The organism is Flavivirga jejuensis (genome assembly GCF_030540765.1).
In the GTDB taxonomy this organism is placed as follows: Bacteria; Bacteroidota; Bacteroidia; order Flavobacteriales; family Flavobacteriaceae; genus Flavivirga; species Flavivirga jejuensis.
The window spans coordinates 346028-403698 of record NZ_JAUOEL010000004.1 but is presented as its reverse complement, the minus strand read 5'-3'; the positions used below and the strand labels follow the sequence as shown (position 1 = coordinate 403698).

Sequence of the window (57671 nt, the reverse complement as noted above, 5' to 3'; positions counted from 1 at the left end):
ATAATGGAAAGCTTCTACTTTATATTCTACATGACGCTTTCCTAAATCTTTTAATATTGGTATTAAAGCATCTAAATTGTTTAATCCTGCTACTGCTGCACCTAACATAGACATTAGCTTATTTCCTTGTGTTTTCATAGCTTCTTCATTATTCGGAAATAATGGTTTTAAGGCTGGGTCTAACTCAAATAGTTTAGAATAAAATATTTCTGCTGCTGTTGAAGCAATTGGCTTTACCTTTTCAAAAGAATTTTGTACGAGAGTAATTGTTTTTTGTTCCATAATCTATAATATTATTATATACTATACTTATATTCAATATAAGTATTTATACTTATTTATGAAGCAAATCTAATACGACTTAATTGGAATAAATATGGCTATTAACAGAAGAAAACAACTTTTTATAACAGCTTACAACCTACAAGATGCCATAAAAAAACCTGTGTTTACCACAGGTTTTAATTTCATATAATTCTTAAATACAACGAATTAACTATCCAAGAAGAAGTTATGTTCATTAATTTCTTTTTTTAAAAGGCTGATATCATTAATACCTATTTTTTTTCCACTGGCAGAAATTAAGCCCTCCTTTTTTAAGGCAGAAAAGGCTCTAATAACTTGTTCTTCAGAAGTTCCTGCATAATCTGCATATTCCCTTCTACTAAGCGGAAGATTTAAAAAGCCATTAAGGTCTCCAAATTTTCTGTGAATATATAATAAGGTGTCAACGATACGTTCTCTAACCGTCATTTGAGATAATGACTTTACTTTAGATTCACTTTTATTAAGTTCATTAGCATAAAAAAGCATCATATCGTATGTAAACTCAGGGCTTTTACGCAATATATCTTGTAAAACATCTTTTGAAAAATAGCACAATGTCGTATTTTCTAAAGCAATCGCACCAATAGAATAATATTCCTCAGTACCAAAACCACGATGACCAATAATTTCACCTTCTTTAGCAAATCTCACTATCTGCTCTTTTCCATTAATTCCTGTTCTAAAGACTTTAACAGTACCTTTTAAAATAAAAAACAATCCATTTACAGGAGCACCTTCTATAATAAACTGCTGTCCTTTTTTACACTTAATGTCATTTTTATGATTAGTGATAGTGACACTTGAATTTGCTAAAACAGATAAGTTCTTTTTTATTAAGCAATTTATATTATCACACGAGCTGCAAGCTACACCAGATGACAACCTTGCTTCCACCCCAGCTTTATATGTTGTTTTTGTTATTGCTTGCATGCTTTTAAAAGTTGTCTTCTAAAGTCTAAGACTCTATAGCCTTAGTTTCAAATATAAGTATTAATACTTACACCTAAAACTAAAGCACGTGCTTTTAAGAGAAAACCAAAAATCAACATCCAAATTCACAACAAAGTAATTTTGGTTGTTAATTATTACAATATTCTTATTTTTCCGAAACTATTTTCTTATCCTTATTTCTAAAGGCGGCAACAACGGCTACAATGATCATAAAGGCAGCCAGTACATAAACAAACGTAGGAATAGGTAAAGGATCCCCAGCAGCATAACTATGCAAACCAGATAAGTAATAATTTACGCCAAAAGAAGTCATTATAATAGACCAAAAAGCAAACATACTAGCCACATTAAGTACATAGTTGTTATTTAATTTTGGAATAAACCGTAAATGTAAAACAATGGCATAGACGATTATACTTATGAGTGCCCAGGTTTCTTTAGGATCCCACGCCCAATAACGTCCCCAAGATTCGTTTGCCCATATACCACCTAAAAAAGTCCCTACTGCCAATACAAATAAACCAATGGTCATTGCTATCTCATTAATATAAGAAAGCTCTTTAATTTTAATTTCTATAATGTCTTTTATTTTTGGTGTCTTAAAGATCTGTAATAACAAAGCCATGAGACCTAAAATAGCTGACAACGCCAAAGGTGCATAACTACTCACAATAGTAGCGACATGAATCTTTAGCCAATAGGACTTTAATACAGGCATTAAATTGGTGATTTCTGGGCTTAACCAATCTAAATAGCTTACAAATAATAGTGCTCCTGAAAATAAGGTTGCCAAAGGCAATGAGAAATCTGATTTCCGAAATGTAATTAGCCCACACAACACCAATACCCAGGCTACAAAGATCAACATCTCATAACCATTACTCCATGGTGCATGTTGCGCTACATACCAACGTAAAAGAATGTTTCCTGTAAAACACAAAAAGGAAACGAGTGTTAAAATGATGACCGTATTATTAAAAATCTCCAGCCATTTTTTCTGCGTGAACATTCTAACAATAGCTAAAACCAATAAGATAAAACCAAGCGTAAAAAACACTTGAAACAACCAAAAATTAATATTGGCTTTATTATACCATAACTCGGCTTCTATACGCTCTGGTGTTGGAATAACCTCAGCACCTAATACGTCTTGGTATTTTTTAATATACATGAGTTTCTCATGAGCGCTTTCATAGTTTTTTGTGGCAATATCTTTAAAATATGTTGGTATAATTGTTTTTGCAAATAGAGCATCCTCTTCCGAAAAATCCTTAAAATGATGTGTATAGCTAAACCATGTGTTGTTTTTATCATTTTTATTTGGGAAAATTTTCAGATAGTTACCTATAAAAACACTGTAAAGGATATTAAAACGTTCATCAATCTTTAACACCTCTTTATCGAATTCGTTACGCTCTGATGGTTTCTTTTTATTAGCTTCTTCAACTTGATTCGTTAAAAGATATACTCCTTTTTTATCTAATAAATTCGCAAAAGCTATGAGTTTATTTTTTCCTTTAGGAATACTATCAAAAAGCTTTCCTATTTTTCCGAAATCTGCTTTTATAATAGGTACGTTCTGCCATATTTGCGGTAACATATGCATTGACAGAAAGGTTTGATTCGCATCTAACACGATCTTTTTATCAGCTAAAGGGTATATGAATTTAGATTTTCTAGAGATTTTTCTAAGAAATTCTGATGCCAGTGTATTTATGGGTTTTATACGTCCGTCCAGATCTTGAACCAAGAGTCGTCCAAAAAAATCGGCATGATTTTTATCTATTTCCTGATCTTCTAGTGCTTTCTCAACGGCAAGCGTTAATGAATCTGTTGGAGTTTGTGCAAAACCAGTAGTTAAACCAAAAAGAAGTAAAAATACAGCAGTAATAGGCTTTTTCTTTAATTGTTTTAATTTTTTATTGATGAATTTAAAACGAGATGTTTTTCCAAAAAGAGTAAAAAACATACCAACCATCATTAACAAATACCCTAAATAGGTAACAAAAGTTCCTAATCTGTCATGATTTACAGAAAGTACTGTTCCTTTTTCATCCGTATCATAACTTGCTTGAAAAAAACGATAGCCTTTATGATCTAACACATTATTCATGAAAATTCTAAATGGTATTTTTTTATCATTATCTAAAATAGTGACTTCACTAGCATAGGCAGAAGGACTTGAAGACCCAGGGTATCTTTCTAACTGAAAATCATCTAATTGAATTGAAAAAGGCGTTTTTATTGCTGCTGCGCCATAGGATAGCACTATTTTTTTTCCTTTGATTTCTATATTGTGATGTGTTGGTAAAAAGCCTTCTCTGTATAAAATATTTACAGCTTGTTCTTCTCCATCTATAGATACATTTACGATTAAAGCATCATCTTTCGTTTTATCGTTGTCTTTAGGTTTTTCTGAAACACTTTTTAATTGAAATGTCCCTTTTTCATGATACACCAACGGTACAAAAGAAATATCGCCATCTCTATATAAAGTTCTTAATGTAATAGGTTGTAAGCTATCCTTAACAATTTTTCCTGCTTGTTGTGAAGACATGATAAAAAAGTCTAAATCGTGAGGTGCTTTAAGACTAAATGCACCATCTTTTTCTATAATATTGATAATGCCTTCTTTATTAGAATTAAACCCAATTTCGTGTTGATGCTCCCCTATTTTTTCAATTTCGCCTTTTTTAAGGTATACTGTATTTCTACCATTACCAACGGTTACAACCATTTCTAAAAGCGGTTCGCCCAAATCGTCATCATGAACAACTTCTGGAACAGCATCGGCAATAAATTTGTTATATGAGATAACGACTGGAGTATCGTTAAAACTTGTTTTTAATGTGAAATCATTATCGCTTATAGGAGTGAACGCTAGCTTTTCTTTTACAGTCTTAGTAGTGGTTCCATCGGTTATGGTCACCGATAAAAAATTAGTATCAGAAATAACAATATTAGACGAAGCACCTTCTCGTATCCTCATAATCCCGCCATAAGAAGTATATCTTGTAATAGCGGCACCTAAAATGATAACAATAAATGCCACATGAAATAACAGGGTTGCCCATTTTTCTTTGCGCAGCAGTTTATATTTAAAAATATTAGCCATAAAACAAATGGCCAATCCCAACATAACAACCTCAAACCACCAGGCATCATAAATGGACACCCATGCGGTAGCTATACCATAATCATTTTCAATAAAGGTAGCAACAGCCATAGCTATTGCAAAAATTAACAGGAGTAATAATGCTAAACTTGATGATGAAAATAATTTATATAATTTTTGCATGAGATTGTCTTAAAAGAAGAAAGATAACATTTGTGGTATGGCTCCTCAAATGTTATCTTCTTATTAAATAATAATAATAATAAGTAATAGTAAAACTATAAAATCTTATTTATTCATTGATACTTCTTTAGTATCGTAGCCAGCTTCACGAGTTTTCGCTTCTTCTAACCATTTAGGCACTAAGTTTTGTTTAAAGGCCTCTTTTTCTTGTTTCAGTTTTTCAACATCTAAACCAATATAAGATTGTGCTTTTTCTTTAGTAGAAATATCTGGCATCTCTACAGGTTTATTATGTCCTAAATCAGATAACAAACGAGCTAATTTTATACGCCCTTCTTGAATAATAGTAAATCCACTTCCCATAACTCGAGCTGTTTCAACAGGTGAGTGAAATGATGCACCATGCGCAGCGGCAGAATAATCCCAACGCCATTGTGCATGACGAATATCCATCAAGATATCTTTCATTTGTTCTTCAGTGGCTCCCAGATCCCAGGCTTTTTTAGCTTCTACATGCGCTTTTACTAAGAAATCTTCTAACTTTAATCTGTTTTCTGCTGCTTTACGTTGGCGCTCGTAAACATTCTCTTTTAATTTATCGGCGTCTTCTCTATGGCAAACCTGACAAGCATTAGATACGTTGTTTAAAGGTGATTGTATATGGTGATCTGTGAATTTCTGACCGCCTTCACTCTTATATGGCATGTGGCAATCTGCACAAGACACGCCTCTATCTGCATGTACACCTGTTAGATACGTTTCGTAACCTGGATGTTGCGCTTTAAGCATAGGCGCACGACTTAATTTATGAGTCCAATCTTTAAAATCAATATCATCATAATATTTTTCCATAGCCTCAACAGACATACCGTTCTTCCATGGGAATTTTAAATAAGGTACTCCTTCGTTTCCTGGTTTTTTCTTCTCAAAATAGTATTCAACATGACATTGTGCACAAACTAAAGAGCGCATTTCCTGGTGAGTTGCTTGATTAATATCTTTTCCCATCTCTTCAAAAGCTTCAACTAATGCTGGTCTTGAAATGGTTAATTTCATAGTCTCCGAATCGTGACAATCTGCACAACCAATAGGGTTCACAACTTCGGCGCCTTTATCGGCCCATTTTCCAGAATAAAATTCAGCAATACCATTTTCATTCATTAAACGAGGTACATCTGGACTTTTACAGGTCCAACATGTTGCTGGCATAGGACCATCCCCTGCTCCCTTAGGACCTCCTGTTCTTAAAGTATTTCTTAAATCTTCAATAGCATATTGATGGCCTCTACCTTGGTTATAATCTTTTGAAAATCCATATCCAGCCCAAAGTACTGCTAAACGCGGATCTTCGTGTAACACATCTCTCATAGCAGAACCTCCTTGTTGAGATGCGAAATCAGTTTCTGTTGTTTGCAAAAACGATTGGTATTCGGCTGGGTAATTTTTACCCCATTCTTCATTTCGTGGTTCGTTTTCGCTTATATCAACTTGCGGAACATATTTGTATTTGGCTTCGTTTTTTCTGTTAACAATGCTAGATGCCAACAACCCTAGTAGAAATACGACTACTCCGGTAACAATAAATAAGACTTTGTTTTTCATTTTTGTTATAATTTATTTGTCTGCTATTTGTTTTTCTAACCAATCTGGAATTACAGTTTCTTCTGTATCTGTTGGAATAGGTGCTATATTATTTTTTATAGTAGATATGCCATGCACGGTACCATGTGGTACTTCTTGATGACAACTCCAGCATTTTCTTTCGGTTCTGTTTTTTGCATGATCGTCTATCCAACCATCATACTTGGTTTGCGTTACTTGCTGTACATGGCAACGAATACAATTATTTTGCACAACTTCTTCTGATTCTTCTCGCATAAACATAACCTCTGGTTCTGCCCTTAGCGTAAATATGGAAGCGTGAAATAAACCATCTTTTGCCTTGAAATAATACTTATTAAATACATTGTTATGAGGCACGTGACAATCGTTACAATTTGCCCATTCTCGATGGGAGCTATGCATCCAACTATTATAAACTGGAGTCATCACATGACAATTTACACAGGCTAGAGGATCGTCTGACATATAAGAAACTAGTGCAGCTTCTTTTGCCATAAAAAAACCCAATCCCGTAATGACTGCTATTAAAAAAACCGCAACAGTCCGCCATCTCGATTTTTTGTCTGGTAATATGTTTTTTTTAAGATTCACTTTATTTAATTTCTATCTTGGTTAAAGTTCTATTTTTAAAATTCATTTTTCAGGGCATTACGAGAACTCTTTTAGTCATTTTTAAACATAATATACGTGCTTAAACTTAGGTATAAATCTCTTATATTTTAAGAGCAAATAAGCTGATATATATCATATTTAATGATGTTTTCATGAACATAAGATACTAATTTTCTTTGTTCTTTTTATATTTCAATTCTCCTAACTCTATACCAATAGCTGTTTTAGCTAATATCGTAAATATGAAGGCTCCAAGCGCCCATATCCCTAACGTTACTCCTATCTCAATGCCTGTAGGCGTATATTCAGCTATTTTACCATATGGTCCAGGGATAAAACCAGGTACAATAAGCCCGAATCCTTTTTCAATCCAAATAGCCACGAATAATATAAAACAGCAAAAGAACAGCACTTTAAAATTATTTCTGAGCTTATGGAACGTTAGCAATACTGTAGCTAATACATTTAAAGGAATTGCGGTCCAGATCCAAGGCAATAAAGCATCTTTACCATCCAATCCAAAGAATAGGTAATAAGCACTTTCGCTATGGTGCGTAGGCGCATAAAACTCTTTAAATAATTCTGAAATCAGCATGATTAAATTTATCTGAGCTGCTACAGTAACTACCATCGCTATCTTTTTAATGGTTTTATCCTGAATTTTGAACTCTGTAAAGCTTCTAATAATGGCTAAAACTAAAATAATTAATGCGGGACCAGCAGCAAATGCCGAAGCCAAAAACCGAGGCCCTAATAATGCATTATTCCAAAACGGACGTGCCTGCAGACCTTGGTATAAAAAGGCTGTTACTAAATGAATGCCTACTGCCCAAAAAACAGATAAAATGGCTCCAGGGATATAAACTTTTGATTTGGCTTCTTTTCCTTGATAATGTCTAAAAAGAATGTAAAAAGGGATGGTTATGTTTAAAAACAGATACCCATTAAGGACTAAAACATCCCATGTTAACATAGAGTTAGGGAAATTAAAGACGCCTATTCCTGGAATCATATGCCATAAAACCGAAGGGCCTCCCATATCTGCAATCACAAAAGCTAAACACATAATAAGTGCAGACACAGCTAATCCTTCTCCAATTAGTACGGCTTGCTTAAAATCGATATCTTTTAAAACGTATGTCGGCATAACAAGCATGACTGCCGCCGCGGCAACACCTACTAAAAAGGTAAAATTAGAAATATACAATCCCCAACTCACTCTATCTGTCATACCAGTAACACTAAGACCATGTTCTAATTGAATGGAATAACAATACATACCAGTCAACATGCCAAAAGTTAAAAATGCCATCCATAAATGATATTTTTTAGAACCATGTGTTATAGTATCTAAGCTATCTTTAACTAAACTTCTAAAAACTCTTAATCGTCTCATTTAAATATAATTACACATCATTATTAGTCCATAAAATACCAGAACTTAGGCTCTGTACCTAAATCTTCTTTTAATCTAAATACTTTCTTATTTTCTAAAACCCACCTAATGGTACTATCTGGGTCTAACAGATTTCCAAAAATACGTGCTCCAGTAGGGCAAGCCTCTACACAAGCGGGATTTTTGCCTGCTCTGGATCGTTGTACACAGAAGGTACATTTTTCCATAACACCTTTTTTACGCATCCGATTTCCTAGATAATGTTGATTCTTATTGATTTCTGCTTCTGGCACTTCTGGTTTGCTCCAGTTAAAGCGTCTGCCATCATAAGGACAAGCAGCCATACAATATCTACAACCTACACACCAATCGTAATCGACCACTACCAAGCCATCATCTTCTCTCCAAGTAGCTTGTACAGGACATACTTCTACACAGGGCGGATTATCGCAATGAAAACATTGTGTTCCCATGTAAAAATGACCTTCGGCAGGAACTTCATGATAATAATTATCATCAGCTTCATTAAAATTAAAGCCTTTTCCATCCTTCATTTCATGTATTCTTATATATTGCATTTCTGAATTTCTATCCTGATTATTTTCCTCAACGCAAGCATTTACACAATCCATATACCCTTGACATTTAGAAATATTGAAGGCATAACCAAATAAGACATCTTCTTCTGCATTTTTAGAAGACATACTAATAGTTTTTCCTGTTCTTAATTGATAGGATCGTACCAATCTGTCTACAGTGCCGTTTTTCTCTTCGTCGGTCATCAATTTATAGTTTCCTTTAAATTGCTCTTCCCAATCTATTTGTGCTTTTTCTTTACTTTCATCACCACCTATAACGCTACAGGATGTACTCACAGCTCCTGCTCCAATTAACAAACTAGCTGTTAACTTTTTAAAAGCGGTTCGCCGATCCATTTTGACATCGAAAACTTGCTCAAATCCATCTTTGTTTTTTTCTTCTCCAATAGAAGCGTGTATTGCTGCTTCGGCAAAGGCGGCATCGGTCATTTGATCAGACTGTGATGCGGCACCACAACCTCCTGAAGTTTTCCCACAACCACAAGCCCCTGAGGACTCTTTTTCCTTCCTGCCAAGATTTAATGAAAACCATTTTTTGTTATTATTACTCATACCTAAATATTATTAATGCCATAAATGGTGTTAATTACTCTCTTTCTTTTACCTTTTGGGTATTAAAACGTGCTGGCCACCGCGACTCAAAATGTGGGTCGTGCGGATTGTGGCAGTTTACACAAGTCATAGATGCTCTTGGTGGTGCCCATCCTCCAATTCGCTTACCATGTGCGCCTCCTTTCCAATCTTGAAATTGCTTTGTATGGCATTGATTACACAGGTTATAACTTTTATTAAAATCGATAGACTTGCCTGTTAAACTGGTTAATTCGTCCATATTCGATCCATTATGACAGGTAATACAATTCATAGTATTTTCATTGGCATGCTCTATTTTAATATCCCAATGTGCTTTTTTAAAGTCTTTATTCTGCATTTTCGCCAATGGTTTTATATGACATTCGGTACAGGCATACGATTTAATCTGACTTTTTCGTTCGGGAATTAAAAAGGTATGGGCGCCTTCTGTAATTTCAATTGTTTTTATGTCTCCTATATATGCTTCAGATGATATTGAAGTCCCTTGATAATTTTTACCTTCTGCTTCAATCTTATCTGTAATGCTATGATATTCATCTTCATGATGTTTACAAGAAGCGAGTCCTAACACCATAATAAAAGCACTTACAATGTATTTTAAATTATATCTATTCATCATTTTTCAGCTCTTATAAAGGATCCAATATCCGTGGTTTTTTTATTATTTAAAACATGGCATTGTCTGCAATTAACACGTTCTGGATGTGATACTCTTATTTCTTTTGGAGCACTTGGTCCTACGTGGCAGGATAAGCAATTCTCTCTCAATTGAATTTGATGGGGAATTACTGGAGGGCTTCCAAGTAAAGCATTGTTGATACCTGCTTTTGGAGCCATCACACTTGCATAATCGCCTCCTTTAAACAACGTTTGCGTGTTTTGTTCTACATGACATTGTTTACAGTTTACCAATTCTGGATGGGGTGTTACTGGTGCATAGGCTTGAAATTTTTCAGTAAATCCACCATTTTCATGACATTTTAAACAACTTTGTCCTCCCATATTTTGATGTTCATCTACAGGATGTGGAATACTGGGAGGCGCACCATAGTATGCTCTGTTTTTATAGTATGTAGTTAATGACCTTTGGTGATTGGCATCTACAGGCATATTTTCATAATCTAAAGCATATTGTGAACGTTTAAAAACACCAGACTCCGAAGGGATTGCATAAACAGGATTACTATTCTCAATTGGAATATAGGCTTCTTCAAGTCCTACTTGATAGCTGTAATTCCAAATAGTAATAAATGCTATAAAAAGAATTACAAATAACGATATGATACCTAGTCTTTTTTTCATTGCTATGCTTTTTCAACTTTAACAGCGCATTTTTTATAGTCTGGCTCTTTAGATATAGGACAAAAAGCATCTAATGTGACATCATTAATCAACATATTCTCATCAAAGAAAGGCACGAAGACCTGCCCTCTGGTAGGCAACCCTCTTTCATTTATCGAAGCAGGTAAAATACAGGATCCTCTTCTTGAGCTTACTTTTATTTTTTCACCATTTCTAACACCTAGTTTTTTAGCATCGTCTGGATGAAATTCTACGTAGGCAGCTGGCATTGCTTTGTGTAATACTGGAATTCTACGCGTCATAGACCCTGTATGCCAATGTTCTATAACACGCCCTGTATTTAACCAAAATGGATATTCTGTATCTGGAGACTCTGCTGCTGGCTCGTAAGGACGTTGCCAAATAACAGCCTTGCCGTCTGGTTTTCCATAGAAATGAAAATCTTTATCATTACTACATGCTGGATCGTATTTTGCATTAAAACGCCATTGCGTAGATTTTCCGTCTACATAAGGCCAGATAGCTCCAGATTCTTCCTTAAGAACTTCTAAAGGTGCCATACCGTGTTTTGCGCCTTCGTGAAACTGTCTATATTCGTTATATATTTCTTCTACGTGGTTTTCCTCACTATATGGGAACAGATCGCCATAGCCCATTCGTTTTGCGACCTCAATAGTCATCCACGCATCTGGAGTTGTTTCTCCTGGACCGTCTACCATTTTATCCCAATGCTGTGTTCTACGTTCTGAGTTTCCGTATAATCCGCTTTTTTCTATATGCCAAGATGCAGGCAAGATAACATCAGCAACATCTGATGTTGGCGTTGGAAATACATCAGAAACCACAACAAAACAAGATTCTTTTTCCATTCCTGGACGATAACGACTTGTTTTTGGTAATGATACCAAAGGGTTTGTAACTTGTGTCCAAATAAATTTAATATCTCCACGATCTACAGCTCTAAACATTTCCGTAGCATGGTATGTCGGTTTAGCTGGAATATTTTCATAAGGTACATTCCATATTTTAGCTGCTAACCGTCTGTGTTTTTCATTCGTTACCACGCCTTTTGGTAATTTATGTGTAAATGTACCAACCTCTCTTGCTGTACCACAAGCAGATGGTTGTCCTGTTAAAGAAAATGGACCGTTTCCTGGCTGTGAAATTTTACCAGTTAATAAGTGAATGTTATAAACTAAGTTGTTTATCCACGTTCCTCTTGTATGCTGGTTCATTCCCATACACCAATAAGACACTACTTTTTTATTAGGATCTCCATAAATAGCTGCCAAATATTTGATGTCTTTTACAGATACTTTAGAGTATTTTGCTACTTTTTCTGGTGTATAATCTTCTAAGAATTTTTTATAAGATTCAAAATCTATTTTGGTTGGCTTATCGCTAAATTTAAATTTATCTTCTAAGCCATACCCCATATTCGTGAGTCCTTTACTAAAATTCACATGGTTTTCTACAAACGATTTGTTTACCCAACCATTATTAATAATCTCATAACAAATAGCATTTGCAACAGCCAGATCTGTTTGGGGTTCAAATAAAATGGATTTATTAGATGCTGTACTGGAACGTGTGGTTCTTGTTGCAAAATCTATAATTTTTGCACCTCTTCTATTCTTTTGTTCTAACATCCTTGAGAATAATACAGGATGCATTTCTGCCATATTATTTCCCCAAGTAATAAAATAATCGGCATGGTCTATATCTTCATAACATCCCATAGGTTCGTCTGCACCAAAAGTGGTTAAGAACCCTGCTACAGCACTTGCCATACATAAACGTGCATTACAATCTAAATTATTAGTTCCAATAGCCCCTTTCATTAATTTTGAAGCTACATAGCCTTCAGGAATTGTTGATTGTCCAGAAGTATACATCGCTACAGAATCTTTACCATGTTTTGTTATGGTTTCTTTCATTTTATTAGCAACAAGATCTAATGCTTCATCAATAGGCGTTTGGACGTATCTGCCGTTTTTCTTAACCAAAGCATGCGTTAGCCTATCTTTAGCTTGTGTACACATAATTTGGTGATAGCCTTTTACACAAAGTAATCCTTTGTTTACTTCACAGTTAGGATCTCCTTTTACCGCTACTGCTTTACCTTGATCTACACCTACCAAGATCCCACATCCTACACCGCAAAAACGACAAGGTCCTTTTTTCCAATCCAGATTAGCTCCTTTAGGTAAATTGGCTTCTTGCTCTGAAGCAAATATAATTCCGGGAAACATCGATGCAGCTGCTGTCATTGCTGCTGCTGCTGCCATCTTTTTTAAAAAATTTCTTCTGCTTGTTAAAGAATTTTGCATATTTAGTTGTTTTTGGGTGTATTAAATCCGGAAACCATCGCCAGTAGTTTTAAACTCTCAATAGCTTCAATAGATCCTTTTACTTTTTCATCGTCGGTTTGACTTTCTGTATCGGTTACTACTATAAGGAGGTTTTTGTTTTCGGCAGGGATCACTTCGCAATTATCTATTTTAGATAAAGCTTCCATGAGTACTTCTTTTTGGCCTTCCTGAGGATGCGCTAAGTAACTTTTTATAGGCATATAAATTCGATTAGTTTTTAAAAAGATAAAAATATCTTAATTAAAAAAAACAAAAACTGACAAATATCATAAGAATGATAACATCGGGTTATTTAAATTTAATCTAAATAAAAGGTGTCAAACTCCAGGGCTGACCTAGAATCCAATAATTAGGAATCAAGCTTAAAGTCGGAGAATTTATAGATTAAATCCAGATTCAGCTAAAAGCAGGATAAGCTCAACTTACAATTTTGAATGTGTCTTGAATACTTTTCAAAATTGAGTTTTCATACCACGCAATAAGCGTGGATGAATAATTCTTAACTTAAAAATCGAAAAAACTGATATATATCATGTTGTATTGAAACGTTCATTCGTTATATTTGCATGAACATAACGGTATTGATACATGATAACTATAGATGAAGCCTTGAATGCTCTTAAAAATAATAATATAAAACCGCTTTTCAAAGAAACCATAAAACCTTTGGAAAGATGCGGTGGCTATTACTTATCCAAGGATGTTATTGCACCTGTGAATATGCCTCCATTCAGTCAATCTGCTATGGATGGTTATGCTTTATCCTTACATGATGATCTATCTTATGCTTTAATAGGCGAAGTAAAAGCAGGAGATCATCATCAACCTATCTTAAAACTAGGGGAATCTGTGAGAATATTTACAGGCGCTCCAGTTCCAGAAACTGCCAATGCGGTTATGATGCAGGAAAAAGTGGTGGTTGCTGGTTCTAAAATAACGATAGAACATAATTTATCAGAAGGTCATAATATTCGTCCCATGGGAGAACAAGTTAAAACTGGAGATCTAGCTTTAAAAAAAGGTACCAAATTAACACCTGCTGCTATTGGCTATTTAACATCTTTGGGGATCACTGAGGCTTCGGTTTACAGCAAACCATCAATCGCTTTAATCACTACTGGAAACGAACTTATTGAAGCTGGACAGCCGCTATCCTATGGAAAGATATACGAAAGTAATTCCAAAATGCTTTTAAACGCTTTATACAATCTTAAATTTTACGATGTTACGATTCATAAAATAGAAGATGATTACATACAGACTAAAAATAAACTTGAAACGGTTATCCTTGAAAATGATTTGGTAATTGCTACAGGCGGCATTTCTGTTGGTGATTACGATTTTGTTGGTAAAGCGCTTAAAGAACTGCAGGTGGAAGAAGTATTCTATAAGGTTAAGCAAAAACCAGGAAAACCTTTATTTTTTGGAAAAAAAGAAGACACTGCCATATTTGCTTTACCTGGTAATCCCGCAGCGGCATTAACATGTTTTTATATGTATGTTTATGTGGCACTTCAAAAAATGATGAATCATAAACAGGTGGAATTACCAAGAATTCAAGTAAAGTCTATTTCAAATTTTATAAAGAAAGGAGACCGCCCTCAATTTTTAAAAGCAATTTATAATAATGATACTGTAGAAATATTGGAAGGACAAAGCTCATCCATGTTGCAAACATTTGCACTTTCGAATGCCTTGGTCTTTATTCCTGAAGATGTTTCTAAAATAGAAAAGGACGATTTGGTTGAAGTTATTTTATTACCTAATACTTAAAAATATGGTTATTGATATTATAGGAGCTGGAATTGGCGGTTTAACAACGGCAATAGCTCTTGAACAAAAAGGCTTTAAAACAAGAATTTTTGAGCAAGCTGAAAAAATAAAACCTGTTGGAGCTGGGATTATTTTAGCCAATAATGCCATGCAGGTTTATAAAAAATTGGACTTGAATGATACTATTAAAAATAATGGAAACCCTATTTCTTCATTAAACATTACAACACCTAATCTAAAGCTTTTATCTAAAGTTGATTTAAACTATTTTGAACAAAAATATGAGGTTAAAAATATTGCAATCCACAGAGGTATTTTACAACAAATATTAATTGACCAGTTAAAATCATCTGAAATAATTCTAAACCACAAGCTCAAAAGCGTCATCAAAAATGGAAATGAATTGGCCTTGAGTTTTGAAAATGGTAAAAACTATAAATCCTCTACCCTCATTGGCGCTGATGGAATAAATTCTGTTGTTAGACAGCAATTGTTTCCTAAAAATAAGATTCGACATGCTAACCAAAGTTGTTGGAGAGGAATCTCAGATTATAATTTACCACCAGATTTAAGAAACGAACTAAATGAAGCCTGGGGAAAAGAGGGGCGTTTTGGTTTTGTACAAATTTCTGAAGACAAAGTGTATTGGTATGCTTTGAAATCTTTTATGAAAAACAAAGATGAATTAACATTTAATAATGTAAAAGAAGCATTTTACAAGTTTCATCCTACTATTAAAGATATAATTTGTTCAACCTCAATGCAGCATATTAATAAGGCTGAAATTTCTGATTTAAAACCAACAAAGATATGGTATAATAAAAATGTCTGTTTAATAGGCGATGCCGCTCATGCTACAACTCCTAATATGGGACAAGGTGCCTGTCAAGCCATTGAAGATGCTTTTATACTTTCTGAGTGCCTTAGCAAATACGAAGTAAATAAAGCATTTAATGAATTTCAGAAAATAAGATTACCAAAAGCGCATCAGGTCGTTAAAATCAGTTGGATTATAGGTAAAATAGCTCATTATTCCAGCCCCTTCTTAATTAAATTACGAAATACAATATTACGATTAACACCTTCCTCTGTTAATAAAAAGCAAAATGAAAGCATCTTTAAATTAGGAAACATATGAGCTATAAAATAAAAAGCCGAATATGGATAGAATCTGATAACAACGTATTATTAGGTGAAGGGCGCGTGCATTTACTTAAAGCCATACAAGAAACGGGGTCGTTATCTAAAGCAGCAAAATCGTTAAACATATCATACAAAAAAGCGTGGCAATTGATAGATTCAGTAAACAAATCGGCGAAAAAACCTGTCACCATAAATAGTATTGGTGGTAAAGGTGGTGGTGGCGCCGAACTAACTGACTATGGGTTATCATTAGTCAATGCTTTTGATGATATCAACAAGAACTGCTGGGAATTTTTAGATCAACAATTAGAAAAAATTAAGTTGTTGTAAAAAGTGTCTAAAGTAATTAGTACTTAAAGTGCCTAAAGTAATAAGTTTCTAAAATTATAAATATTTAAAGTTTAATTATGAATAATAAGGAGTTTGCAAAAAAGTTAGAATACAGAACACGACAGTTTGGGATATCAATTATTAAATTATCATGTTCATTACCGAATACAATTGAAGGTAAAGTTATTCGTAATCAAATTACTAAATCGGGTACTAGTATTGGTGCAAACTATAGAGAAGCCAATCGATCAAGAAGTAAAAGAGATTTTAAAAATAAAATAAAAATATCAGAAAGTGAAGCAAGCGAAACAGAATATTGGTTAGAAATTATTAGTGATCTAAAATGGGTTGAATTAGATTCATTAAGCACCATTGTTAAAGAAGCAAAAGAACTTTTGGCACTTTTCACTTCTATATCTAACAAACTCTAAACACTTTAGAAACTCATAACTTTAAATACTTTAGACACTTTTAACTTTAGAACACTTTAGGTATTCATATTAGTCACTCATAAACTAAAATGCTACAAACAGAAAACATATACATATTCTTAATCATACTACCAGTAGTATCCTTTCTGTATTCCAGTGTGGGACATGGTGGTGCCAGTGGATATTTGGCGCTTATGGCTTTGTTTTCTTTTGCTCCAGAAAGTATGAAACCCACTGCCCTATTACTAAACTTGTTTGTTGCTGGTATTTCATTTTATTACTATTATAAAGAAGGTCATTTTAATAAAAAGTTATTTATATCATTTGCAATGGCTTCTATACCATTAGCTTTTATTGGTGGTATGATTGAAATTGATGCTTCCATATATAAAAAAATATTAGCTGTTCTATTGATTTTTGCCATACTAAAAATGCTGAACGTTTTCGGAAAAGAAAGTACATCAATAAAAGATGTAAAACTATGGCAAGGCTTATTAGTTGGAGGCATTATTGGTTTCTTCTCAGGACTTATTGGTATTGGTGGAGGCATCATATTAACACCTATTATTTTGTTGTTGCATTGGGGAAACATGAAAGAAGCAGCAGCAGTTTCAGCTTTATTTATTTGGGTGAATTCTGCTTCAGGTTTAATAGGTCAGTTTAGCATTGGTGTTACCTTAGAAAAAGCCTCTTTTTTATTAGTCGCTATCGCGTTAATTGGGGGTGTTTTAGGTGGTTATTATGGTAGTAAAAAAATAAACAATCAGAACTTGCAATACATTCTAGCTTTTGTATTACTAATAGCTTGTGCTAAATTATTTTTCACATAAAATGATAGACAAAAAAGACATAACAGGCATCATTTTAGCTGGTGGTAAAAGCTCCCGAATGGGAACGGACAAAGGTTTTTTAATACTAAACGAAAAGCCTTTTGTTCAACACAGTATTGACGCTTTAAAGCCATTGGTTTCTGAAATTATTATTGTTTCAGATAATACAGATTATGACACTTTAGGTTTCAAAAGAATCACGGACACCATAAAAGATGCAGGACCAGTTGCTGGCATCTGTTCTGGTCTTGAAGCCTCCAATACTGACTACAATTTAATTTTAAGCTGCGATATTCCGCTTATTAAAACGGAGATACTGGAAAAACTAATAGTAAATGCTGATGTTGGCTCTGATATTATTCAAATAGAAAGTAATGGTAAAACGATGCCATTAATAGCACTTTATAAAAAGCAATGTGGTCGTGTTTTTAATAGTCTATTGGAAAAAGACGAAAGACGTTTACGCATAGCGGTTAATCAATGTCGTGTTAAAAATATTTCATTAGACCATGCTAATAATAAGGCTACGATGAACGTGAATACAAAAGAAGAATTAAAACAATTAGAAGATGCTTATAACGATTAAATATTTTGGTCAAATAGCTGAAGTAACTCGGCGGGAAGAAGAGTCTTTAGAGTTTTCAGGCAGCTTGATTTCTGAGCTTATAGAACAGCTTTATAAAAAATATACGGCATTAAAGAATAAAGATTTTAAAGTAGCACAAAATCAGGAATTAGTGACATTAGAAACAGTGGTTTCTGGAAACGATATTGCGATTTTGCCTCCTTTTGCAGGAGGCTAGTCATTTCGACCTAGAGGTCGACATCACATAATTAATGACATAGTTCATTGTTATGAGATGTCTCAATCGTGCCTCTTTCGACATGACAAAAAATGAAATATTAAAGTAATTAGAAATGGTAGGATGAGATTCCTGCCTTCACAGGAATTTAGGAATGAACAGATACAATAGACATATCATATTATCAGAAATCGGACAAGAAGGTCAAGACAAAATTTCTAAGGCTAAAGTATTAGTAATAGGTGCTGGTGGTTTGGGTTGTCCTGTTTTACAATACCTTACTGCTGCTGGTATTGGAACCCTTGGTATAGTAGATTTTGATGTGGTAGAACTATCAAATTTACAACGGCAAGTATTATTTGGTACATCGTCATTAGGAGAAAATAAAGCAGAAGCAGCAAAAAAACGCTTAGAAGATTTAAATGATGCTATTTCGATAGTCGCTTATCCCGAAAAGTTAACACATAAAAATGCCATTGATTTATTTAATCAATATGATATTATAGTTGATGGTACCGATAATTTTGCAACCCGCTATCTGGTTAATGATGCGTCAATACTAACGGATAAACCATTGGTTTTTGGTGCTATATACAAGTTTGAAGGTCAGATTTCTGTGTTTAATTATAACAACGGCCCTAGTTATCGCTGTTTATTTCCAACACCTCCAGCAAAAGGTGCGGTTCCTAATTGTTCAGAAATTGGTGTTTTAGGGGTATTACCTGGTATTATAGGGAGTATGCAAGCTAATGAAGTTTTAAAAATCATATTAGGTCTTGGCAATACGCTTTCTGGAGAGTTACTTTGTTATAATGCATTAAACAACAAAACTGTAACACTTAAAATCAGTAAGTCGGCAAAAGAGATTGAAACCATTCTAAGTAAAAAAGATAGTTTTGACACCAATCAGGTTGAGGAACTTTGTGAGATAGACGAAAACCTCATCTCTATAAAAGAAGTGGCCGATCAAACAAATATTCAAATCATAGACGTTCGAGAGATTCACGAAACACCAAAAATTGAAAGCTTAGAGGTGACATCGATTCCACTTAGTGAATTAGAACAGTCTATACATAAAATAGATTCCGAAAAACAAAAAGTTATTTTTTGTCAATCTGGAATCAGGAGCAAAAAAGCCATTTCATTATTAAAATCATTAGAAGTAACTAATTGTTATAGCATCGTTGAAGGGGCTTTAGAAATACAATCATATTTAAAAGAACAGTATAAAACAATATCATAATGGCAGATAAAAAAATAAAAAACGTTTTTAGACAAGGTGCAATTTCTTCAGAGTTTATTGGAGATTCCATTGCAAAACATCAAACAAAAACAAGCATTGGCGCTCATAACATCTTTTTAGGACAAGTACGAGCCGATGTTATAGACGACAAAACAGTTTCAGCTATAGAATATACTGCTTATGAGGATATGGCGAATGCCAAATTTCATGAGATAAGAGAAGCGGCATTCGAAAAATTTGAATTAACATGTATGCATATTTATCACAGTTTAGGAACCGTTAAAGCAGGTGAAATATGCTTATTCGTATTCGTATCATCACCAAGAAGAAAGGTCGTTTTTAAAGCTTTAGAATTTATTGTTGAAGCCATAAAAGCGGATGTTCCTGTGTTTGGTAAGGAAATTTTTGAGGATGAATCACATCAATGGAAAGTTAACCATTAATTATTGACTAATTATTATTGATTATTATGAAGGAAGCATTAAAAAAAAGAACTAAGATTTTTGCTCATAATTGCATTAAGATTACAGAGTTTTTCCCAAAGACTTACCTAGCTAATCATATCAAGATGCAACTTATTAGATGTTCAACATCAGTAGCTGCAAATTATAGAGCGACCTGTGTTGCCCAATCAAAACCCAGTTTTGTTGCAAAAATTAGTATAGTTATCGAAGAAGTAGACGAATCAAATTTCTGGCTGGAATTTGCTCTAGATGAAAAGCTTATTCAAAAAGACAAGATTGAGTTTTTGCTAAAAGAGTCTAGTGAATTAACAGCAATCTTCATAGCTTCAAGAAAAACGGCAAACAACAATAATAAATAATCAATAGAAAATAATAAATCGAAAGATGGTCGATATCACACATAAAAGTACCACATTAAGAACTGCAGTAGCTCAAGCTATTGTTAAAGTTAGCAAACCAGAAACCATAATCGCCATTCAAAACGATACCGTTCCAAAAGGTAATGTTTTTGCTATGAGCAAAGCAGCTGGGTTATTGGGTGTAAAACGCACACCAGACATTTTACCAGATTGTCACCCCTTACCTATCGAATTTACTGGTGTGGAATATGAAATCAATGATTTAGAAATTACCGTTTTATTCACCGTCAAAACCATTTACAAAACGGGTGTTGAAGTTGAAGCTATGCACGGCGCCAGCGTTGTTGCTTTAAACATGTATGATATGCTAAAACCTATAGATAAAGGCATTGAGATTCACGCAATAAAATTACTCAATAAAAAAGGCGGAAAATCTGATTTTAGAGATCGTTTCAGAAATGACCTAAAAGCAGCAGTGATAGTATGTTCCGATACTATTTCAGCAGGACAGAAAGAAGATAAAGCAGGAAAAGCCATCATAAAAAAATTAGAGGAAAGTGATGTTAAAATTAAAGATTACATTATTATTCCAGACGAAAAAGAGATCATTCAGGAGAAAGCAAAAAGCTATCAGAAGCAAGGTGTTGATTTAATTATCTATACTGGTGGTACTGGACTTTCTGTGAGAGATATCACTCCGGAAGCGCTTTTGCCACTTTTAGACAGAAGAATTCCTGGAATTGAAGAAGCCATTCGCAACTACGGACAAGATAGAACGCCATTTTCGATGTTATCCAGAAGCGTTGCTGGTACTATGAATAACACCTTGGTATTGGCACTACCAGGCTCAACAAATGGAGCTAAAGAATCCATGGATGCTATATTTCCATCGGTACTACATATTTTTAGAATATTAAAAGGTGCAAGACACGATTAAGCGCCACCAGAAATTGCTAAATAGCAATTCCAACCTCCTTATAAGGATAGGTATAATTAGGATATAAAATGAATAGAAGTCAGAATAAAAATATATTGCAAGATTTACATGGTAGAGACCATGCGTATTTACGTATTTCATTAACAGAACGATGTAATTTACGATGTACCTACTGTATGCCAGAAGAAGGTGTACAACTCTCTCCCAAGAGTCATTTAATGACTTACGAAGAAATTTATGATATAGCCAAAACTTTTGCAGACCATGGGGTTACTAAAATCAGATTAACAGGTGGAGAACCCCTAATTAGAAAAGATATTCCTGTTATTTTAGAAAAACTAGCTTCATTGCCAGTAGAGTTATCCATTACCTCTAATGCTGTTATTATTGATAAATTCATTCCCGTTTTAAAAGCTAATGGTGTCAATAAAATTAATGTGAGTTTAGATTCCTTAGATGCAGGTAAGTTTAAGCACATTACCAGAAGACATGAATTTAAAAAGGTTTATAACAATATTTTACGACTCGTTAAAGAAGGCTTTACAGTAAAAGTGAATGCCGTTTTAATGAAAAATTTTAATGATGATGAAATTATAGATTTTATAAATTTCACCAAAGATTTACCTGTTTCCATTCGCTTTATTGAATTCATGCCTTTTGATGGGAATAAATGGGATATGAGTAAAATGGTTTCTTACGCCCAAGTGATGAACTATGTGAACGATGCTTTTGAAGAGGCAAACATTATTCGCCTGCAAGATGCTCCAAACGATACTTCTAAAAACTATAAAATAAAAGGTTATAAAGGGAGTTTCGCTATTATTAGTTCTGTAACGAATCCGTTTTGCGATTCTTGTAACAGACTTAGATTAACAGCCAATGGACAGTTAAAAAACTGTTTGTTTTCTTCAACAGAATCTGATTTATTAACCACACTTCGAGAAGGGAAATCTATCGAACCAATCATTCAAAAAGCAGTACAAGCAAAGCTTAAAGTTCGAGGTGGTATGGATACTTTAAAAAAACTACAGGAACCTAAATTGCATAATAATAACAGAAGTATGATTACTATTGGCGGGTAAGGGTTTCATTATTACATCAAAAAATAAATTGTAAAAACATAATGAAATTTGGAAAAAGTAACTAACCCTTGAAATATGCTCGCTCCTCTCCTATTGTTTTAACCAAAGTTTTCTGAGGTCATTTGAAAAAGTTAAAATTAGTCAAAAAAAAAAGACTTCTTTTAAAAGAAGTCTTTCCTATGATTTTTTTCGTTGCCATCTTATTATTATCAATAAAGTTTTTTTGTCACTATCCATAGACTTTTTCTTTATTGAATACTTTACAAAGATATTAAATTTGCATGTTACAAAACAAATTTTATACCATTTTATTTATTCTAATTAACTAACTTTAAGAGATTCTGCCATTCTTTGACTTAACGATCTTTGAACTATAGTCTGAATAGTAGCATTCATATTTGATAATGTGAAAATCTTTTGAAACTGATAAAAACCAAGTTCCACAACTAATTTTCCAATAAATTCATCTGCAAAAGAAGAAGAAATTACTCCAACATTATCAAAATCTATAATAATTGATTTTTTTGCTTTTTTATATAAATTTATGACTTCATTTTTAATCTTTAAACCACTTTGACGAGTTCCTGTTCCAGATGCAGCTTCAAAAATTTTAAAAACAACTCTATCATAATCATCTTCCATATTTTCAATATACATATCTACCATTTCAGTGCCACCTAAAGCATCCTTTATTGATATGTCCTTATTTAAATTTAAATGAAAATTAACAGTTGTTGCTTGTTGTTTTAAGCTTAACATTCTAATTTGTTCATAAGTCTTCATTACTCCTCTATTTAAACTCAAACCACCTTTTCCAGATATAACACTCATATGCCCAGAGTTTAAGTTAACAATATTATATAGACCCCACATTCCGTTTCCTTGCCCAACGGATTTATCTCTAGTAACGCCTTCTTGAACAGCAAGAGAAATTGCATCTGCTGCACTTTTAGGATTATATACGTTATCAGAATATTTTAATGAAGTATATATTCCAATTCCATAGTCAAAAATTGAAATATTAATATTCTTCGTTTTTTTATGAATAACCCCCATAATAAACCCACATTTAGCTTCGGAATGTTGTATTACATTATCCATTATTTCATTCAACCCCCAAGTACAAGCATCTATTACACCAGGTTCACATTCTAAAGCTTTCCTTATATCTGTTAGTATACCATTAACTAATAAATGCACTTCATCAGAATTATTAAAAATCCATATTCTATCTAAACAATCCTTATGTCTTCCAACATTTTTTTCTGTAACTATTTTGGGAGCTGAAAAACTTATTTTTTTTAAATATGTTGGCATATTTAAATATTCAAACTCAATACCCAATTCATTTTCAAAATAATATATATAGCCAACTATTGCTGCTGCTGGATATGGATATACTTTGTCTACTTCAGAAAAATCTAAAATAATTTTTGTGTGTTTGAATTTGAAATGCAATCTCTTGATTGAATTAATAAATTCGGGTACTAACCTTTGGTTTGATAGATTTGAGAATTTAAAAATATTATCTTTAACCCAACAATTATAATTTTTAAAAAAAAGTGTTCTTTTTTCTTCCATAAACAATAAATATTCTAAAAAATCTAATTTAGATATTAGTTTTAATTATTTTAATTTTAAGAATTATCTTACAACAAAAATAAACATAATAAAACAAACACATTAAAGATATTTAAATGAAAAGAGACAGAACCTGCAAGCGGAAAGGGTTTCTTTTTTTGATAAAAACCTAAGATTTTCAAACTTTCAACTTAACACTAACATCAAAGCGTCGAAAAACTCTATAGATTAACTAAACCTATGATCTTTCAACTTTGGCTGCCTGAAAAGTTTGCTTCGTGACATACAAAAATAAACAGGTAAAACTGTATTCGTGTGAATTCGTGAAATTTGTGTCAATTTTTTTTAGAATCTGGAAACAAACCAATTACACTCCCTCTTATAGTATTTTGAACTCTTTTACAAAAAACCTAAGCTTAAATCCCCAGAGAATATGTAAGTCCAAAAATAACAGTATCATATCGTTTTCCAAAACTCTTTAGATTAAATTCTACAAATACATGTATCGGATTTATATGACATAACCCTCTAAATTTAAGTGCTGCAGCATGATTAAAATTACCTGTGGAGAAAAACAATGAAGATGTATCTTCGGCTCTACTTAAAATTCTATAATCATTTCCAATATATCCAACGCCCCCAGTAATACTAAATGCGTCCCAATACATTAAACGCACATTATAAGTAATACCAAACTCATTATAAACTTCTGTATTTTCGAACTCTTTTACAAAAAACCGATTATACTCAGCTATATAAGTCTGTGTGTTAGTTGAAGATTGATACTGAAGTCTAACACCAAAACCTACTTCTTCCTGCAAGCCAACACTAATTACGGCGCCCACACCAAAATCAATACTTCCATTCTCATAGTGTTGAGAAAAGGAAAAAAAGCAAATAAACCATATAAGCGTTAAAAAAACAGTTTTCATCTATTTCACAATATTATTAAAAATTTATTGCTAATGACCATTTATTTCTCAGTATTCCAACTTAATATTCAAATACCTCAAATAGTCTTTTATCGAGAATATATTTTTTAAAAGAGGCTTTTGTACCAAATGCTTTTTAATAACATTCAAGTTATGCTGAATAATTAATTCTTTATGATGCTGTGTTTCATTTAATAATTCAAATAAAGACATAACCTCTTTCATTTTACCAACATTAATATAGCCTATATGTTTTAAATCGTTATGGTTAAAAAGGTACCTTGCCCCTGCTTTAATAGCCGCCATTTTACCTTTATTATGTTTAATATCTATTATGGTACTTTTTAATCCAGACGTTTCTTTTAATTCTTGTAATTTTTCTAAAGTTTCATCTTTGCTTCCATTATTTACAAGACACAAATGAACATCGGAAAGATTAGAAACCCCTTTAAATAAGTTTTTATCTATAGCTATAGCATTGTTATAAAATAGTATTATAATTCCAATTTTCATCTGATTAATTTTCTGTTGAGAGTAGTTGATACAGTAACTTAAACCGTTATACGATCTAATTCTAATTGAAATTTTCCGCTTCCCTTATTACTTCTATAAACCCAGGCTATTTGAGCTAATTGACCAATAATTTTCATGGAATCCTTCATTGAAAGTTTAGAACCATCGGCATGTATCCAACGTTTTAATGGTTTTTCACAAATTAAATTCTTAGCCTTTTTAATTCCATAAAAGGTTGTCATTCTTTTAAAGATCTCTACATCAAAGATCCATTTCGTTACATTTTTTTTACTAAAAGAGACGTCAATAACATCTTTATGAAAAATCTTTGCACCACACTATGTGTCTTTAAAATTCATTGATAAAATCTTTCTAATAATAAAGTTTATCGTCATACTTATAATTTTCCTTGCATACTATGTGATTGTATAAATTTAACAAAAGCGTTCACATTCAATCTCTTTTCTTCGTTATAGCATGGTATAATAATTCCTTTTTCATAAAAAACCTGTTTAAAGTCTTATATAAAAGTAGTTGTAATAAACAGCAATTTTTGTTGAAATTCGGTGACAGGAGCACTTCTGTAGATGAATGAATTATTGCTTTTTAAAAATACTATTCGTCTATACAAAACTTTGTTATATATTTAAAACATAAAAAATAACCTACGTTATATGCATGAAAAGTCGAACAAGTACTTAATTGCTGCTATTCTTATAGGATTAGCATTTCATGGGACTTCTATATTCTTTACTATAGAAAGCACTTATGATGCATTAATCCATTTGTTCTTTGCCAATCATTATGCTACGAGTTGGCTTGAGCCTTGGAATTATCAATGGTATACCGGTTTTACGGTTATGAGTTACCCGCCATTGGTACATCAGGCCATCGGGGCTTTATCTCTAGTAGGCGGTTTAAAATTCGGACTATTTACCGTTGCTTTTATTGCTATTCTATTATTCGTTACAGGGGTTTATCGGTTTTCATTATTGATGACTTCAAACAGAACTGCAGCCGGTTATGCCGCCATCTTAGCGGTACTTTCTTCATCATTTGTTGAAACATTACATTTATTTGGGCAACTACCTAGTATTGTTGGGGTTTCAGTTCTAATGCATGCCCTTCCAGAAATTTACTTATGGTTAAAGACCGGAAAAATCAGATACTACTTTACATGTTTATCGTTAATATCGGTTACAGTTACGTCGCACCATGTAACTCCTATTTTTGGAATGGTATTCTTTATATTCCCTTTAATTGGTACGGTGATTATGGACACTGCAACCGAACAGGTGGGCTCGGCTAAAGATGTTACTATTAAGGTTTTTATAAGAACTTTTTTCAAACTCTTCAAACGTATTGTTGTTTTCGGGTTCTCTTCATTAGTCATCATTGTAGGGTGTATTCTCCCCTATTGGATTAACTCAAAGAAAAACCCCATTACACAAGTTCCAATCCCTCACGGTTCCAGAGATAACTTTCTTGAAGTTACCTCTTCTGGCTTGGTGTTTTTTTTAATTCCCTGGGGCATTATGCTCATTCTTATACCATATATTTTCTATAGGTATTATAGTAAGCGTTATTGTTTTTTTGGTTTGTCTATCACCGTGTGTACTGTTTTAGGAACTGGTGGTACTACACCTATACCTTTAAAGGTTTTGGGTGAAACGGCTTTTAATATTTTAACATTAGACCGATTTACTCTTTGGGCATCTATTATGTCTTTGCCTATATTTGGCGAGTTTGCATATCGTTTTGTAGAAGGTGATTTAAAAGACCTTATTCAAAACTGGCTCGGGTCTGTATATCATAGAATTATTGGGGGTGTTCTAGCCGGTTTACTTTTATTTATGACCATTTTTACAATGAGTCTGGGGTATTTTAGGCCTTCACAACCGCAAAAGATTAAGATGCTTCCTATTGTTAACTTTCTCAATCAGGATCAGCACGATCACTGGCGGTACATGACCTTAGGTTTTGGTGACCAGATGGCCTGGCTATCGGCACAAACCAAAGCCATGTCTGTAGATGGTAACTACCATTCTGCCAGACGACTTCCAGAGCTAACCACACGTCCTATTGAACGTTTAGAAAACTCAAAATTCAGGGGGCTGGAAGGCATCGGATCGCTACAGCAATTTTTAACTACTCCCGAAAAATATCATTTAAAATATATCTTTTCTAACGATAAATTTTACGACCCTATTTTATATTTCTGTGGTTGGCAACGTTTACAACAATTAGAGAATGGTATTATGGTTTGGGAAAAACTCAATGTCCCCCCTGCTCCATCTATTTTACCCAAAGAAGATGTCCCCCTTTGGTTAAAAATACTTTGGGGTATGATGCCACTAACAACCGTTCTTTTTGCCTTTATACTTAACATTCAAATGCTATGGGTTAGGCTTTTAAAAACAAGGGAAAAGATTGTGCCAGCATACATGAATTTCACAAATAATTATACCAAATTTCCTAAATGGCTTTTAACGTTTACACACGTCTGGTCTTTTTTTATAGCCATCTGCATTTTTTATGGAATTTACCTTTTCTATATGAAAAACGAATCGCATCACTCTCCTGAAAATGCCGTTTTGGCCTATTACGATGCGTTGGATTTTAAAAGATTCGAACAAGCCCATAGTTTAATTGATCCGGATAGTGATATAAGCATTGCTCAATACATGCTACAGGTTTCGGTTACCGATGGTCTGTTGAGTTCTTACGCCAAAATGGATGGCATTAAAACCACCATGATAAAGGAGACAGATAGCCTGGCCAATATGAAAATAGAAATGGAATGGATTACACCTTTGGAAAGAATGAGTACATACGCTTATAAATCTCTTGTAAAGAAAAAAGGAAAGTGGTATTTATTACCCGATGATGTAACCACAGATTTACCTCCAGACCAATTATATTCAGGTAATGTTACAGAATATTTTAATCAGGGACGTCGACGTATTACCACAGAACAGACCCACCACGAAGATGTATTAAAACAACCTGTTTTAGAAATACTTTCGGCAAAGTTGGTGAAGCATGGAAATAGTTATTCCATTATTGGAGATATTCAAAACATAGACAATATTCCTGCCGATGTTGTACTTAAAGGAACACTTTACAATGATGATAATAAGGAGTTAGCTACCTATAATGCCAAGCATCAGGTAAAGCATAAAATAGTGCCTAAGGAAGTCACTGCATTTAGAATTAATTTTGAAGGCATCGCATGGTCTAAAACCAAGGATTCTATACCCAAAACCTTTAATCCCGATGAGTTTACCCCGGTAGAATTTGAAGAACAACCCACAAAATTCAACTTACAAATTGCTGGTAATATCGCAAAAACAGATTTGTATAAAAGAACTTCTTTAAGTGATTTAAAAATCTCTTCGGGGGTTGTTAGTGGTACTTTGTTTAATTCCGGATTGCAAGAAGTAACCATACCACAACTTATTGTTTCCTATTATAATGCAAATGCAGAAAAAATCTGGGTAGACCATCAATACCTTGCTGAAGGTATTAGACAGCAAAGAAAACTATACTTTGAGTATAGGCTACTTGAAAATGATAGTTTAACATCTATAAGTGACGATATGACCAATTGTTTTGTTAACGGTTTGCCTAATGAGGCTATTTCAGATAAAATAGTTCCAAACAGAATTTTTAATCAAACCAAATCGGTTTTACAACCCGTATCTCACCCTAATTATAGTTATATAAAAATTGAAGTTAACACCTATATAGGAAACCCAAAATAATAATGCGTAAAACAACATACTTACTGGTTATTGCTTTCATGTTTTCATCATCTATTTTATTGATAGGTCAATCATCTGATGAGGAAATAGCTATTAAACTGTTAACTACTAAAACGCAGTTTGAGGCTGGACTTGGTATTAATTTACAATTTTCCACAAGTAATAACTCGCAACCTATATTATATTGTTCTAATAGTTATGGTACAATTTTAATTGAACCAAGTATTGAAAACAAGACACTCAACTATAAAATTCCAGAAAATATTGCTAACAGAAGCGGACTGATTAATTGGAAATTATTAGCAAATGATAATACGTTATCGGGTAAATTTTATATTAATCCGAAACAAGTCGCCAACACTATGGAAACCTATATAGGGCCTCCAAGTATCGAGGCTGGTGGATTGGACTATACTATGCTTGTGGTTATCCCTACCGATATTTATGGAAATGCTCTAAAAGACAGTACCGAGGTAGAAGTTAAACATCAGTTTTTGAGTTCAGAATATCGTAACATGGTGCGTATGCATAATTTAATTGCCTATAAAAACTTATATTCTGAAACTAAAACCGGACGGATGCTTGTAAGTTCTGAAACTTTAGGAAAAAACTCTAAAGAATTTGTTATAGATGTACAACCGGCCATTCCCACTAATTTTAATATATCCTTTAAACAAAATCACAATTATGCTGATGGTAATCAAATCACAACACTTCTAAGCTCTATTATTCGTGATAAAAACGGCAATATTGTTAGCGATGGTACGCTTGTAGATTTCTTTATTACCAACAGGGATAAAAACATTCTTAGAACTTCGGCACCTACTATTAATGGCATTGCAATGGCTAAAACAGTCCATCCGGATTACGAGGATATCTGGAAGATTAAGGCTTATATAGAAGGTATGGCAGAGAGTGATATTATTACTATTAATTTTAGACAAATTATTAAAGGCTACGATGTGGTTTTCTCTAATAATAACAGAACCATCACCGTAGGTCCCTTACAAAGTTTTATGGATCAAATGATTCCAGATGGTCTACAAATAAAACTACATATTTACAAAGACGATACTAAAATTGATATGATTTTAAAAGAGTCTTTTGAAGGTTTTACTACCTTCAAACTAAACCCTAATGAGATTCCCAGTGATTCTTATAATATGATGATAGAAGTCGCTAAAATTGAAAAAACATTTAAACATGTTAAGCTATGAAATCTATCAATAGAAAAATAATTCGCGGTATTTTATTTCTATCTTATATCATAATTATAAGTTTTGTAACATACGGACTTAGTGCCTTGTTTGGTTACCTAAATACTGGAGCAGATAGAAGTACCATGCTACATACAGAAATAAAAAAAGTAGAACAGTTTCTTCCTAAAATCCTATGGAATGCTAATGAAAATGAAGGCCGACCTATGGATGAACAAACACTTTCAAGTATTGAAAATGATTATTTAGATGCCTGGTACGTTAAGCATTGCGCCTACCAAACCAATACCACAACCGGAATTGAAGATTACTACACGAAAAATGCACGTAAAAATCTTTATAATATTATCAATAAGAATATTGAAACGGGTACTACTATAAGAAGTACAACGTTACAACATCATCCTAAATTAGAGTTTTTTAGCGAAGATGGTCATATGGTGGTGATTACCGATAAGGATGTTATGGAATACAAACGTGTTTATAAAGATAAAACGCTGCTTCTTGAAACAAAAGACCTGTCCACTTACAAAATAATTATGCTATTAGAAGATGGTTTTTGGCGCATTCGTCACATCGTAAAAACATCTAATCATGATTTTAAACCCAATTATAAATTTATTTCTAAGGAGCATATAGATATTAAAGGCATTAACTATTATCCGCAAGCTTCTCCCTGGGAAGTTTTCGGAAAAAAATTCGATATAGATACTATTACCAAAGACTTTAAACTTATTAAAGAAACAGGACTTAGCAGTATTAGAATTTTTGTTCCTTATGAAAGTTTTGGCAAAGCTAATGTAGATAAAGACAAACTGAATAAACTAACCCAAGTAATGGATGCAGCCGAGGCAGAAAACTTAAAAGTGGTCTTAACTCTTTTTGATTTTTATGGTGATTATTCGATTTTAAACTGGACCTTAAACCAACGCCACGCGGAAACTATCGTGTCTAAACTAAAAGACCATAATGCATTATTAGCCTGGGATATTAAAAACGAACCTAATCTAGATTTTGAATCCCGCGGAAAAGACCTTGTTCTTGCTTGGTTAAGAAATACAATCGACCTTGTAAAATCCATTGACCCCACTCATCCTGTAACCATTGGCTGGTCTGACATAGAGAGTGCTCCCCTATTAAAAGACAAGGTTGATATTATTACGTTTCATTATTATGAAGATTTAAACAATTTAGAAAAAAAGTATTTAGACTTAAAGCAAGATATCCCTAATAAGCCAATAGCTATTACAGAGTTTGGGGTGTCTTCTTATAAAGGTTTATGGAATCCTTTTGGCAAAACAGAACAAGATCAGGCAGATTACTACAAACAGGCTCAAGACATTTTTAGTAAAAATAATATGCACTATATGTCTTGGACGCTTTATGATTTTACTGAAATACCAAATGAAGTTACTGGTATGCTTCCCTGGCGCAAAACGCCACAAAAATACTATGGTTTTATAAATGCTCAAGGCGTTAAAAAAGAAGCTTTTAGATATATTTATAACCCTTGATATTATTCGTAAACTGAGGAATCAGTTAAAATTATTTTAATGGCTTGTGCTTTCGTACATTTTTTTAGGCTAAATGTCTTTTTTCAACCTATTAGGATTTTGTCTTGTGTCAAAAATTGTAATTATTTCAATTTCGTTTAATTCTGTTGATATTCGATAGTAAAAAGTAGTTTGTTTTGTTACGACACATTTATAAAGACCTTTAAATTCAGAAGATTGAGGACAGCTTTCAGGTTGTTTTGAAATCTGTTTGATTTTTTCTGTCAGTTTTTCAATAAACTTATCACGTGCTTTTATATTCCAATTTTCTAAAATATAGTCTGACAATTTTAGAAGTTTGTTTTCAGTCAGTTCTGATAAAAACACTTTCATTAAGAAATTTTCTTCAAAAATGAATCATAAGAGACTCTTTTTCCTTTATCAAGTTCATTAATTCCTTCTCTGATTTCATTTTGCTCAGAAATACTTAATTCTGTCCAAAAATCAACTTTTTCTTTCTTAATGAATTCAGCAACTTTTTGAATAAAATCATTGTTTTCTATAGCTAGAATAGTCTTTATTAATTCTATTTTTGTTGATTGAATATCCATAATCTTTTTTTAATAAAACAAATATACGAAAAGAGTTTCATTCAGTCGCTTGAGTGATTATTTCGAAAGAAACTGATGTACAGAACTGTAATAAGTTCGTCTAAAATTTTCAGTTTAAAAGGGTCTGAATACCGTCTGTCTGATTATTTTGTCATTTTTGTACATAATGTTTGAAATTATGTAGCCTTTATTCAGGACGGGGCATAATAACCTACAACGTACAGATACACACACTAACGTATACACTCATATTATATACCCTCCAAAACATACAATAATACTTACAAATCTAGATCGCTTTTAATAGACTCGAAACTACTATTAATAACAAGGGTTTTTAGTTTTAGTTATTTTAAACACCTTTTAAAAATTCATGCAATCCATATCAACTTTTAGACAGTATGACTTTTTTAGTATGTCTATTATTTATCTCTTTAAACGTATCTAAATAAATTTCTGTGATTTTAGACATGGGGTATGCCGTTGCAGCTTTATAATTGGCATGTCCTAATTCTTTTCTATAATCGTCGTCTGTCACAATTTTTTCAATCGCTTTTGCTAAACTATCCACAGAGGTAGGTTCAAAAAATTCACCTTGATAGCCTTCATCTTTAACAAGTAAAGCTAAATCTCCTAAATCGGGCATAATAACTGCCTTACCGTAACTACCTGCTTGATGTAATACACCAGAACTACCTGTTGTAGATGTATATGGAAATACAACAACGGCACTTTCATTAAATAACACGGGAACGTCACTTTCTTCAACATAACCTGTAAAACGTACTTGTTTTATATGTTTATAATCGGCTTGAACTTTTTCTAAATATCCTGGTACATTGGGGTTATCGTTTCCTGCAATCACAGCCTCTAAATCTAATCCTGTAAATTGTCTTACTTTTTCGACCGCTTCAATCATGCCCTCTACTTTTTTATAGGTACCAAATTTTCCAAAGGTCATAATTTGCATAGGATCTGTTGCTATTTTAGAATCTGGTTTTTCGGGAATTTCAAACGTCCCATGCGGTATCAACTTAACATTATTAGTTTTATATTTTGTTTCTAAAATATCTACATATTTTTGCATGGTAACAGCAACGACATCTGCCTGAAGAATTAATCTTGTTAAAGTCGATCCTATAAATCCATATATCTTTTGCATAATTTTATTCGATGTAAAACCTGCACTTTCTAAATCGACTTCTTCTAATATATTGTGTAATAAAGCTATTGTCGGGATCTTTTTTAGTTTACAAACCCAAGGTAACATTAGTCCCAAAGCGGCAGCAATCTTTTTATCTCCAAACTTCATAAACTGTAAATTAAATAATATAGCATCAGGTTGTGTTTTATTAATGGCTTTGGTCACACTTATAATATTCATATAACTATTAAATGACCAACATTCTTCAACGGTTATTTTACAACCTGCTTCTACAAATTGTAAATCTTTTTCACCTTCGGTTTTGTCTGTTAATAAAACAATTTCTGTTAATGAGTCTCTCTGTCTAAAGTGTTTTACTAAATGATATGCATATTCATTTAATGTAACTTTACTTGGTGGGTATGCTGTAACAATTGCTAATTTCATAATATTGGTTGGTTAAATTATTATACTTATTAAATTAAGGGTTACTTGTTTTTATAATCAAACTTGTAAAACGCAAGCTGTATTAATAGCAATAAAACCATCGCTATAATTTGCATATAAACGACTTGTTCTAAGCTTTCATGAAAAAATATGACTAATCCCATTTGTAACATTCCAAATACTCCAGATATAATGACTGGTAAATATCTATCTAAAGACAAATAGTAGTAGGCAAATATGTTTGATATTGCAAACATGGAGGTTGCTAATGCATACTTCCAAAGTAAATGAGCCATCGATATATAGCTATCTCCAAAAAGAATGGTAATAATTGTTTCTGGAAATAAAAAACAACCTAGCACTATGGTCAAAGAAATAATACTTATATATAGTACATAATTAAACAGCACTTTTGATGTGTTTTTATTCTCCTTTTTTAGTTGTACAACCTTTGGTAATAAAAGCATCACAAACATCCAGGCAACAAAATACACAATACGACCAATGAGCGCTAACGAAGCATACAACCCAGCTTCATAAGGTTCAAAATAGTGCTTAACCAATAAGATATCACTGTTATTAATGATAATTTGGGTGAGCTCATAAAATGCGGTTAGTAAAAAAAAGCTTCTTATTGATTTAAGTGCTGCTTTATCAATAACGGCTTTTGTTTCAAATGAAATACTTTTATACCTAAAGGGTATTAAACCAAATAGAAAGGATATTGAAATACCTAATGCTATGAGTGTAGAATATGCTATACTAGATAATGTGAAAATTAAAATTAAGGTTATTATAAGTCTACTAAGCATTTCTGCTTGGTACGTAACAGAAAGCGATTTTAACTCTTTTTTTCCTTGAAAGATCCCTCTATTAACACTCATCAAAAAATAAAAAGGAACCCCAACACCAAATATGACGAACATTAGAGACGTTGATGTATTAAATAAGGTTTGTAACTGAGGTGCACATATTATAATAGTAAGACCTAAAAGTATACCAATTAAAACAGCATTTTTATAAACCCTAAGAATAAAGCTTGTAAACAAGTTCGATTCAAAAAGCACAGAAAATTTTGCTGTTGCTAATTGAAACGTCATGGCTATAAATGATAATACAAGTAAAAATGTAACCAATACAGCTGCATCTGCAAACTCTGTTGGACCTAAAAGTCGTCCAAGAATTAAATTATATAAATAATTCCCGCCATTAACTATTAATACGCTTAGCATAAATAGTTGCTCTGGGTTAACTTTTTTTGATAAAATAAACGATTTTATTTGCATTGGTTACTAATTAATAAAATTATTGTCTATATAATTTTCAGATTAAATCTGACCAGAATATTTTGTTAAAAAATGACATTTTTTATACTATTCAATCTAATAACAGTAAGGCTTTAACTACGATTTCAAAAACACACTTACAAGCTGTATTATCTCACAAAAACAAGCATTACATCGGATAAATATAACACTTTATCTTGTTTTTTTTATTAAAATTATTATATTTCTTTCAAAAAAAATAATATATTTACTACAAATTAAACCTAACCAACTTGTATTATTAGCTTGTTTTTAAAAAAATAAATAAGTAAAAATCAGCCCAAAAAACACTCATGTTATGATAAAAATTTTAGCAATAGATGACCAACAATTAATACTATTATCACTGGAAAAACATTTAACCGATTTAGGCTATGATATAAAATGTGCCAAAAATGGTAAAGAAGGTTTGGAACTTTTTGACACCTATAAACCAGACATCGTTATAGTAGATATAAATATGGAAGGTATGTCTGGATTAGATGTGGTAAAAACGATTAGAATAGAAAAAAAGTCCAAGACCAAAATTTTGGTGCTTTCTGGAAATACAGATGAAGATACCATCATTGATGGATTTGATTTAGGGATTGATGATTACATGAAAAAACCTGTATCTCTTAGCGAAGTAACGGTTAGAATCTCCAGAATATTCGGAATAAAAACTGATAAATCTGAAAACAAAAAAGCCAAGATGCTTCAAAAACGCTGTGTTGGTGTTGTTATACCGTGTTATAATGAAGAGAAAAGACTATTAAGCAAGGAGTTTTTCGATTTTGTTGATAGTAACTTAGGCTATCATTTATGTTTTGTAAACGATGGTAGTACAGATAATACCTTAGAGGTTTTAAATGACTTATGTAAGAACAGAGAAGCTAATATTAGCGTGTTTAACTGCGAAAAAAATGGCGGAAAAGGTGAAGCTGTAAGACAAGGTATTTTACACTTGGCAAAAGATGAACAATTGGATTATATAGGTTATTTAGATGCCGATTTATCTACTGATTTCAGAGATTTTGATGATCTGGTTAAAACCATAGAAACTTCCGATTTTAAAATTATTAGCGGTTCCAGGATGAGTAGAATGGGCGCTGATATTACCAAAGAATCTGCTCGTAAAATAATTAGTAAAACTATAAACCTTATTATAAGAACTATTTTAGGAATGCCTTTTAATGATACCCAATGTGGTGCAAAAATTATGGATAAAGACATTACAAAACATATGTTTAAAGATAAGTTTATTACGCGTTGGCTCTTTGATGTTGAAATCTTTATAAGAATGCGAAAACATTACGGAAAGAAAAAAGCCATTTCTTATATCTGCGAACAACCCCTTAAAAGATGGATTCATGCCGATGGCTCTAAATTGTCTATGAAGGACTCTATAAAAATTGTTGGCCAACTTGGACAAATAGCTGTGTATTATAGGTAATTCCACAATAAGTATAAAAAACAGTTTAAGTTTTGTTTTTGGAATTGGTTTGGGTGGATTACGTTCTCGATCAAGGCTAAATAAAAGCGAATAGCATCGCTTTTTAAAGAAATTTTGCTTCAGAATGAAGGCTTAAAACTACAAAATAAACTAAAGGATAAAATTTAAACAGTTTCTAAATACCAAAAGGAAGTCATAGAAGGGCTTCTCTGGTATAAAACACTCAAAACCATTTTGGGATCAATAAATAATGGAACAAAAAAAGGATCTTTTTAAATACTAATACTTAAAAAACAGAAATTATGGCATTTAAAATTACAAATCAAAACGGAACATCTTTAATAGAAGGAACTATAAACGCTTCTACTGCTTTATATTTTCAAGATCATTTAGAATCTATATTAAATCTCCAGAAAGCATTAACTATTGATATTGAAAACGTCACAGAAATTGATGCTAGTGGCATGCAAGCTTTAAGAACACTTTACAACAACGCATTATCTAATAATAAACCATTTCATATTCTTGGTACGGGTTGTAAAGAGGTCTATGATGATCTTATATCATTTCTGCATTGAAATTAGACTTACAAATACAGTACAGTATAATTATTAATACCCCAAAACCTACTATTATGAATCTTGAAATAATAAATAACAAAGGTGTTTTTGAAATACATGGCGATTTCGTTAACGAACATACCAATCGGGTAGCCACTTATTTTAATAGATTATTAGATAGATATTACGAAATAGTAATATGCCTTGAACATGTAAAACAGGTTGATGAAACTGCTATAAACGTTATGAGATTTATTGCCAGCAAAGCCAAAAGAAGAGGTAAAACACTTTTTGTTCTTGGTAATGAAAATAAAAGAATTCACGATCAATTTAATAAGGCGAACCTAATTTCTGTTTTTAGAAATGATTACGATTTCAAATAGCTTAAACGCCTGTAATATGACATTTTGCACTCAAATTGATATAATTTGTTCCTCTTGTAAGGTTTCTTTTTTCTTTTTTAAAATGATACTTTGAAATGTGTTTAAGTACATATTACTTATTCTAGACATAGGATACGCTGAAGCCGCTTTATAATTCGCTCGTTCTAATTCTATTCTATAGGCATTGTTCTCAAGTATTTTTTGAATGGCTAAGGCTAAACTGCACACACTCGTTGGCTCGAAAAACTCACCCCTATACCCTTCTTCTTGTACCAAAAGTGCTAAATCTCCTAAGTTAGGCATCACCACCGCTTTACCATAGCTCCCCGCTTGATGTAAAACACCAGAGCTTCCTGTTGTAGATGTATAAGGAAATACCACAAGCGCACTCTCTTTGAACAATTTGGGGACATCCTTTTCTTCTACATAACCTGTAAAGGTTACCTCTTCTACATGGCTATAAGCCTTTTTTACAGACTCTAAATAGCCTGGTGTATTTGGGTTATCGGTTCCTGCTATGACTACTTCTATATTTAAATTTGAAAATTCTCTAATCTTCTCTACAGCTTCAATCATACATTCTACTTTTTTGTAAGTTCCAAACTTTCCAAAAGTCATTACTTTAAAAGGTTGTAACGGGATATCAAAACTTGGTTCTTCAAAAATTTCAAACGTACCATGCGGTATTAATTTTACATTTTTAGCCTTATATTTTTCTTCTAAAATAGCCACATACTTTTGCATGGTGACCGCTACCACATCGGCCTGAAGAACTAATCTGGTTAAAGTAGATCCTATAAATCCATATATCTTTTGCTTAATTTTATTTGATGTAAAACCAGCACTTTCTAAATCGACTTCCTCTAGTATATTGTGTAATAAAGCTATTGTCGGAATCTTTTTTAGTTTACAAACCAATGGTAACATTAAACCTAAAGCTGCAGCTACTTTTTTATCTCCAAACTTCATAAACTGTAAATTGAATAATACAGCATCAGGTTGTGTTTGGTTAATAGCCTGAGTTACTTTTATAATATTTGTATAACTATTAAATGACCAGCATTCTTTAACGGTAACTTTACAACCTGCTTCTACAAATTCTATATCTTTTTCACCCGCTGTTTTATCGGTTAATAAAACAATTTCGGTAAGATCTTCCCGTTGTCTAAAGTGTTTTACTAAATGGTATGCATATTCATTTAATGTGACTTTACTTGGTGGGTATGCTGTTACGATTGCTAGTTTCATAATGACTTATTTTTTAGTTATAGTGTAAATTTCAGGATTTAAAATCCTAAAACTGGTTGGTTATGGGCGGGATAACATTTGCTATAGACGACTGGTAATTTGTTTTAGATTAGGCAACGCTACTTAAATACAAATCGTCGTAAACTTCTTTGCATCCTGTTCCTACAACATAAAATTTTTTGTCACAAGCTATGGCACTTGCATATATAGATCGTAATGCTTCCATACCGCTAGTATCAATTTCAGTGACATTTTCAATATTAATAACTAAATCCTCAAGATCTCGTATAGCAGCTTCTATATGATTTTTAAAGTTTAAAGCTGTCATCGCATTAATAGTTCCCTCGGTTACAAATATTCCTTTCTTGTATGTAATTTTAAGTGCCATAATTCTAAGTTTTAAATGTTAATGCGGTTTGTTTCTGATACAAATATCTTCTAAGAATCAATAAATATGCATTAAATTTCGTTCAAATACAGATTAATGTAGGTGAATGATTCAATTCTTATGCTTAACTTGTGCAATTATTAAAAACGTACGATATGCCCTATAAAATTCAAATAAGATTACTTCTGCTTTTTATAACAGGTTTTGTGTATTCACAAAATATGCAAGAAGGCTTTACCTATTTAGAAACTGGAAAGTATGCTGCCGCCGAGTCTTTTTTTGAAACCGTTTTAAAGAAATATTCAGATAATAAAACAGCCAAATTGTGCTATGGGCGTGCTATAGGTTTAAATGGGAGTGCTGAAAAAGCGGTTGTTATTTTCACCGAACTACTGCGTACATATCCTAAAGATTTTGAAGTCAAGTTAAATTATGCCGAATCTTTACTTTGGAATAAGAATTACAATACAGCCAAAACATTTTATGAAGGATTAATTAAAGAAAATGACCAAAGTTTTCCAGCGCTTTTAGGATATGCCAATACCCTATCGAATCTTAAAATATATGATAAAGCATTAATTTATGTAAATAAAGCCCTGGAAGTGTCTTCTGGAAATCCAAATGCTTTAACTTCAAAAAAATATATCTATTTAGGCCATGCCTACCAAAACCAACAACAAAAAAATTATGCAGAAGCCGAAAGACTTTTAAAAGAAAATTTAACCCTCTTTGATAATGATAAAGATACCCTGCTTAATCTTGCTAATTTGTATTTAATTTCGAATGACTTAGAAAAAGCCCAGGAAACTTATAACAAAATAGCTAAAAATCCAGAAAACAAAATCATAGCTTTAAATGGTTTGGCTTTAGTATCACATTTAAACAGCAAAGAAAAAGAGGCTTTAAACATAAGTGAACAAGCTTATAATCTGCTTAATACCCATACAGATACTACACTTGCACAACAAACCAAAGAACGTTACATACAGGCTTTAATTTGGAATAAAAAATATAAAAACGCTAAAATTTTAATTGATACTCTTATTGAAGAGCAGCCCAATAAAAACTGGGTTTTAGCCTTACGCGCGACCTTAAATATTTACAAAAGTGATTTTAAAAAGAGTTTAGTGGATTACAATAAAATTTTAGAAAACGATAGTACTTCTTTTGATGGGAATTTAGGAAAAGCTAATATTTTAAAAGCTTTAGGACGCTATAATAACGCTTATACATCTGCAGAAAACACTTTAAAATTCTATGATAATCAAAAAGATGCTATTAATTTTATAAAGGACTTGAATACAAGCTTCACCCCTTTTTTAAAAACGAAAGCGTCTTATACCTTTGATAATGGTGATAATGAAGCATTTTCTGTTCAAACACAGTTAGAATTTCCAACATCCACGAAGTTTAAATGGCTCGCTAATTATAGTTATAGAACCACAAGTAACTCGGTTACCAATAACAAAGCGACCTCAAACAATATCTTATTTGGATTGGCTTACCAGCTGTTACCAAATATCACCTTTAAAGGTAGTGCAGGTATAACGGTAGCCAAAGCTGAATCTGATGATTACACCCAATTACTAACCGATATCGTTTTTAATATCAAGCCTTTTAAATTACAGGTATTAGACATTGGTTATAAACGGGAGATTCAGAGCTTTAATGCGGATCTGTTGGATTTAGAAATCGCAATGAATAATTTTTACGCGAATTATAATATAAGTACCAACTTTAATTTGGGCTGGTTTACGCAGTATTATTATACCTCGCAAAGTGACGATAATTCCAGAAATTTATTGTTTACTTCCCTGTATTACAACATACTTAGCAAACCATCTTTAAAGGCTGGGTTTAACTATCAATATATCACGTTTAAAAATCAGGTACCGACTATTTATTTTAGTCCGTCGAAATTTAATGCCACCGAAGTTTTTATAAACCTGATTAAAAATGAAGCCATTACCAAACCTAAAGAGTGGTTTTATGAGTTAACTGCTGCTACTGGTTTTCAGTTTATTGAAAACAATGAGAAACAAAGTACCTACCGTGTACAAGGTAAGTTAGGTTATAGATTTTCTAAACGATCTTTATTAAATATCTATGGAACTCGAAGTAATATTGCTTCTGCAACTGCTGCTGGTTTTACGTTTACTGAAATTGGGATGCGTTTTAAGTGGTATTTGTTTAATGCCCCTGTTTTTAAACCTTAACGATGCTATGAATACCTAGTATCTCATAGAATATAAATAGTACTCTCAATAATTTTTAATTCATTTGTGTTGATAACACCTTCCGCCACCTTTTACTTTTCTCTTACAATATCCTCCAGATTTAGTTCTTGCTCCACAAGTTGAAACGGTACCACTTTTTGAAGCATTTGATTGATGTGAGTTTGAAAAATTATTTTGACTGGTGTGTTGATAACAATAACCATTTGCTAGCTTAGTCTTATGTTTACATCTTGCCCCTTTTTGAGTACCCCCCTTGCATCTAACCGACGTAGACTCTCCTACTACTGCCTTATTCGTGAAACTATTGCCATTTACTAATCTATTTTTATCAGGTGGCTTGCATATTTTACAAGGTGTTAATGAGTATTTATTAATAGCATCATTTCCAACTAATTTTTCTGATACATTTTCAACCATTCTACAAGAAGACAAATGATATTTTTTGCCCGATGGAGTTTTATAAACATTTTGTGCATTTAGACTAATACTTATTACTACTAAAAGAGATATAAAAACGTATTTCATAAGTTTTTTTCTTTTTTAGGAGTTTATTATATCAAGTCACCGATAATTAATGGATAATTTTTGATTATAATATTTCATATGAATCCCATATATCAGCTCCTTTTTTTGCTTCTTTCATTTGAGACATAAATATTTTATTTCCATCACTTCTAAGATTAATTAAACCATATAAAATCTCATTTTTACTATTTTGTGAACGTGCCAATTCTGTAGAAAACACCTTTGGTCTAATGCCTCTAGAATATCTTCCTGCACATCCTACTGCATCTGCCCTTGGATGTGCATAATTTTCATTATCCCCAGAAGATATAACAGTAGCATAAGGTTTCATTTTTTTCATAAAATTGACTTCGAAATCTCCAGAACCATGATGACATTGTTTTGCTACGTCTACCAAAAATGGGTTGTTACTTCCAAAATAATCCATCAAATGATTTTCAGATGCACTATTTAAGTCTCCTCCAAATAACATAGTTCTATCACCAAAATGTAATTTAATAACCACACTATGCCCATTACGTGTATGAGAAGAATCTTCAAACCATTTAAAATATTTTTTATTTCCTTTAATAGTTGGCACTGGTCCCAGACATTCTAATTTTACTTGTACACCTTCCAGATTTCCTAAATTTATTTCATCTCCTTCTAATAACCATTTTACTGAATTTAGCTTATGGTTTTCTTTCGCTTTTATTACTGCATCACAGAATTTTGAAAACCGATACTTAAGCCCTCCTATTTCCTGTAACTTTTTAATATCTGCAATTGAACTAAATGTCGTGGTAAGCATTTCTATTCCATCTACTTCTTTTACCGTACCCAAATCTTCATTATATATTTCTGGCCGTATTTTACCTTTCCTTATGTCATCTGCGGTATAGAATCTTGCTATTCCATTATGATATATTTTACCAAATGTATAATTAGGATCATTTATTAAAGACACTAAACCCTTAAAATGATCGTCATCAAAATGGCTTATAATCAAATAGTCTATATGAACCTTATGTCCTGCTTTAAAAAGAAACTTATACTTCCATCCAAGGAATCTTTTGAGATTGGAATTTGGTCCTCCATCAATAATTATTTTTTTGTTTCCAGCTTCAATAAAAGAGCCATCACCTTGTTTTACATCAACATAATATACTTTTAATCCACTTTTCTCATTTACATCATCTTTGTGAATCCATCCATCTGGCCCTGCAGTAACTACTTTGTAATAATCTCCTTTTATTTCTGTAACACCCACCCAAGTACCTAAAAGGATTTTATTTACCTTGCTACCCTTATATCTTACTCTAGGTTTAGTCTTATAAATAATAGCTTCATTGGTCGCTGCAAATAATTCTTTGATGTAACTCATGTCAATTTAATTTAAATTATTCCTGTATTGTTCACTATGTTTTTTGTAACTACCTAAAAATATGAAATATACTACAGAACAAATAAGAAAAACAAAAAAACTAACATCTTTTTCTTCAGAGAAACATTAGGAATTTTTTCACTTTTTAAACTATATGCTTACCCCCTGTTTTAATATTGTTTTGTTGAAGTGTTTGGATTCTCAATTATTGAGTCTTGGTTATTTTGCATATTAACTTGGAGATTTATGCTATCGATACATCACCTTCAAAAATCAAGCAGCAAATATTTACGTCGAAATTTAATGCCATTAAGGTTTTTAGAAACCTGATTAAAGATGAAGTCATTACCATTGCCAAAGAATGGTTTTATAAGTTAACTGCTGTTACTGGCTTTCAGTTTATTGAAAACAATGAGAAACAAAGTACCTACTTAGCTCTTAACTAAATATGTTTTATAAACCATATGGCTGTTGTACAAGTCAAAAAATATTACAAAAACACTTGTTTTTTTGTATTTAAATAAACATTATCGACTTATTTTTAGTTCTATTTTATTGATGATTATTGAAAAAACCATAGATTTATTCAAAATCATGAGCTGTGCAACGGCTATTATTGTTGTGGTAAGTTTTTTTATTTTTTAGATACCAAGATTTTGCATTCAATTCTGTTAAATCAGTTGCTGGAGTAGTATTTATTTCCTGCTATAATTGGAATTTGTAATTGTTCCATCTGGGTTTATAAATTCGTAGTGATAATTTCCGTTGTCGTCCCAACCATAATTTATACTATATATTAGTGATTCTACTTCATATTTTAAAATGTACTCGTTTGGTTTCGGGTTTTTAAAATCAATAATTTTAGCATCACGTAATGGTTTTAAATCTGGTCGAACTCCTCTGGTTTTCGCTTGTGGCATGATCTCATTTTCTGGAGCTTTAGTTCTTGGATTTATTTCCACTTTCCCTTTCATCATTGCAATTAGATATGGATATTCTTTAATTGTGTGATATTGATATATGCTGTCTGAGGTAAAGCGTCCAAGATTTTCATCTAACTGCTCTTCAGTTTCTCCGTACACAGGAAAACCATCTAAAGCATAGGCTATTGGTTTATCATCTCCTACTTTAGATTGCAAGTGTGTAGGAGGTAGATGATAATGATAATCGTCAGCTCTTCCACAATGTCCACCCCATTTGTCTAATTCTCCAATGGCGTTTGCATCTTCACCTCGGTTGTTTAAGGGATTAAAAATAGGTATTCCATTAGCTGCAATAGCAATTGCACCTTTCATAAAATTGTCTTTTGTAGATAAGGAATCTTCAGCCAATACAGGTTGTAAGGGAATTGCCCAAGCATTATTACCCGAATAATCGTGATTAATAGGAACTTGTTGTTGCCAATTGGTTATACCTGTCATCATTTCGTGTTCTGGTATTCCATCTGATTCTATGTAGAAATATTTGCTATCGTAGCGTGTATTTACTTTGTCAAAAACGCCAAAGATAGATTCTAAATATGAAATATCATTTTTCGCCATTTTAATTCCTTTTGATGAAATATTGGTTTTACACCCCATAACAACAATAGAAAAACTCAGTACACTAAAGAATACCATCTTAGGTTTGCTTTTTCTACTGAACTTGAAGAATGAAAATAGTAATAAGCCAACACCAAAATAAATTAGAATTTTAGAATAGTTAATTGAAAATAATTGATGTTCTGTTCGCGAAACATTTTTGTTGTTAACCCAATTTGTTTTGTTTAAAATATAGTGTTGCTCTTCACTTGTGAATTCTGAAATATTGAAGACAACAACTTTGTGTTTATCATTCATTAGATACACTTTGTTGTCAATTTTTTCAATAAATTCAGCTTTTAAATTCATTTCACTATTTGTAAAATGCCAAACTTTTGTTGGCAAACCGTGTCCGCCATCGTGAGCAGAAATTTTAAAGGATATACACAGTATTACTAGTATAAATAGTATCTTTTTCATGGTGTTTATTTTACAGTATAACGTACCAAAACCTCATTATCTAAAACAACATTAGTTGACCATATAAATTTTGCATTCTCATCTGCAGCATCAAAAATAGATGTGAAATTTGTATATGCAGGTTTATTATCTACGCCAATGGTTTTGTTGGTATAAGTAGTTGCTTTTGGCCAATTTGAATCGTTGAAATTTTCCTTCATCCAATCGTTAGGTAATTCCCAATGTAAAGCATAGAAAGAAGCTCCATTTTGACCGCCATCTGTATCGCAGTTATTGGAGTATCTGTAACTTCCTTCTTCTGAAACACATTTCAAGTCTTTTATTGGTGCTATATAAAAAGTTTGAGCCTTCCAATCTTCATTGGTTGTGGCAATTATATTGTTTTGTTCATCTTTAATAACAGCAACCATTCCTCCATCTCCATTGTGGAAAGATTTACCTCTATTAGCCTCGCAACCTATACCAAGATGCTCCTCCCAATCTACCAGTTTCATTGCTATCGTAAATGGTTTTTGAGCTTTAAATTTCACTATACTTGAATTAAATTGTGTAAACGGAACTTTATCTTTGCCAACAGCTACGCCGTTAACATACATTTCGAAATAATTATCGGCAAATATATACGCAGTGAATATTTCGCCATCTTGATCAATCTCTATTATTCTAGAATCATCAAAATTAGATAAGGCTTCTTGCTGTGTTGCATAATTTTTTCCTTCGCAAGAATTATTTAGGTCGCTGGCAAATGGGAAATTGTCATTTTTATAATTTGTTTCAGCAGGTACAATCCATTTTTTACCATCAGTAGAAGCAATCTCTCCAACATCTGTTTTTCTTCCACGTTCACAAGAGTAAATATTTTCAGTTATTGTAGCTGCTATGCCTTGCGTAATACTTGCTGTTCCATTATATTTTATTGCTTTTGAATTGTTTTTTGTAAGTTCTTTTGATTTCGGTTTTTTTTCAGCACAACTGACGATTAATAGTATAATTATTAGAAAATTAAGTATGTTTTTCATTGTTAGTATGTTTTTATATTATTGCCAACGTTATTGTACAAGATTAGTTGTACAGTTTGAACAAATAATTTAGCAAATACAAATTGTTAGCGATAGTAATTTTCTTCCCATTTTTTTTGCAATACTATTTGTTCTTGCAGCCAATCTTTCATTATTTTCAATTCTTCCATTGGGATGTATTTACCAAAACGTATTATTTTGTTTAATAATTCCTCATATTCTTCCAATTCATAGTAACTTCTCGGGTCGTCATCATTATCGACTAATTCTTCCAGAAACAATCTCATTTCAATTACTTCATCCTTGTAATAATCGGCAATCAATTGAGGTGATTCCTTATAATGATAGAGAACGTATTTATCAAACGCATGATCCCATTGGTCAAAGTCAGTCGTCTCTTTAATGTGCAGTTTGCCATTTGTAATATTGAAGCGACTAATTCGTGTATCGTAAATTACGAAAAAGAGAGTGTCTTCTAGATAAGGTGAAGTTCTTTCAATACCTTTAATGAATGCATCATTAAAACCCCACTTGCCATCAGATTGAATTGAAAGGTATATACCTGGCTCTTGTAGATCAAGAAGTCTTTCAGCCGAATAAATTGCCATTCTTTCGACCTTGCCATCATCAGATTTGTAAACAAATGTATCAGAAAAAAATCCCTTTACTTCTGAGCCTATTTCTTCCAAATCAAATCGTTTCAAAAAGGATTCTTCGCAATTCTTCTTAACTTTTAAAACCGCAGAAGCAGATAATGTAATAGGTTTTAATTGATATACTTCATTTAAGCTCCCCATTGATTGTCATGGTTTATTGTCGGTAACGTCTCTTGTATGTTGCGTTTGCTTACCGAAGGGAGCATATACAATATACAAATTGTTAGAGGTAGTTTTTATTATTACTTATAATCTCTTTGCCAAGTTATTTCATTATTATCATGAAATATTGGACATAAAATCTTAAATATTCCGTCGTTTTCGCTTTTTACTAGCCATTTCGAACTATTAATCAAATCAAGGAATTTGGATTCTTCTTTAATCATTTTATTATAGTTTTCCTCATCACCATTTTCTAGATAATTACTTGATTCAATTGAATGTTTAATAAAATTTGAGAGGTGTGTATTACCAGTTGTTTCTCCTTCATAATTGAATTTGAATCGGATACTACCTGAGCTTCTCATGTCCCAGTTTGTTTCCGTCAATGCTCCAATTTCAATATCTTTCCAAAATAAATTCATGCTTTTCGAGTTTTTCAGATTTCTCTCTATAAATACAATATATTCTGTTTTGAAATCACACTTTTTCTTATTTGAAGTTCCTCATTGATTACAGGGAATATCCTATGGTCTTCAAGTATCAAGCTAATATTATCATCTACTTTGCTAATGAATTTATTAATTATTCTGTCATTCCATTTTAACTGTAAATAATCTAAAATTGATTCAAAATCCTTTTCAGCTGGAGGAGACCAAATAACTTCTTTAAGCATTTGTATATCGTTTCCTAATATCAGACATTACCACGTCTTTTTGCATTAAGCACAGCAATTGTATATAATTACCATGGTAACTATATTTTCATTATATAAATCGCTAATTTAGTAAGATTTTCCTCTTTTCTATATAAGAATAAAGATGTATTTAATATATAAAAGGTAAAATTAGATAAGCTATTAATTAACAATAGTTTAATGGTATAGTACTATATTTACTAATTATTTTACAGAAAAACGTCTAGAACTTAAATGGCCTCCCTCTATTTATATTAAAAACACCAACTTCATTACCATTCGAAGATCTTACTTTACCATATATATCTGTCAAAAAAATCAACTCCAGCTGCACTAGTTTCTACAACTATTGCTAGCTTTACGTTGACTGCATAACCTTTTACTAAATGGTCTTTTAATACTTTATTTGCCCAAATTCTGAATTGAGTACCTTGTTTGGATTTTACTCTGTAGCCTACTGAGATGATAACATCTAAATTATAGTATTTGATACTTTTAGATTGTGTTTTTCCTTTAATAGCACCATATTGTGTGGTGTATCGGAAATCCCGACATACCGCTTCTTCTATCAATTCACCTTCAGTAAAAATATTTTTAATGTGTTCGGTAATAGTCGTTCTCCCTTTATTAAAAAGTTCAGCCATTTGAGCTTGTGTTAACCAAACCGTATCATGTTCAAATTGCACATTAATTTGGGGAGAACTATCATTGGCTTGATAAATCTCTATTTGCTTTTTTATTTCCATATACTATTTAAACTGTCGCATATTTTATGACAATTACTATTTTCTATTTTTCAACTGTCAAGAAATCCTTGACAACTCATTTGTAAGTTTTATAACTATTAAAAATTAATTAATAAATTGTTTTTAAATGATACTTGTTTGAGAAGTCTGTTTTTTAAATAGTCGCATATTCTCCTTGCTTGTATTTAATAGTCTTGCTGTTAGCATCAGCCCAAATCAAGGTAAATGTTTCTTCATTAGAACACATTGCAACAGGACTATTTGGATTAATAACTACATCAGTCATTTCTTCTTCTCTTGTCCATCCTGCCTGATCTAGTGTGCCATACCCATTAGATAATTCATTAGCTGCAGAGTAAATACCTGTTAGCCCAAATATTTCAGTGTAAGCATTAGATAAATATATAGAACTACCTCTGTGCACTAAGTGCATCTCTCCCGATAATGTTGCCATAGCCATATGCCCTAAGTTTTCGTATTCATCTGCCAAAGCTGCCATTTTCTTTGAAAAATGACCCACCGTAAAATCTGTTACAGACCACTTCCCAAAAGTGGTGTTACTTTCAGGAGCTGGATTACCGTTGAAATTAATAGCATCAAAAGCATTAAATGGAGCCGTATTATATGAAGTAATACGCATCTTACGCGTATTTCTTTCTTTGTATACTAAAAACAAAGAAGCACCCACTTGTCCTAAAGTCATCGCTCCGTCAGTTAATTGATTTACTGGAGTAACTGTCCCAGAAAAACCATTAACATCTCCATCCATTGATTGAATAAACCCATCGGCAGATACCCAACATAACATCAATTTATTTGTATAAGTTGCCATGTCTAAATACGTTGTTAAAGCAATGCTTCCAGCTGTTTTTTGTTTTAAGGAGCTTGTTTCAGACCATTGTTTTTTTACAGTGTCGTATGCGGTACTCATCAACACTCCATCTGCTCCAACAGTTATCAAAGTTATTTTGTTATTGATGGATGCCATTGCAATTGCTCCTTGGGTAACTATATCTAATTTATTAGGTTGACTCCAGCTAGAAGCACTGAGAATACTATCAAATAATTGTCCATTGGCATTAGAAAACACCATATGTTCGCCTGCAGTTTCATTCGCAATTGCAAGTGTATTTCCGACAGCGAAACCAGTGTTTACTGGGGTATTCCAAGCAAAGGATTCATTCCAAAGGAAACGGAACCAATTTGCATTGTGGTCGTTCTTCTTTAAAGAACCCAATTGATAATTCTGTTCAACAGTTCTAATCAGATTATAGTGATTATATGGAGTCGAGACAACGGTTCCTGGTTCAATCATATCCCCCAAAAGAACCGTGTATATTTGATTAGGACCATCGTAATTGGTATCAAATACTTCCGCATTAAAATCGGCTTCATCAAATGTGACAACAATTAATGTGCCTTTAGGGACATTAGAATTTTCCCAAGCTTTTTTCGGATCGCTTAACAACAAATCAACATCTAAATTGAGTCCTAATTTTTTTAAACCTGTTTCTGAACCGCCTTGAATATTAGTAGTGTCGATATCTCCGAGAAAAACATACTCCAACCAAGCAGATAATTGCGGAATAAGCTGCGTGCGAGGGTTTGTATCAATATGTGTATTGTAAAGGTAATGACCATCGTTCCATATATCAGGCGTAAACCAGCTATATTCTGGCAAAGAATCATTAGCAACATCATTCCAGAATTCCGTGTCACTCACAATTTTATTCCATCGCGCTTCCTCTTTTTGAACATTGTGAAACGACGCAAATGAATTGTGTTTACGATAATACCTAGAAAGTTCTTTGGCACCAGCAGCAGGGAATTGATTAATAGGTTGTTGCTGTTCTGAATATTTTGGGTTTTTCCAAGCTGGATTCCACGGTTCATTCGGATACGCTTCCATATAAGCTTTCCAACTCACATTTTTTTCTTCTAATAGATCAACTAACGTTTCTTGCATTAGTGGAGAAGCAGGAGGTGTGTCTGTGGTAACACCACATATCTCTCCAGATAAGGAAGCTAAATAGTTTGTTTGGGAAGGATGAAAGGCACCAAAGTAATTAGTCATATCTGCCCCAGCAGAAGCTAGTTTTTTTAAAAATGGATTTTGAATAGCGTAGCTCCTGTACTGATTCTCAAACATTATGGTAATAATGCGATCGAATGGTTTTTTCATAAAATAATAAGTTTGAAAGGTTTATTGATTTTTAACACAATTCATGAATAGTAGCGGGTTTCCACGCTTTTGTTTTCGATAAAGCAATAACTTTTATTAAAAACACTTACCATTAATTCTTCGCTGAAACCGCTATTGTTTTTATTTTTTGTCTACAGTTTCAATTATTACTTTAGGTTCTACATTAGTTTGTGATTCATTGTTGGCTCTAACACTACCATTGAAATCACTTAAATCAATTTCCTCAACAATCTCTCCAAAATTATAATTGAAATTGTCATTATTCCATATCCCATCTACTTTATTTGAATTATCGTTGTATCCCCAAGTCCATTTTTGTAGTTGTTCATAATTGTCGCCTTCTAATTTTTTTGCAAAAATAATTATGAATTGTTCATTTACAGTTAGAGAATTAGGAGGTCCGTAGAATCCTTCAGCAGGAGAAGTTTGTGGATCATCAGAGAGAATAATTTCAAAATCACCAGGGGCATTAACTTCTATTATTGTTCCATTAGAGTACCAAAGGTTTTCATCTTCCATCACATCTCCATCTAAAACTGGTAAATGATTAAAATTACTTGTTTGTATATAACTATCATTTTCCAAAATTCTTTCTGAAGCAGTCACAAGTTGTATTAAACAATATTGCCCATTATCAGCATCATTTTCTGAAGTAAAGGTAAGAGTGAAACAAAATCCTCCATTAATACTAAATGTTTGGCCATTTAATCCTGACGGGTATTCAGCCTCAGTATTTTCATCTAAATTTGACATTCCATTAATGTTAATAATCATTTTTTTTTAATTAAATTACTTACTCTATTTATAAATAGGCTTTTCAGTATTCCGCCTTAATAATTAGCTTTTTTTTTAATTCGAACTAACGTTAGTGTTTCATAAAAGCAGTCGTTAGTGTTTCTGGTTTTCAATCGTATATTCCTTTTTTGGGCTAATTAAACATTAGCTTTAAGTAATTATTTATTTTCCCACAAAAAGAGGAATTGTGGACAACGTAGAAGAAGCTGTCTAAAAAATGATGAACTTTATCATCCAGAGTAAAGCGAAGAATCTTATTTATCTAAAAATCAAAAAGATTAAAGTCTTTAGAGATTCTTCACAGCTTTGCTGCTACCTTCGAAACAAAATATATTTTGTTTCTCGGTAATATTCAGAATGACACTTTTTAGACAGCCTCATCCATAATATGAATCACTAATATAGTAAGATTTTTCCTTATTTATATGTAAGATTATAAATATGTAGCAAAAAGATTAAAAATAAAAATTAGAGCAGGTCAATACCACAACCATTTATTCATTCCTGTATTTACATTTGGTGAACTATAATTTAATTCTGTTGTATTTACAAAGTTTAATGATTCAGTATCACTTTTAGAATGTTGTTTGAACTCGGATGATTATCATATCCATCAAAAAAAGTCAGCTTTAAACGTTGTCGTTTCTTCAACTTCAGCTGATTTTACATTTACTGAAATTAGGATACGTTTTAAGTGGTTTTTGTTTGGGAAGCCTGTTTTATAAGCTTTAACAGTTTAGTGTAAATACGTTTCGGTGCAATTAATAGCATACAAATCATTCTGGATTATATGCTTCCTTAAATTCTGAAATTTCTTTTATAGAAGGGTTGGATTATTCTTTCCAATGAATTTTAAGTCTCTTATTTCTTCATGCGAAAGGTTTAAGGGCTGCTCGAGTAAAAGGCAGGTACTAAACTAATATCACAATATGTAAAACATATTAGATAACCTATTTTTTGAGCAACCCATAAAAAACAAACTAACTCTCAATCTTTATAACTTTATTTTTGTAATACCCTTCTTATTTTTTGTTCACTATGTCAAGTAATATATAAGCGAAACTAGCTATTTCTCTTACTAAAAAAATAAAAATTTCGACCAACAACTTCTAGGAACCGATAAGAATAGTAATCTGTAGTTTTATAAACTTTTTAGATATCATGAAAACAACGCATTTATTCAGCTCAAAATAAATAGGTTACATTTTTAACTAAACCATTATGATTGGAAGTCCATAGGTTCGTTTTGACAGACTGAAAGTCTGTTTTGTGAAATATGATAAAACTGAATTCCTGTGAATTCGTGTCTAAAATTTTTAGAAGCTAAAAGCACTAAAGTACATAGTTTTAACTGCCTTACTTTGGCTATAAATACCTTTTATTTCTATTATCCCTCTAAATTCACTTTTTTAGTTCCATCAAGTGATTTATCTACATCTTTTTGAATCGCATTGGGAGCATATTGGTTACTATCGGTCGTAATTTTGAATACCCAAGCATGTGAACTTTTTCCCATATTTTTAGGCGGTACAATTTCAAGACCTTCTGGAGTTATCCTATGAACGACTTTAAAATTAATTACTTACAAAACACATCAATAGTAGCCTTTCGACTCCGTTCAAGGCAGGTTAAAGTCGAGATGACATTGTTGAAATATAGTATAAGCCTCATTTAAATGAGGCTTATACAGTATTAGTAAATCGTTACTTCACTATAAGTCTATAGGTTTCCTTTGCCTGTTGAGAATTTAATTCTATGAAATAAACCCCCATAGCTTTCTCTAATTTAAATTGATAAGTCGTTTCGTTGATATTTTCTTTGTGATAGATTAATTGGCCATTCGTATTAAATACTTTTATACCTACATTTTTTAACTCACCTAAACTAATATTAACAATGCCTTCATTTGGATTAGGAAAAATAGATACATCACTAAATATTGTGTTTTTCTCTATTCCTAATACCGAAACAGGAACACATATAGAAGTATCTGTACAGCCATTTTTTGTTACTTCTACAGCATAATTACCAGAATTTGTCGCGGTAAATGATACATTATTTTCTCCAGGGATTGGTAATGTGGTATCGCAATTTATCCATTGATAAGATGCCCCAATTTCATTTGACGTTACTGTTGAAAGATTGACCGCAACTGATGTGTCTATAGTAACAACTGTTACGGTTATTGAAGCTTCCACCGCATTACAAGTACCATCCAGTCTAGCATAGTACGTTGTGGTGGTTGCTGGTGAAACAGATAATGGATTTGAATTTCCCAGATTGTTTCCTGTGCCTCCTGCCCCATCGTACCAGGTTAATGTCGCGCCACTTCCTGCGGATACACCATTGGCTGTTAAATCTACCGAAGTGGAAGCACAAACATTATTCGTACTGGCAGTGGCCGAGGTGATGCTTGATGCTGTTTGATCTACTGTTACGGTTACTGAAGCTTCCACCGCATTACAAGTACCATCTAGTCTCGCATAATACGTTGTAGTGGTTGCTGGTGAAACGGATAATGGATTTGCAGTTCCCAGATTGTTTCCTGTGCCTCCTGCTCCATCGTACCAGGTTAATGTTGCGCCACTTCCTGCGGATACGCCATTAGCGGTTAGATCTACCGAAGTCGAAGCACAAACATTATTCGTACTGGCAGTGGCTGAGGTGATGCTTGATGCCGTTTGATCTACTGTTACGGTTACTGAAGCTTCCACCGCATTACAAGTACCATCCAGTCTCGCATAATACGTTGTGGTGGTTGCTGGTGAAACGGATAATGGATTTGAAGTTCCAAGGTTATTTCCTGTGCCTCCTGCACCATCGAACCAGGTTAATGTCGCACCACTTCCTGCAGATACGCCATTGGCTGTTAGGTCTACCGAAGTGGAAGCACAAACATTATTCGTGCTGGCTGTAGCTGAGGTGATGCTTGATGCCGTTTGATCCACTGTTACGGTTACTGAAGCTTCCACCGCATTACAAGTACCATCTAATCTGGCATAATACGTTGTAGTGGTTGCTGGTGAAACAGATAATGGATTTGCTGTTCCCAGATTATTTCCTGTGCCTCCTGCGCCATCGAACCAAGTTAATGTCGCGCCACTTCCTGCAGATACGCCATTGGCTGTTAGATCTACCGAAGTCGAAGCACAAACATTATTTGTACTGGCAGTGGCTGAGGTGATGCTTGATGCTGTTTGATCCACTGTTACGGTTACTGAAGCCTCTACTGCATTACAAGTACCATCTAATCTCGCATAATATGTTGTAGTGGTTGCTGGTGAAACGGATAACGGATTTGAAGTTCCCAGATTGTTTCCTGTGCCTCCTGCGCCATCAAACCAGGTTAATGTCGCGCCACTTCCTGCGGATACACCATTGGCTGTTAGGTCTACCGAAGTCGAAGCACAAACATTATTCGTACTGGCGGTGGCTGAAGTGATGCTTGATGCCGTTTGATCAACTGTTACGGTTACTGAAGCTTCCACCGCATTACAAGTACCATCCAGTCTCGCATAATACGTTGTGGTGGTTGCTGGTGAAACGGATAATGGATTTGAAGTTCCTAGGTTATTTCCAGTACCTCCTGCCCCATCGAACCAGGTTAATGTCGCGCCACTTCCTGCGGATACGCCATTGGCTGTTAGATCTACCGAAGTCGAAGCACAAACATTATTCGTACTGGCGGTGGCTGAGGTGATGCTTGATGCTGTTTGATCCACTGTTACGGTTACTGAAGCTTCTACAGCATTACAAGTACCATCTAGTCTGGCATAATACGTTGTAGTGGTTGCTGGTGAAACGGATAATGGGTTTGCAGTTCCCAGATTATTTCCTGTGCCTCCTGCCCCATCGTACCAGGTTAATGTTGCACCACTTCCTGCGGATACACCATTGGCTGTTAGGTCTACCGAAGTAGAAGCACAAACATTATTCGTACTGGCGGTAGCTGAGGTGATGCTTGATGCCGTTTGATCTACTGTTACGGTTACTGAAGCTTCCACCGCATTACAAGTACCATCTAATCTCGCATAATACGTTGTGGTGGTTGCTGGTGAAACGGATAATGGATTTGAAGTTCCCAGATTATTTCCTGTGCCTCCTGCGCCATCGAACCAGGTTAATGTCGCGCCACTTCCTGCGGATACACCATTGGCTGTTAGGTCTACCGAAGTCGAAGCACAAACATTATTCGTACTGGCGGTAGCTGAGGTGATGCTTGATGCTGTTTGATCTACTGTTACGGTTACTGAAGCTTCCACCGCATTACAAGTACCATCCAGTCTCGCATAATATGTTGTAGTGGTTGCTGGTGAAACGGATAATGGATTTGAAGTTCCCAGATTATTTCCTGTACCTCCTGCGCCATCGAACCAGGTTAATGTCGCGCCACTTCCTGCGGATACGCCATTGGCGGTTAGATCTACCGAAGTAGAAGCACAAACATTATTTGTACTGGCGGTGGCCGAGGTGATACTTGATGCCGTTTGATCTACTGTTACGGTTACTGAAGCTTCTACAGCATTACAAGTACCATCTAGTCTGGCATAATACGTTGTAGTGGTTGCTGGTGAAACGGATAATGGATTTGCTGTTCCCAGATTATTTCCTGTGCCTCCTGCCCCATCAAACCAGGTTAATGTCGCACCACTTCCTGCGGATACACCATTGGCGGTTAGGTCTACCGAAGTGGAAGCACAAACATTATTCGTACTGGCGGTAGCCGAGGTGATACTTGATGCCGTTTGATCTACTGTTACGGTTACTGAAGCTTCTACAGCATTACAAGTACCATCTAGTCTGGCATAATACGTTGTAGTGATTGCTGGTGAAACGGATAATGGATTTGCTGTTCCCAGATTATTTCCTGTGCCTCCTGCCCCATCAAACCAGGTTAATGTCGCACCACTTCCTGCGGATACGCCATTGGCGGTTAGGTCTACCGAAGTAGAAGCACAAATATTATTTGTACTGGCGGTAGCTGAGGTGATGCTTGAGTTTGTACAAGAACTGATTGTATTTTGGACATCTCCAGTCATTGTAACAAATTCTCCGATCGGGCATGCCCCTCCCAAATTATCCACCCATGTGCCTAAGGTTAAATCTGGTGGGTTTGGAAAGGAAGCAGATGTATTGAAGTAGAGAACGGCCGTAGAATAATCTGGAGCATTTAAAGGCCCATCATTATCGAATGAGACTTCCCATCTTGAATTACTAATGTTCCACTCTATTTGTATCTCACAAACACCAGCGGGACAACTTTGCGCAAAATCGGATGGTGTACTTTCGTAAGTATTACGGATTGTTCCACTATCATTGGTTGTTACGGTTGCTGTTAACGTGTAATCTTGGGCTCCCAAAATATTTGATGTACACCCTCTAAATGTAATTTGAGAATTTGCAACATTATCAATGATTACGGTAAATACAAGGAGTAGTAATATTTTTGTCTTGGTCATCTTTTTTAATGTTATTGTTAATATTTTTAAACGTTTATGCATAATAACATCTCATTTTCCTACAAGTGTTTTCTTACTTAAAATTAGACATAGAAACAGCATACTAATCTTTGACTAAGAAGCATTTACGTATTTTTATTATATGGTATACCTGTTGTGCAATGTACAAAAATAGCTTCAAAATTAGTTGTAATTTCACACATTATCTTCAATACACTAAAAAAGGGTATTAAGAAAAATTATTTTCTCACTTTTAAAATGAGTGATCGCAGTCCAAAACACTTTTCTTATGGACACTTAAAATC

53 protein-coding genes and 1 pseudogene (2 of these 54 running past the window's edge) are annotated in these 57671 nt (G+C 33.2%); 21 read left to right on the top strand and 33 right to left on the bottom strand.

What is annotated here, in order from left to right; translation table 11 throughout:
- The 11 genes from Q4Q40_RS13330 to Q4Q40_RS13280 all read right to left on the bottom strand — a co-directional run.
- Nucleotides 1-282: the 5' portion of a globin family protein gene (locus Q4Q40_RS13330; protein ID WP_303302344.1), read on the bottom strand. Its footprint begins 141 nt before the window's first position; the window shows 282 of its 423 coding nt (coding positions 1-282); it begins with the start codon at nucleotides 280-282; the stop codon falls past the left edge of the window.
- A 210-nt stretch (nucleotides 283-492) separates the two neighbouring features.
- Nucleotides 493-1257, bottom strand: a complete 765-nt coding sequence (locus tag Q4Q40_RS13325; protein ID WP_303302343.1) for a Crp/Fnr family transcriptional regulator — start codon at nucleotides 1255-1257, stop codon at nucleotides 493-495.
- Between the two features lie 166 nt (nucleotides 1258-1423).
- A complete protein-coding gene (locus Q4Q40_RS13320) occupies nucleotides 1424-4576 on the bottom strand; it encodes a cytochrome c biogenesis protein (RefSeq protein ID WP_303302342.1) in 3153 nt (1050 codons plus the stop codon).
- Between the two features lie 105 nt (nucleotides 4577-4681).
- Nucleotides 4682-6178: an ammonia-forming cytochrome c nitrite reductase gene (gene nrfA, locus Q4Q40_RS13315; protein WP_303302341.1), complete on the bottom strand. Its 1497-nt coding sequence runs from the start codon at nucleotides 6176-6178 to the stop codon at nucleotides 4682-4684.
- Nucleotides 6179-6190: 12 nt separating this feature from the next.
- Nucleotides 6191-6790 (bottom strand): cytochrome c nitrite reductase small subunit, encoded by a 600-nt coding sequence (nrfH, locus tag Q4Q40_RS13310; RefSeq protein WP_303302340.1) that lies wholly within the window; start codon nucleotides 6788-6790, stop codon nucleotides 6191-6193.
- 187 nt (nucleotides 6791-6977) lie between these two features.
- On the bottom strand, nucleotides 6978-8207 hold the full coding sequence (dsrP, locus tag Q4Q40_RS13305; RefSeq protein WP_303302339.1) for a sulfate reduction electron transfer complex DsrMKJOP subunit DsrP: 1230 nt from the start codon (nucleotides 8205-8207) through the stop codon (nucleotides 6978-6980).
- A 23-nt stretch (nucleotides 8208-8230) separates the two neighbouring features.
- Nucleotides 8231-9358 carry a 4Fe-4S dicluster domain-containing protein gene (locus Q4Q40_RS13300; RefSeq protein ID WP_303302338.1) on the bottom strand — a complete coding sequence of 376 codons (1128 nt, stop codon included), beginning with the start codon at nucleotides 9356-9358 and terminating at the stop codon, nucleotides 8231-8233.
- Between the two features lie 34 nt (nucleotides 9359-9392).
- Complete coding sequence (locus tag Q4Q40_RS13295; RefSeq protein WP_303302337.1) at nucleotides 9393-10019, bottom strand: cytochrome c3 family protein; 627 nt, start codon at nucleotides 10017-10019, stop codon at nucleotides 9393-9395.
- Complete coding sequence (locus Q4Q40_RS13290; protein WP_303302336.1) at nucleotides 10016-10702, bottom strand: multiheme c-type cytochrome; 687 nt, start codon at nucleotides 10700-10702, stop codon at nucleotides 10016-10018. Before Q4Q40_RS13290 ends, Q4Q40_RS13295 begins: the two co-directional genes overlap by 4 nt.
- Before the next feature lie 2 nt (nucleotides 10703-10704).
- Nucleotides 10705-13032 (bottom strand): molybdopterin-dependent oxidoreductase, encoded by a 2328-nt coding sequence (locus Q4Q40_RS13285; protein ID WP_303302335.1) that lies wholly within the window; start codon nucleotides 13030-13032, stop codon nucleotides 10705-10707.
- Nucleotides 13033-13034: 2 nt separating this feature from the next.
- Nucleotides 13035-13274, bottom strand: coding sequence for a hypothetical protein (locus Q4Q40_RS13280; RefSeq protein ID WP_303302334.1), 240 nt, complete (start codon nucleotides 13272-13274; stop codon nucleotides 13035-13037).
- 388 nt (nucleotides 13275-13662) lie between these two features.
- On the opposite strand from Q4Q40_RS13280, the gene Q4Q40_RS13275 reads away from it, so the two are divergent.
- The 12 genes from Q4Q40_RS13275 (at nucleotide 13663) to moaA (ending at nucleotide 22469) form a co-directional block, all read left to right on the top strand.
- Nucleotides 13663-14847 (top strand): molybdopterin molybdotransferase MoeA, encoded by a 1185-nt coding sequence (locus tag Q4Q40_RS13275; protein WP_303302333.1) that lies wholly within the window; start codon nucleotides 13663-13665, stop codon nucleotides 14845-14847.
- Nucleotides 14848-14851: 4 nt separating this feature from the next.
- Nucleotides 14852-15985: an FAD-dependent monooxygenase gene (locus Q4Q40_RS13270; protein ID WP_303302332.1), complete on the top strand. Its 1134-nt coding sequence runs from the start codon at nucleotides 14852-14854 to the stop codon at nucleotides 15983-15985.
- The gene (locus Q4Q40_RS13265; protein WP_303302331.1) at nucleotides 15982-16320 is read left to right on the top strand and encodes a winged helix-turn-helix domain-containing protein; all 339 of its coding nucleotides are present in this window, start codon (nucleotides 15982-15984) and stop codon (nucleotides 16318-16320) included. Before Q4Q40_RS13270 ends, Q4Q40_RS13265 begins: the two co-directional genes overlap by 4 nt.
- A 77-nt stretch (nucleotides 16321-16397) precedes the next feature.
- Nucleotides 16398-16751: a four helix bundle protein gene (locus tag Q4Q40_RS13260; protein ID WP_303302330.1), complete on the top strand. Its 354-nt coding sequence runs from the start codon at nucleotides 16398-16400 to the stop codon at nucleotides 16749-16751.
- An 89-nt stretch (nucleotides 16752-16840) separates the two neighbouring features.
- Nucleotides 16841-17581, top strand: a complete 741-nt coding sequence (locus Q4Q40_RS13255) for a sulfite exporter TauE/SafE family protein (protein WP_303302329.1) — start codon at nucleotides 16841-16843, stop codon at nucleotides 17579-17581.
- A 1-nt stretch (nucleotide 17582) separates the two neighbouring features.
- Nucleotides 17583-18167, top strand: a complete 585-nt coding sequence (gene mobA / locus Q4Q40_RS13250; RefSeq protein ID WP_303302328.1) for a molybdenum cofactor guanylyltransferase — start codon at nucleotides 17583-17585, stop codon at nucleotides 18165-18167.
- The gene (locus Q4Q40_RS13245; RefSeq protein ID WP_303302327.1) at nucleotides 18151-18384 is read left to right on the top strand and encodes a MoaD/ThiS family protein; all 234 of its coding nucleotides are present in this window, start codon (nucleotides 18151-18153) and stop codon (nucleotides 18382-18384) included. Before mobA ends, Q4Q40_RS13245 begins: the two co-directional genes overlap by 17 nt.
- Before the next feature lie 154 nt (nucleotides 18385-18538).
- Complete coding sequence (gene moeB / locus Q4Q40_RS13240; RefSeq protein WP_303302326.1) at nucleotides 18539-19627, top strand: molybdopterin-synthase adenylyltransferase MoeB; 1089 nt, start codon at nucleotides 18539-18541, stop codon at nucleotides 19625-19627.
- Nucleotides 19627-20070, top strand: coding sequence for a molybdenum cofactor biosynthesis protein MoaE (locus Q4Q40_RS13235; RefSeq protein WP_303302325.1), 444 nt, complete (start codon nucleotides 19627-19629; stop codon nucleotides 20068-20070). Before moeB ends, Q4Q40_RS13235 begins: the two co-directional genes overlap by 1 nt.
- Nucleotides 20071-20096: 26 nt before the next feature.
- Nucleotides 20097-20450, top strand: coding sequence for a four helix bundle protein (locus Q4Q40_RS13230; protein ID WP_303302324.1), 354 nt, complete (start codon nucleotides 20097-20099; stop codon nucleotides 20448-20450).
- A gap of 25 nt (nucleotides 20451-20475) precedes the next feature.
- Nucleotides 20476-21387, top strand: coding sequence for a bifunctional molybdenum cofactor biosynthesis protein MoaC/MoaB (gene moaCB / locus Q4Q40_RS13225; RefSeq protein ID WP_303302323.1), 912 nt, complete (start codon nucleotides 20476-20478; stop codon nucleotides 21385-21387).
- A 68-nt stretch (nucleotides 21388-21455) separates the two neighbouring features.
- The gene (gene moaA, locus Q4Q40_RS13220) at nucleotides 21456-22469 is read left to right on the top strand and encodes a GTP 3',8-cyclase MoaA (protein WP_303302322.1); all 1014 of its coding nucleotides are present in this window, start codon (nucleotides 21456-21458) and stop codon (nucleotides 22467-22469) included.
- Between the two features lie 321 nt (nucleotides 22470-22790).
- On the opposite strand, the gene Q4Q40_RS13215 is transcribed toward moaA, so the two are convergent.
- The 4 genes and pseudogenes from Q4Q40_RS13215 to Q4Q40_RS13200 form a co-directional block, all read right to left on the bottom strand.
- A complete protein-coding gene (locus Q4Q40_RS13215; RefSeq protein ID WP_303302321.1) occupies nucleotides 22791-24050 on the bottom strand; it encodes an STAS-like domain-containing protein in 1260 nt (419 codons plus the stop codon).
- A gap of 416 nt (nucleotides 24051-24466) precedes the next feature.
- On the bottom strand, nucleotides 24467-24982 hold the full coding sequence (locus Q4Q40_RS13210) for a hypothetical protein (protein ID WP_303302320.1): 516 nt from the start codon (nucleotides 24980-24982) through the stop codon (nucleotides 24467-24469).
- A 48-nt stretch (nucleotides 24983-25030) separates the two neighbouring features.
- Entirely contained in the window at nucleotides 25031-25495 is a 465-nt protein-coding gene (locus Q4Q40_RS13205) for a glycosyltransferase (protein ID WP_303302319.1), read from the bottom strand.
- 38 nt (nucleotides 25496-25533) lie between these two features.
- Nucleotides 25534-25908, bottom strand: a pseudogene (locus Q4Q40_RS13200) (glycosyltransferase family protein); the annotation flags it as partial.
- 261 nt (nucleotides 25909-26169) lie between these two features.
- Here Q4Q40_RS13200 and Q4Q40_RS13195 point away from each other — a divergent pair.
- From Q4Q40_RS13195 to Q4Q40_RS13185, 3 genes are read left to right on the top strand one after another with little or no spacing between them, the layout of a single operon-like run.
- Nucleotides 26170-29259, top strand: coding sequence for a putative glycosyltransferase family protein (locus tag Q4Q40_RS13195; protein WP_303302318.1), 3090 nt, complete (start codon nucleotides 26170-26172; stop codon nucleotides 29257-29259).
- 2 nt (nucleotides 29260-29261) lie between these two features.
- Nucleotides 29262-30476, top strand: a complete 1215-nt coding sequence (locus Q4Q40_RS13190; protein WP_303302317.1) for a hypothetical protein — start codon at nucleotides 29262-29264, stop codon at nucleotides 30474-30476.
- Nucleotides 30473-31990, top strand: a complete 1518-nt coding sequence (locus Q4Q40_RS13185; protein WP_303302316.1) for a cellulase family glycosylhydrolase — start codon at nucleotides 30473-30475, stop codon at nucleotides 31988-31990. Before Q4Q40_RS13190 ends, Q4Q40_RS13185 begins: the two co-directional genes overlap by 4 nt.
- A gap of 69 nt (nucleotides 31991-32059) precedes the next feature.
- On the opposite strand, the gene Q4Q40_RS13180 is transcribed toward Q4Q40_RS13185, so the two are convergent.
- The 4 genes from Q4Q40_RS13180 to Q4Q40_RS13165 all read right to left on the bottom strand — a co-directional run bounded on the left by Q4Q40_RS13180 (nucleotide 32060) and on the right by Q4Q40_RS13165 (nucleotide 35457).
- Nucleotides 32060-32362: a type II toxin-antitoxin system RelE/ParE family toxin gene (locus Q4Q40_RS13180; RefSeq protein WP_303302315.1), complete on the bottom strand. Its 303-nt coding sequence runs from the start codon at nucleotides 32360-32362 to the stop codon at nucleotides 32060-32062.
- Nucleotides 32362-32580, bottom strand: a complete 219-nt coding sequence (locus Q4Q40_RS13175) for a hypothetical protein (RefSeq protein WP_303302314.1) — start codon at nucleotides 32578-32580, stop codon at nucleotides 32362-32364. The genes Q4Q40_RS13180 and Q4Q40_RS13175 overlap by 1 nt, the downstream gene beginning before the upstream one ends.
- Nucleotides 32581-32965: 385 nt before the next feature.
- Nucleotides 32966-34171: a glycosyltransferase gene (locus Q4Q40_RS13170; RefSeq protein ID WP_303302313.1), complete on the bottom strand. Its 1206-nt coding sequence runs from the start codon at nucleotides 34169-34171 to the stop codon at nucleotides 32966-32968.
- A gap of 41 nt (nucleotides 34172-34212) precedes the next feature.
- Complete coding sequence (locus Q4Q40_RS13165; RefSeq protein ID WP_303302312.1) at nucleotides 34213-35457, bottom strand: oligosaccharide flippase family protein; 1245 nt, start codon at nucleotides 35455-35457, stop codon at nucleotides 34213-34215.
- 340 nt (nucleotides 35458-35797) lie between these two features.
- Between Q4Q40_RS13165 and Q4Q40_RS13160 the strand changes: the two genes are divergently transcribed.
- The 3 genes from Q4Q40_RS13160 to Q4Q40_RS13150 all read left to right on the top strand — a co-directional run bounded on the left by Q4Q40_RS13160 (nucleotide 35798) and on the right by Q4Q40_RS13150 (nucleotide 37871).
- On the top strand, nucleotides 35798-36928 hold the full coding sequence (locus Q4Q40_RS13160) for a response regulator (RefSeq protein WP_303302496.1): 1131 nt from the start codon (nucleotides 35798-35800) through the stop codon (nucleotides 36926-36928).
- A gap of 302 nt (nucleotides 36929-37230) precedes the next feature.
- Nucleotides 37231-37506, top strand: a complete 276-nt coding sequence (locus Q4Q40_RS13155) for an STAS domain-containing protein (RefSeq protein WP_303302311.1) — start codon at nucleotides 37231-37233, stop codon at nucleotides 37504-37506.
- A gap of 56 nt (nucleotides 37507-37562) precedes the next feature.
- A complete protein-coding gene (locus Q4Q40_RS13150; RefSeq protein WP_303302310.1) occupies nucleotides 37563-37871 on the top strand; it encodes an STAS domain-containing protein in 309 nt (102 codons plus the stop codon).
- 30 nt (nucleotides 37872-37901) lie between these two features.
- Here the strand turns inward: Q4Q40_RS13150 and Q4Q40_RS13145 are convergent, their stop codons facing one another.
- On the bottom strand, nucleotides 37902-39119 hold the full coding sequence (locus tag Q4Q40_RS13145) for a glycosyltransferase (RefSeq protein WP_303302309.1): 1218 nt from the start codon (nucleotides 39117-39119) through the stop codon (nucleotides 37902-37904).
- Between the two features lie 109 nt (nucleotides 39120-39228).
- Nucleotides 39229-39507: an STAS domain-containing protein gene (locus Q4Q40_RS13140; RefSeq protein ID WP_303302308.1), complete on the bottom strand. Its 279-nt coding sequence runs from the start codon at nucleotides 39505-39507 to the stop codon at nucleotides 39229-39231.
- A 155-nt stretch (nucleotides 39508-39662) separates the two neighbouring features.
- On the opposite strand from Q4Q40_RS13140, the gene Q4Q40_RS13135 reads away from it, so the two are divergent.
- Nucleotides 39663-41723, top strand: coding sequence for a tetratricopeptide repeat protein (locus tag Q4Q40_RS13135; protein ID WP_303302306.1), 2061 nt, complete (start codon nucleotides 39663-39665; stop codon nucleotides 41721-41723).
- 60 nt (nucleotides 41724-41783) lie between these two features.
- Here the strand turns inward: Q4Q40_RS13135 and Q4Q40_RS13130 are convergent, their stop codons facing one another.
- On the bottom strand, nucleotides 41784-42269 hold the full coding sequence (locus tag Q4Q40_RS13130; RefSeq protein ID WP_303302305.1) for a DUF5763 domain-containing protein: 486 nt from the start codon (nucleotides 42267-42269) through the stop codon (nucleotides 41784-41786).
- A gap of 64 nt (nucleotides 42270-42333) precedes the next feature.
- Nucleotides 42334-43632, bottom strand: coding sequence for a ComEC/Rec2 family competence protein (locus Q4Q40_RS13125; RefSeq protein WP_303302303.1), 1299 nt, complete (start codon nucleotides 43630-43632; stop codon nucleotides 42334-42336).
- Nucleotides 43633-43856: 224 nt separating this feature from the next.
- Between Q4Q40_RS13125 and Q4Q40_RS13120 the strand changes: the two genes are divergently transcribed.
- Nucleotides 43857-44078 (top strand): hypothetical protein, encoded by a 222-nt coding sequence (locus Q4Q40_RS13120; RefSeq protein WP_303302302.1) that lies wholly within the window; start codon nucleotides 43857-43859, stop codon nucleotides 44076-44078.
- Nucleotides 44079-44327: 249 nt separating this feature from the next.
- Here the strand turns inward: Q4Q40_RS13120 and Q4Q40_RS13115 are convergent, their stop codons facing one another.
- The 10 genes from Q4Q40_RS13115 to Q4Q40_RS13070 form a co-directional block, all read right to left on the bottom strand.
- Complete coding sequence (locus tag Q4Q40_RS13115) at nucleotides 44328-45632, bottom strand: YHYH protein (RefSeq protein ID WP_303302301.1); 1305 nt, start codon at nucleotides 45630-45632, stop codon at nucleotides 44328-44330.
- A gap of 5 nt (nucleotides 45633-45637) precedes the next feature.
- A complete protein-coding gene (locus tag Q4Q40_RS13110; protein ID WP_303302300.1) occupies nucleotides 45638-46651 on the bottom strand; it encodes a hypothetical protein in 1014 nt (337 codons plus the stop codon).
- 86 nt (nucleotides 46652-46737) lie between these two features.
- Complete coding sequence (locus tag Q4Q40_RS13105) at nucleotides 46738-47448, bottom strand: hypothetical protein (RefSeq protein WP_303302299.1); 711 nt, start codon at nucleotides 47446-47448, stop codon at nucleotides 46738-46740.
- 101 nt (nucleotides 47449-47549) lie between these two features.
- The gene (locus tag Q4Q40_RS13100; protein WP_303302298.1) at nucleotides 47550-47891 is read right to left on the bottom strand and encodes a hypothetical protein; all 342 of its coding nucleotides are present in this window, start codon (nucleotides 47889-47891) and stop codon (nucleotides 47550-47552) included.
- 26 nt (nucleotides 47892-47917) lie between these two features.
- On the bottom strand, nucleotides 47918-48142 hold the full coding sequence (locus Q4Q40_RS13095; RefSeq protein WP_303302297.1) for a type II toxin-antitoxin system RelE/ParE family toxin: 225 nt from the start codon (nucleotides 48140-48142) through the stop codon (nucleotides 47918-47920).
- A gap of 314 nt (nucleotides 48143-48456) precedes the next feature.
- Nucleotides 48457-48909, bottom strand: coding sequence for a virulence RhuM family protein (locus tag Q4Q40_RS13090; protein ID WP_303302296.1), 453 nt, complete (start codon nucleotides 48907-48909; stop codon nucleotides 48457-48459).
- A 154-nt stretch (nucleotides 48910-49063) separates the two neighbouring features.
- Nucleotides 49064-51091, bottom strand: a complete 2028-nt coding sequence (locus tag Q4Q40_RS13085; RefSeq protein ID WP_303302295.1) for an alkaline phosphatase family protein — start codon at nucleotides 51089-51091, stop codon at nucleotides 49064-49066.
- A 141-nt stretch (nucleotides 51092-51232) separates the two neighbouring features.
- A complete protein-coding gene (locus Q4Q40_RS13080; RefSeq protein WP_303302294.1) occupies nucleotides 51233-51886 on the bottom strand; it encodes a hypothetical protein in 654 nt (217 codons plus the stop codon).
- Between the two features lie 1408 nt (nucleotides 51887-53294).
- Nucleotides 53295-53423 (bottom strand): hypothetical protein, encoded by a 129-nt coding sequence (locus Q4Q40_RS13075; RefSeq protein WP_303302293.1) that lies wholly within the window; start codon nucleotides 53421-53423, stop codon nucleotides 53295-53297.
- 187 nt (nucleotides 53424-53610) lie between these two features.
- Entirely contained in the window at nucleotides 53611-57366 is a 3756-nt protein-coding gene (locus Q4Q40_RS13070; RefSeq protein WP_303302292.1) for a T9SS type A sorting domain-containing protein, read from the bottom strand.
- A gap of 258 nt (nucleotides 57367-57624) precedes the next feature.
- Between Q4Q40_RS13070 and Q4Q40_RS13065 the strand changes: the two genes are divergently transcribed.
- On the top strand, nucleotides 57625-57671 hold the start of the coding sequence (locus Q4Q40_RS13065) for a hypothetical protein (RefSeq protein WP_303302291.1). It continues 160 nt past the right edge of the window; the window shows 47 of its 207 coding nt (coding positions 1-47); the start codon lies at nucleotides 57625-57627; the stop codon falls past the right edge of the window.

Coding starts and splice junctions, on each gene's coding strand:
- Q4Q40_RS13325 (WP_303302343.1), bottom strand. CDS start 1,257: ATGCAAGCAATAACAAAAACAACATATAAAGCTGGGGTGGAAGCAAGG.
- Q4Q40_RS13320 (WP_303302342.1), bottom strand. CDS start 4,576: ATGCAAAAATTATATAAATTATTTTCATCATCAAGTTTAGCATTATTA.
- nrfA (WP_303302341.1), bottom strand. CDS start 6,178: ATGAAAAACAAAGTCTTATTTATTGTTACCGGAGTAGTCGTATTTCTA.
- dsrP (WP_303302339.1), bottom strand. CDS start 8,207: ATGAGACGATTAAGAGTTTTTAGAAGTTTAGTTAAAGATAGCTTAGAT.
- Q4Q40_RS13300 (WP_303302338.1), bottom strand. CDS start 9,358: ATGAGTAATAATAACAAAAAATGGTTTTCATTAAATCTTGGCAGGAAG.
- Q4Q40_RS13295 (WP_303302337.1), bottom strand. CDS start 10,019: ATGATGAATAGATATAATTTAAAATACATTGTAAGTGCTTTTATTATG.
- Q4Q40_RS13290 (WP_303302336.1), bottom strand. CDS start 10,702: ATGAAAAAAAGACTAGGTATCATATCGTTATTTGTAATTCTTTTTATA.
- Q4Q40_RS13285 (WP_303302335.1), bottom strand. CDS start 13,032: ATGCAAAATTCTTTAACAAGCAGAAGAAATTTTTTAAAAAAGATGGCA.
- Q4Q40_RS13280 (WP_303302334.1), bottom strand. CDS start 13,274: ATGCCTATAAAAAGTTACTTAGCGCATCCTCAGGAAGGCCAAAAAGAA.
- Q4Q40_RS13275 (WP_303302333.1), top strand. CDS start 13,663: ATGATAACTATAGATGAAGCCTTGAATGCTCTTAAAAATAATAATATA.
- Q4Q40_RS13270 (WP_303302332.1), top strand. CDS start 14,852: ATGGTTATTGATATTATAGGAGCTGGAATTGGCGGTTTAACAACGGCA.
- Q4Q40_RS13265 (WP_303302331.1), top strand. CDS start 15,982: ATGAGCTATAAAATAAAAAGCCGAATATGGATAGAATCTGATAACAAC.
- Q4Q40_RS13260 (WP_303302330.1), top strand. CDS start 16,398: ATGAATAATAAGGAGTTTGCAAAAAAGTTAGAATACAGAACACGACAG.
- Q4Q40_RS13255 (WP_303302329.1), top strand. CDS start 16,841: ATGCTACAAACAGAAAACATATACATATTCTTAATCATACTACCAGTA.
- mobA (WP_303302328.1), top strand. CDS start 17,583: ATGATAGACAAAAAAGACATAACAGGCATCATTTTAGCTGGTGGTAAA.
- Q4Q40_RS13245 (WP_303302327.1), top strand. CDS start 18,151: ATGCTTATAACGATTAAATATTTTGGTCAAATAGCTGAAGTAACTCGG.
- moeB (WP_303302326.1), top strand. CDS start 18,539: ATGAACAGATACAATAGACATATCATATTATCAGAAATCGGACAAGAA.
- Q4Q40_RS13235 (WP_303302325.1), top strand. CDS start 19,627: ATGGCAGATAAAAAAATAAAAAACGTTTTTAGACAAGGTGCAATTTCT.
- Q4Q40_RS13230 (WP_303302324.1), top strand. CDS start 20,097: ATGAAGGAAGCATTAAAAAAAAGAACTAAGATTTTTGCTCATAATTGC.
- moaCB (WP_303302323.1), top strand. CDS start 20,476: ATGGTCGATATCACACATAAAAGTACCACATTAAGAACTGCAGTAGCT.
- moaA (WP_303302322.1), top strand. CDS start 21,456: ATGAATAGAAGTCAGAATAAAAATATATTGCAAGATTTACATGGTAGA.
- Q4Q40_RS13215 (WP_303302321.1), bottom strand. CDS start 24,050: ATGGAAGAAAAAAGAACACTTTTTTTTAAAAATTATAATTGTTGGGTT.
- Q4Q40_RS13210 (WP_303302320.1), bottom strand. CDS start 24,982: ATGAAAACTGTTTTTTTAACGCTTATATGGTTTATTTGCTTTTTTTCC.
- Q4Q40_RS13205 (WP_303302319.1), bottom strand. CDS start 25,495: ATGAAAATTGGAATTATAATACTATTTTATAACAATGCTATAGCTATA.
- Q4Q40_RS13195 (WP_303302318.1), top strand. CDS start 26,170: ATGCATGAAAAGTCGAACAAGTACTTAATTGCTGCTATTCTTATAGGA.
- Q4Q40_RS13190 (WP_303302317.1), top strand. CDS start 29,262: ATGCGTAAAACAACATACTTACTGGTTATTGCTTTCATGTTTTCATCA.
- Q4Q40_RS13185 (WP_303302316.1), top strand. CDS start 30,473: ATGAAATCTATCAATAGAAAAATAATTCGCGGTATTTTATTTCTATCT.
- Q4Q40_RS13180 (WP_303302315.1), bottom strand. CDS start 32,362: ATGAAAGTGTTTTTATCAGAACTGACTGAAAACAAACTTCTAAAATTG.
- Q4Q40_RS13175 (WP_303302314.1), bottom strand. CDS start 32,580: ATGGATATTCAATCAACAAAAATAGAATTAATAAAGACTATTCTAGCT.
- Q4Q40_RS13170 (WP_303302313.1), bottom strand. CDS start 34,171: ATGAAATTAGCAATTGTTACAGCATACCCACCAAGTAAAGTTACATTA.
- Q4Q40_RS13165 (WP_303302312.1), bottom strand. CDS start 35,457: ATGCAAATAAAATCGTTTATTTTATCAAAAAAAGTTAACCCAGAGCAA.
- Q4Q40_RS13155 (WP_303302311.1), top strand. CDS start 37,231: ATGGCATTTAAAATTACAAATCAAAACGGAACATCTTTAATAGAAGGA.
- Q4Q40_RS13150 (WP_303302310.1), top strand. CDS start 37,563: ATGAATCTTGAAATAATAAATAACAAAGGTGTTTTTGAAATACATGGC.
- Q4Q40_RS13145 (WP_303302309.1), bottom strand. CDS start 39,119: ATGAAACTAGCAATCGTAACAGCATACCCACCAAGTAAAGTCACATTA.
- Q4Q40_RS13140 (WP_303302308.1), bottom strand. CDS start 39,507: ATGGCACTTAAAATTACATACAAGAAAGGAATATTTGTAACCGAGGGA.
- Q4Q40_RS13135 (WP_303302306.1), top strand. CDS start 39,663: ATGCCCTATAAAATTCAAATAAGATTACTTCTGCTTTTTATAACAGGT.
- Q4Q40_RS13130 (WP_303302305.1), bottom strand. CDS start 42,269: ATGAAATACGTTTTTATATCTCTTTTAGTAGTAATAAGTATTAGTCTA.
- Q4Q40_RS13125 (WP_303302303.1), bottom strand. CDS start 43,632: ATGAGTTACATCAAAGAATTATTTGCAGCGACCAATGAAGCTATTATT.
- Q4Q40_RS13115 (WP_303302301.1), bottom strand. CDS start 45,632: ATGAAAAAGATACTATTTATACTAGTAATACTGTGTATATCCTTTAAA.
- Q4Q40_RS13110 (WP_303302300.1), bottom strand. CDS start 46,651: ATGAAAAACATACTTAATTTTCTAATAATTATACTATTAATCGTCAGT.
- Q4Q40_RS13105 (WP_303302299.1), bottom strand. CDS start 47,448: ATGGGGAGCTTAAATGAAGTATATCAATTAAAACCTATTACATTATCT.
- Q4Q40_RS13100 (WP_303302298.1), bottom strand. CDS start 47,891: ATGAATTTATTTTGGAAAGATATTGAAATTGGAGCATTGACGGAAACA.
- Q4Q40_RS13095 (WP_303302297.1), bottom strand. CDS start 48,142: ATGCTTAAAGAAGTTATTTGGTCTCCTCCAGCTGAAAAGGATTTTGAA.
- Q4Q40_RS13090 (WP_303302296.1), bottom strand. CDS start 48,909: ATGGAAATAAAAAAGCAAATAGAGATTTATCAAGCCAATGATAGTTCT.
- Q4Q40_RS13085 (WP_303302295.1), bottom strand. CDS start 51,091: ATGAAAAAACCATTCGATCGCATTATTACCATAATGTTTGAGAATCAG.
- Q4Q40_RS13080 (WP_303302294.1), bottom strand. CDS start 51,886: ATGATTATTAACATTAATGGAATGTCAAATTTAGATGAAAATACTGAG.
- Q4Q40_RS13075 (WP_303302293.1), bottom strand. CDS start 53,423: ATGGGAAAAAGTTCACATGCTTGGGTATTCAAAATTACGACCGATAGT.
- Q4Q40_RS13070 (WP_303302292.1), bottom strand. CDS start 57,366: ATGACCAAGACAAAAATATTACTACTCCTTGTATTTACCGTAATCATT.